The 42,915-nt window shown below is 36.9% G+C and carries 38 protein-coding genes and 1 rRNA gene (1 of these 39 only partly in view); 16 read left to right on the forward strand and 23 right to left on the reverse strand.

The window, feature by feature from the left end; all coding sequences use genetic code 11:
- The 12 genes from BM201_RS13705 to BM201_RS13760 form a co-directional block, all read right to left on the reverse strand.
- Nucleotides 1-1,847, reverse strand: partial view of a beta-glucosidase family protein gene (locus BM201_RS13705; protein ID WP_092543568.1) — the 5' portion only. Its footprint begins 499 nt before the window's first position; 1,847 of the gene's 2,346 nt are visible here — the first part of the coding sequence; its start codon is at nt 1,845-1,847; the stop codon falls past the left edge of the window.
- Nucleotides 1,848-1,849: 2 nt separating this feature from the next.
- Entirely contained in the window at nt 1,850-2,737 is an 888-nt protein-coding gene (locus BM201_RS13710) for an alpha/beta hydrolase (RefSeq protein ID WP_092543570.1), read from the reverse strand.
- Between the two features lie 10 nt (nt 2,738-2,747).
- The gene (locus BM201_RS13715; RefSeq protein ID WP_245758643.1) at nt 2,748-4,994 is read right to left on the reverse strand and encodes a TonB-dependent receptor; all 2,247 of its coding nucleotides are present in this window, start codon (nt 4,992-4,994) and stop codon (nt 2,748-2,750) included.
- A gap of 174 nt (nt 4,995-5,168) precedes the next feature.
- Entirely contained in the window at nt 5,169-6,602 is a 1,434-nt protein-coding gene (locus tag BM201_RS13720) for a sulfatase family protein (protein ID WP_092543574.1), read from the reverse strand.
- A 285-nt stretch (nt 6,603-6,887) separates the two neighbouring features.
- On the reverse strand, nt 6,888-7,304 hold the full coding sequence (locus BM201_RS13725; RefSeq protein WP_139219237.1) for a hypothetical protein: 417 nt from the start codon (nt 7,302-7,304) through the stop codon (nt 6,888-6,890).
- 209 nt (nt 7,305-7,513) lie between these two features.
- A complete protein-coding gene (locus BM201_RS13730) occupies nt 7,514-7,993 on the reverse strand; it encodes a hypothetical protein (protein WP_092543578.1) in 480 nt (159 codons plus the stop codon).
- Complete coding sequence (locus BM201_RS13735; protein WP_092543580.1) at nt 7,990-8,532, reverse strand: NADPH-dependent FMN reductase; 543 nt, start codon at nt 8,530-8,532, stop codon at nt 7,990-7,992. The genes BM201_RS13730 and BM201_RS13735 overlap by 4 nt, the downstream gene beginning before the upstream one ends.
- A gap of 45 nt (nt 8,533-8,577) precedes the next feature.
- Nucleotides 8,578-9,519: an adenylate/guanylate cyclase domain-containing protein gene (locus tag BM201_RS13740; RefSeq protein WP_092543582.1), complete on the reverse strand. Its 942-nt coding sequence runs from the start codon at nt 9,517-9,519 to the stop codon at nt 8,578-8,580.
- Nucleotides 9,520-9,540: 21 nt separating this feature from the next.
- The gene (locus tag BM201_RS13745; RefSeq protein ID WP_245758644.1) at nt 9,541-10,995 is read right to left on the reverse strand and encodes an efflux transporter outer membrane subunit; all 1,455 of its coding nucleotides are present in this window, start codon (nt 10,993-10,995) and stop codon (nt 9,541-9,543) included.
- 10 nt (nt 10,996-11,005) lie between these two features.
- The gene (locus BM201_RS13750) at nt 11,006-14,134 is read right to left on the reverse strand and encodes an efflux RND transporter permease subunit (RefSeq protein ID WP_092543586.1); all 3,129 of its coding nucleotides are present in this window, start codon (nt 14,132-14,134) and stop codon (nt 11,006-11,008) included.
- 83 nt (nt 14,135-14,217) lie between these two features.
- Entirely contained in the window at nt 14,218-15,309 is a 1,092-nt protein-coding gene (locus tag BM201_RS13755) for an efflux RND transporter periplasmic adaptor subunit (RefSeq protein ID WP_092543588.1), read from the reverse strand.
- A 149-nt stretch (nt 15,310-15,458) separates the two neighbouring features.
- A complete protein-coding gene (locus tag BM201_RS13760) occupies nt 15,459-16,070 on the reverse strand; it encodes a superoxide dismutase (RefSeq protein ID WP_092543590.1) in 612 nt (203 codons plus the stop codon).
- 87 nt (nt 16,071-16,157) lie between these two features.
- Here BM201_RS13760 and BM201_RS13765 point away from each other — a divergent pair, with 87 nt between their 5' ends.
- Entirely contained in the window at nt 16,158-16,802 is a 645-nt protein-coding gene (locus BM201_RS13765; RefSeq protein ID WP_092543592.1) for a helix-turn-helix transcriptional regulator, read from the forward strand.
- A 25-nt stretch (nt 16,803-16,827) separates the two neighbouring features.
- On the opposite strand, the gene BM201_RS13770 is transcribed toward BM201_RS13765, so the two are convergent.
- The 5 genes from BM201_RS13770 to BM201_RS13790 form a co-directional block, all read right to left on the reverse strand.
- Entirely contained in the window at nt 16,828-17,676 is an 849-nt protein-coding gene (locus BM201_RS13770; protein WP_092543594.1) for an exonuclease domain-containing protein, read from the reverse strand.
- The gene (gene ligA, locus BM201_RS13775) at nt 17,673-20,111 is read right to left on the reverse strand and encodes an NAD-dependent DNA ligase LigA (RefSeq protein ID WP_092543596.1); all 2,439 of its coding nucleotides are present in this window, start codon (nt 20,109-20,111) and stop codon (nt 17,673-17,675) included. Before ligA ends, BM201_RS13770 begins: the two co-directional genes overlap by 4 nt.
- 326 nt (nt 20,112-20,437) lie before the next feature.
- On the reverse strand, nt 20,438-21,046 hold the full coding sequence (locus BM201_RS13780; RefSeq protein WP_092543598.1) for an LOG family protein: 609 nt from the start codon (nt 21,044-21,046) through the stop codon (nt 20,438-20,440).
- Between the two features lie 14 nt (nt 21,047-21,060).
- Nucleotides 21,061-21,912, reverse strand: a complete 852-nt coding sequence (gene prmC / locus BM201_RS13785; protein ID WP_092543600.1) for a peptide chain release factor N(5)-glutamine methyltransferase — start codon at nt 21,910-21,912, stop codon at nt 21,061-21,063.
- A 217-nt stretch (nt 21,913-22,129) separates the two neighbouring features.
- Nucleotides 22,130-22,615, reverse strand: a complete 486-nt coding sequence (locus tag BM201_RS13790) for a GNAT family N-acetyltransferase (protein WP_092543602.1) — start codon at nt 22,613-22,615, stop codon at nt 22,130-22,132.
- Nucleotides 22,616-22,644: 29 nt separating this feature from the next.
- Between BM201_RS13790 and ribD the strand changes: the two genes are divergently transcribed.
- Genes ribD through BM201_RS13805 form a run of 3 tightly spaced genes read left to right on the forward strand, consistent with a single transcriptional unit; the run spans nt 22,645 to nt 24,939 of the window.
- Nucleotides 22,645-23,685, forward strand: coding sequence for a bifunctional diaminohydroxyphosphoribosylaminopyrimidine deaminase/5-amino-6-(5-phosphoribosylamino)uracil reductase RibD (ribD, locus tag BM201_RS13795; protein WP_175487045.1), 1,041 nt, complete (start codon nt 22,645-22,647; stop codon nt 23,683-23,685).
- On the forward strand, nt 23,678-24,289 hold the full coding sequence (locus BM201_RS13800; protein ID WP_084842910.1) for an HAD family hydrolase: 612 nt from the start codon (nt 23,678-23,680) through the stop codon (nt 24,287-24,289). The genes ribD and BM201_RS13800 overlap by 8 nt, the downstream gene beginning before the upstream one ends.
- Nucleotides 24,290-24,324: 35 nt before the next feature.
- A complete protein-coding gene (locus BM201_RS13805) occupies nt 24,325-24,939 on the forward strand; it encodes an IMPACT family protein (protein WP_092543606.1) in 615 nt (204 codons plus the stop codon).
- A 291-nt stretch (nt 24,940-25,230) separates the two neighbouring features.
- On the opposite strand, the gene BM201_RS13810 is transcribed toward BM201_RS13805, so the two are convergent.
- Complete coding sequence (locus tag BM201_RS13810) at nt 25,231-25,623, reverse strand: acyl-CoA thioesterase (RefSeq protein ID WP_092543608.1); 393 nt, start codon at nt 25,621-25,623, stop codon at nt 25,231-25,233.
- 208 nt (nt 25,624-25,831) lie between these two features.
- On the opposite strand from BM201_RS13810, the gene dnaA reads away from it, so the two are divergent.
- The 3 genes from dnaA to BM201_RS13830 are packed head-to-tail and all read left to right on the forward strand — an operon-like array spanning nt 25,832 to nt 28,508.
- Complete coding sequence (dnaA, locus tag BM201_RS13820; protein ID WP_092543612.1) at nt 25,832-27,259, forward strand: chromosomal replication initiator protein DnaA; 1,428 nt, start codon at nt 25,832-25,834, stop codon at nt 27,257-27,259.
- Nucleotides 27,260-27,312: 53 nt separating this feature from the next.
- Nucleotides 27,313-27,783 carry a low molecular weight protein-tyrosine-phosphatase gene (locus BM201_RS13825; protein WP_092543614.1) on the forward strand — a complete coding sequence of 157 codons (471 nt, stop codon included), beginning with the start codon at nt 27,313-27,315 and terminating at the stop codon, nt 27,781-27,783.
- Complete coding sequence (locus BM201_RS13830) at nt 27,783-28,508, forward strand: SAM-dependent methyltransferase (RefSeq protein ID WP_092543616.1); 726 nt, start codon at nt 27,783-27,785, stop codon at nt 28,506-28,508. The genes BM201_RS13825 and BM201_RS13830 overlap by 1 nt, the downstream gene beginning before the upstream one ends.
- A gap of 8 nt (nt 28,509-28,516) precedes the next feature.
- Here BM201_RS13830 and BM201_RS13835 read toward each other — a convergent pair whose 3' ends face one another.
- From BM201_RS13835 to dapF, 4 genes are all read right to left on the reverse strand, one after another.
- Complete coding sequence (locus BM201_RS13835; protein WP_092543618.1) at nt 28,517-29,194, reverse strand: peptidoglycan-binding protein LysM; 678 nt, start codon at nt 29,192-29,194, stop codon at nt 28,517-28,519.
- Between the two features lie 210 nt (nt 29,195-29,404).
- On the reverse strand, nt 29,405-30,448 hold the full coding sequence (gene mltG / locus BM201_RS13840; protein ID WP_092543620.1) for an endolytic transglycosylase MltG: 1,044 nt from the start codon (nt 30,446-30,448) through the stop codon (nt 29,405-29,407).
- Entirely contained in the window at nt 30,438-30,971 is a 534-nt protein-coding gene (locus BM201_RS13845; protein WP_092543622.1) for a GNAT family N-acetyltransferase, read from the reverse strand. The genes mltG and BM201_RS13845 overlap by 11 nt, the downstream gene beginning before the upstream one ends.
- Complete coding sequence (gene dapF / locus BM201_RS13850) at nt 30,965-31,756, reverse strand: diaminopimelate epimerase (RefSeq protein ID WP_092543624.1); 792 nt, start codon at nt 31,754-31,756, stop codon at nt 30,965-30,967. Before dapF ends, BM201_RS13845 begins: the two co-directional genes overlap by 7 nt.
- Nucleotides 31,757-31,894: 138 nt before the next feature.
- On the opposite strand from dapF, the gene BM201_RS13855 reads away from it, so the two are divergent.
- From BM201_RS13855 to BM201_RS13895, 9 genes are all read left to right on the forward strand, one after another.
- Nucleotides 31,895-33,292 carry a S1C family serine protease gene (locus tag BM201_RS13855; RefSeq protein ID WP_092543626.1) on the forward strand — a complete coding sequence of 466 codons (1,398 nt, stop codon included), beginning with the start codon at nt 31,895-31,897 and terminating at the stop codon, nt 33,290-33,292.
- Nucleotides 33,293-33,418: 126 nt separating this feature from the next.
- Nucleotides 33,419-34,867 (forward strand): glyceraldehyde-3-phosphate dehydrogenase, encoded by a 1,449-nt coding sequence (locus BM201_RS13860; RefSeq protein ID WP_092543628.1) that lies wholly within the window; start codon nt 33,419-33,421, stop codon nt 34,865-34,867.
- A 204-nt stretch (nt 34,868-35,071) separates the two neighbouring features.
- Complete coding sequence (locus tag BM201_RS13865) at nt 35,072-36,166, forward strand: DUF748 domain-containing protein (RefSeq protein ID WP_092543630.1); 1,095 nt, start codon at nt 35,072-35,074, stop codon at nt 36,164-36,166.
- A 133-nt stretch (nt 36,167-36,299) separates the two neighbouring features.
- On the forward strand, nt 36,300-36,890 hold the full coding sequence (locus BM201_RS13870) for a hypothetical protein (protein ID WP_092543632.1): 591 nt from the start codon (nt 36,300-36,302) through the stop codon (nt 36,888-36,890).
- Between the two features lie 45 nt (nt 36,891-36,935).
- Nucleotides 36,936-37,616 (forward strand): tRNA (guanosine(37)-N1)-methyltransferase TrmD, encoded by a 681-nt coding sequence (trmD, locus tag BM201_RS13875; protein ID WP_092543634.1) that lies wholly within the window; start codon nt 36,936-36,938, stop codon nt 37,614-37,616.
- A gap of 118 nt (nt 37,617-37,734) precedes the next feature.
- Complete coding sequence (gene rplS, locus BM201_RS13880) at nt 37,735-38,088, forward strand: 50S ribosomal protein L19 (protein WP_013073002.1); 354 nt, start codon at nt 37,735-37,737, stop codon at nt 38,086-38,088.
- A 197-nt stretch (nt 38,089-38,285) separates the two neighbouring features.
- Nucleotides 38,286-40,508: an NADP-dependent isocitrate dehydrogenase gene (locus tag BM201_RS13885; protein WP_092543636.1), complete on the forward strand. Its 2,223-nt coding sequence runs from the start codon at nt 38,286-38,288 to the stop codon at nt 40,506-40,508.
- 262 nt (nt 40,509-40,770) lie between these two features.
- Nucleotides 40,771-41,988: a multidrug effflux MFS transporter gene (locus tag BM201_RS13890; RefSeq protein WP_092543638.1), complete on the forward strand. Its 1,218-nt coding sequence runs from the start codon at nt 40,771-40,773 to the stop codon at nt 41,986-41,988.
- A 74-nt stretch (nt 41,989-42,062) separates the two neighbouring features.
- Nucleotides 42,063-42,284: a DUF6095 family protein gene (locus BM201_RS13895; protein ID WP_084842927.1), complete on the forward strand. Its 222-nt coding sequence runs from the start codon at nt 42,063-42,065 to the stop codon at nt 42,282-42,284.
- 299 nt (nt 42,285-42,583) lie between these two features.
- Here BM201_RS13895 and rrf read toward each other — a convergent pair.
- Nucleotides 42,584-42,692, reverse strand: a 5S ribosomal RNA gene (rrf, locus tag BM201_RS13900).
- Nucleotides 42,693-42,915: the final 223 nt, after the last annotated feature.

A 42,915-nucleotide genomic window follows, 5' to 3' on the forward strand; every position in this document is an offset into this window, starting at 1 on the left:
ATTCCTTCTTTATAATAAACATCGGTTGGTTTTTGTACTGGCTCTCCTAGCCAGTTTGCTGCTGAAGCATGGTGGTTATAATCGATTGGGAAAGTCATGGTTAATTTACCACTTGGGTTTACTTCTCCGCTGAAAACATCAGCTACCGAGTTCCCCCCTTCTTGTCCTGGCTGCCATGCTAATAAAATTGCATCAACTTTATCTTTCCATGATGCTGTTTCGATAACACCACCAATATTAAGAATCACGATCACTTTCTTACCTTCAGCATGAAAAGCTTTAGTTACAGTGTTTATCAATTTCACCTCATCCTGACCTAAATAAAAGTCATCATCTATCTTTCTATCGAACTGCTCACCAGAATTTCTTCCTAAAGTAATAACCGCAACATCTGCAGATTTTGCTTTAGCTTCTACTAACTTATCTTCTGGTAACATTTCAGGTAGACGCTTATTATCGGCTAGTAAACCAATTTCTTCACGTCGCTTATTTTCATTTTCTACTGCTTGTGCCACAAATGGCTCGTATAAGTTCTGCAATTCTTCATCTACCGTATAACCTGCATTATCTAATCCTTGTAGCAACGAAATACTATAAGCTTCGTTTACATCTCCACTCCCAGTACCTCCAGCAATAAAGCTGTAAGAATGATCACCAAAAACAGCGATACTTCCAGATTTATCGGTAAATGGTAATACGTTATCTTCATTTTTCAATAAGATCATTCCTTCAGCTGCAACCTTTCTGGTTACTTCTGCATGCGCTTCCAGATCTGGTTTATTGCTGAATTTGTAATTATCTGTCGTAGGTGATTTACGGATGTATTCTAAAATACGTCTTAGACTGGCATTTACCGCTTCTTCGTTTACAGTTCCTTCTTCGATAGCTTTAGCCAATGCTTCACGTTGTGCTTCAGTTCCAGGCATCAATAGATCATTCCCTGCATTGATCTGAGCGACAACATCACTAACAGATCCTTCCTCTAAAATAGATTCGAATCCTGGGTAGCCACCAAACCAATCGGTCATAACCAAACCTTCATATCCCCACTCATCTCTAAGAATAGTGGTTAATAGATCATTGCTTGCAGAAGCATAAGTTCCGTTTAGTTTATTATAGGCGGTCATCACCGTCCATGGTTTAGACTCTTTTATCGCAATTTCGAAACCACGTAAATAGATCTCTCTCATAGCACGTTCGCTAATATGAGCGTTTACCGCCAGGCGATTGGTTTCCTGATTGTTTGCCGCGAAATGCTTAATAGAAGTACCCACATCGTGAGACTGAATACCTTTAATATAAGCACTTGCAATTTTACCGGCAACTAAAGGATCTTCTGAATAGTATTCAAAGTTTCTACCGTTAAGCGGATTCCTATGAATATTTAAAGCAGGTGCTAATAGAACATCAACTCCGTATTCCTTCACTTCTTCTCCCATGGCTTCTCCAACAGATTCGATCAAATCTGTATTCCATGTTGAAGCTAAAGCCGTTCCTACAGGAAATGCTGTAGCGTAATACGTGTTAGGATCGTTTTGACGTTTTGGCTCTATACGTAATCCGGCAGGTCCATCAGCAAAAACAGTTTCTGGAATCCCTAATCTTGGAATTTGATCGTTTCCACCGGCTTCTCCCAAAACTCTAACATCTGGTTCCCCTTCTAAAGGTACTAAGCCAGCATAACCGGGCATCCCGGGACCTACCAATAATTTGGCTTTTTCTTCAGGCGTCATGGCATTTATCAGCTCGTCTATAGACGCTTTTTCATACTGTGGCGCATTTTGCGCAGTAAGTGCTTTAAAGCTTAATAAAGCCAAAAAAGCAACTATACTAATTTTACTTTTCATATTTAATCGTTTATATAGTTATATTGAATCAACCAATCTTCAAATCGCTTAAACCAGGTATCTACTGGTAAATTTTGCTTGGACATTCCAAATCCATGGCCGCCCGAAGCATACATATGCAATTCTACAGGGTAATCAGCTGCTAACCATTTATTATAGAGCGAAATACTTTTTGGAGCTAATTTTAATTGATCGTCACTTGCAGCCGCAATAAATAATGGTAGCTGTTTTTGTGGAATTTCAGCATTCAATAATTTATCTGTAGGACCTCCATACATCGAAGCTGCAAAATCTGGTAAGTTTTCTACGGAAGAATTGTTTAGTATACTTTCTAATATTACCGTTCCACCGGCAGAAAATCCTATAACACCAATTTTATCGGGATCTAAATTATACGCTGAAGCATTTTTTCTAACAAATTCTATTGCTTTTATACAATCCTGACCTGCTAGCTTTTGTACGGCAGTGGTTCGCTCGTAATGCGCATCTCTATCCTGTAAATTTGCAATAAGCTCTTTCGCTGGATCCTTAGTTCTAGAATGAATTAATCGATATTTTAAAACAAAAGCCGTAATACCTTTTGATGCCAAGTATTCTGCTAGTTTAGTTCCTTCTTTATGAATTGATAAAGTTTGAAAACCACCCCCAGGAGCTATAATTATTGAAGTTCCATTAGGATTTTGAGGTTCAAAGACCAATACTTCAGGGTTTACGACATTATAAACAACTTCAGTATTAAAAAGATCTGAATACATTTTAGCTTCGTCCCAGGTCCAGTTTTCTGAACCTGGGGCTTTGCCTTCATAAAGTGCTACAATATTATCTTGTGCTTTTACCAGACTTAGGTTTAGCAAAAGAAAGATTAAAAAAAGACACTTTAAATTATACATTTTCGTCTCTTTAGAAGTTGATATTTACTGAAGCCTGTACGGTAAATGGACGTATGTAAGACCCTGTTAATAAACGCCCATAATAAGGACTTGGATCTGTGATTAATTCAGCACCATTAATAGTTCCCTTGGCACCACGCTGATTTAGGAAATTCACTACGGTAGCACCAAAACTTACATTATCGTTAAGCTTGTAATTAACCCCTCCAAAAGTTTCCCATCTTGCTGCAAAATATAATGCATTGGTAAGGTTTGCATATTGCTTACTAAAATATCTAAAACTTGCCCAAAGTCTCCAGTCTTTGTAAGTATAACTAGGATCGATCTCCATTAATACTTTTGATATCTGCTGAACACTGTTATCATTATAGTCGTAATTTTCACCAAAAGCAGAGAAGTTGAATTCTTTATAAACAGGATCCTGAAGCGTTATTAAATAATGAAGATTGAAACCTTTAAACGGACTCAAAACAAAATCTGTGGTCCATCCTATTGTCTGAATATCATAGTAAACAGTATTCGTAACAGACTCTGTATCATTGTTAGGATTTACCAAATTGAAACGTTGGAGGTAGTTGTTCTTAGTTAAATACGTTGCCTGAGAAACTAACTGGATATAATCTGTATTCCAGAAAATCCCAAATCCAGCAAGCGGACTTCTACTCTTCGTTAAATTTGGATAAGGAGCTCCTGAATAATCTCCTAAAAGACCATTTTCTTCGGTATAAAGGAAGTTACTCATCACTCCAAAATTATTTAAGATATTGTATGTTGCGTTAAGTTTACCTGCAATATGAACCCAGTCGTGATCAAAACTTTGTCTATTTGCCGGGTCTAAAACTAAACCGGGGCCTCTAGGGGTTGTGTAATGATCCCCTTTCATTTTGTGATATCTTAGGTGTAAACCATAATCTAACTTGAAACGATCGCTAACCTTCCAGGAATCTGAACCGTAAACTGAAAGTTTATTTTCAAAACCATTATTGTACTCACCTCCTACATTATAGTTGTAGAATCCGTCTGCATCTGTATTGGCTCCAATAAGTCTTCTAGGCTGTGGTTCTACAGATTGAAAAAAGAACGAACGGTTAGAATGGTAATCCTCTGCCTTATAATATTGCTCTAAAACTCCTAAAGTAACATTATGATTACCAATTTGTTTTTCTACTGAAAAACGTCCCATAGCTGTAGTTGTAGGGATTCGTGGGGAATTCATTGCAAGTTGAGTACCTACCTGACCGGTATATTCTTCTCCGGTATTTGCAAAAGTAAAGTTGCTACCAGCACCTGGGGTAAAAATACTAATTGGCGCACTGTACATCAAAGAAGCTTCTGCAATATGAAGTCGGGTTGAATATTTAAAGTTCCAACCATTATCCATTTGATAATTACCAAAAATATCAAAGTTGTGTGCTTCTGAAGTAGCCGATTGACCATCCATATCTGCCCAATAATTGTCTCCGCTTACAAGGTCTAAAAACTTAAGTCGGCCATCTCGTGGCAAATAAGAATCTGTACCTATAGAAAAGTAATCAAGCTCTCTAGCTTCACCGTTAGGACCATATTCAAAAATCGCATAGTTTGTAAGTGAATATGAGTTAGAATACTTGTAGGCAAAGGTAATATCACCTTTATTTTCTTTAAAATGCTTAGTTAAACCAGCTCTATAAATTTGAGTTTGATCTACATACTCATTAAAACCTAGATCATAAGTACTTGGATCAAAGTTAACAAATGCTCCGGCAGAATAACTCCACCCGTTTTCTGATATAGGACCTGAAACATTGATATCTCCCTGAAACCAGCCAAAATGACTTCCAGAAATTTTTGCTTTTCCTTGAAACTCCTTAGTTCCTATTTGAGTGTAAGAGTTTACAGCATAACCAAGATCACCCATTGTATTGGCAAGACCATCCATTTTAAGCAATCCCGTGCGTTCTAAACCTACACTTTGTCTCCATGTGCCGGTAGACATCTCTGGCCAAAACCAGTAAACTACTGGTAAATCATTTTCTAAAATAGTGATCCCACCAATAGAAGGTGGCAAACCGATATTTACCTCTCTGGGACCAGTATTACTTTCAGCATTAAGCATTACATTTCTGTTGCTTTCTTCATCTGCAATATCTTCATCTTTTATTTCCTGCTGAACCTGAATAGAATCCTGTACAGTCATTTCTTCTTCCTGAGCGTGAAGCGAACTAAAGCCCAATGCAAAAGTTAAAACTGAAAATATCTTTATGTAATTTCTTCTCATGTTATAAATTTTAGCTTCACTATGAAGCATTTAGAATTATTCAAAAAAAATCAAACCTTATAGTTCTGTTCTAAAAAATAGCATTTAGCTATTCGGCTGAAATTTGAATTATCTTGTGAATATGCCAAAGCAATTAAATGTGCAATTGCTTTGGCATATTTTATTTCTTATCTCTTATTGTTCAAATGGATTATAATCCCAATCCTTAAGCATATCTGGTCCTTTCACCATATTTTTGTTATGCTCATCTACTACTTTTCTAATCTCTGCGATCACCTCTGGGTGCTTTTCAGAAATTTCATATTTTTCAGATGGATCTACATCTACATTATAAAGCAATGGAGTTTCATGAACTTCACGATCACTACCATAAGCAGATTGTGTTACGAAATGCGCTTTGTAAGATCCATATCTAACTGCATATAATTCGTCTCCTCTGTAGTAAAACATCGATTTTCTTGGACTTTCTTTACCTTCAAAAAGTGCATCACTTAAATCTTGCCCATCGATCACTCTATCTTCAGGAAGTTCTACCCCTGCCAGCTTACTAAAGGTTGTAAATAAATCCATTGTAGATCCAATTTCAGTAACTATACCTGGCTTTAAATTTCCTGGTGACCAGAAGATTCCTGGCTCACGCATACCACCTTCCCAGGTAGATCCTTTACCGTCACGCAATAATCCTGCACTTCCTCCTTCTTCATCCATTACTAACCATGGACCGTTATCTGAGGTAAATACCACGATTGTGTTTTCTGCGATTCCCTGTTCTTTAAGAGCTTCCATTACACGACCAACATTATGATCGATCTCCTCCACAACGTCTCCGTATAATCCTCGTTTACTAGTTCCTTCAAATTCTTCTGAAGCAAAAAGTGGTACGTGAGGAAGATTATAGGCCAAGTAAACAAAGAAAGGATTATCCTTATTTTCTTTGATATACTCTATCGCTTCGTTAGTGTACCTTTTAGTTATTGTATGCTGATCTGCAGGACGCTCAATAACTTCAGTATTTCTCATTAATGGAATATTGAAACTACTTATTTCCTTACGCTCTTCAGATTTCCAGAAATTCCAGTAATCCTGTGGCTCGTTCATTTCTAAAGTGATATCCATATCATTTGAGTAAGGAACACCATACCAGTAATCAAATCCATTATTAACGGGTAAATATTGTTCTTTATCTCCTAAGTGCCATTTTCCGAAAGCAGCAGTACCATACCCCCCTTTCTTAAGTTGTTCTGCAATGGTAATTTCACTTTGTGGCAAACCATTGGTAGACCAAGGCTGTAATACTCGGTGTTCTTTACTGGTCATCCCATTTCTTACCGGTAATCTACCCGTCATTATCGCGGCACGACTAGGAGTACATACGCTAGACCCAACATAAAAGTTGGTCCATTTTTGACCTTCCATCGCCATTTTATCAAGATTAGGCGTTTTAATCGTAGGATGCCCGTAAGAGCTTAAATCTCCATACCCCATATCATCTGCAAAAATGATCACGAAGTTTGGCTTTTCTAAATTTTGAGATCTCATCTCATTCCCTCCAATTATAAGAGCAGAAAACAGAAAAAGATTTCTAATCGTGGAATAAATTTGTTTCATTTTTATTTAGTAATTAGTTTTTAGTGCAAACCTTTTCGTTAACAACTAATATTGTTTCAATATGAGACAATATTAGACAAATTTTATAAAGTTTCAAAAAGAAGCATTGAAATTTAACAAATTTTACAGCTTATATTTCTCAAAAAAGCAATGAGATATTCAGAATATGCGTTTTCATTAAAAACACTAAGAAAAATGTTTTCGGTGATTTTTCAGTAAATTCCCATAAACTAAGCCGGCTTAGGGAAAGCTTCTAGCCTAGCTTGTCGAATAAAAAAGTGATTATTACATGTAATTCTTAGAAATTGCCGCAAATTCCTTGAAGAAATTTTCCTTTTTCTGCTTATTCTCAAAAGCAAGAATTTTTGAGATTGCATTATTCTCATCTGCTTTTTGCAAAACTCCATGCATAAGTGATACTAAAGCATCTCTATGTGATTTTTCTATTCTTAAAGAATTTACGTAGATCGCATTCGATCTTGATAAAATCTTCTTTCTTGAAAATGGATTAAAAAATGTTTTTACTGAAACTAACCTATCAGTTTCTAAAATGGTCTTGAAATTATCTGAAATCTCACTCCTATAATAAGCGGTAAGTAAATTGTCGACCTCAGCTTTAAAGAATGGACTAATCAATAATTGATTTGCACGATCAACAATGCGGTAAGTTTTTAAATGTTTACCTGAATAATTTAATTTCATAGGGATTTTAACTCGTTTATGGGACATTTTATATGAACCACAAAACTTAAAGTAGGTTAAGAAAAATAAATTTCGGGCTGTCAAATGTAAGTAGGAGCACTTTACTCAAAAAATCATTTAGGATAATTTAATACCTAATTCCATTTTTTAAAGAAAATTTACGATTGACTTAAGCTCATAACATCATGCTTTAACAAGTTTCCTTATTCCTAATTCGTTTCCACAAAAATCATCGACACCAAACTTAATCCCTGCTTTTTGGGAATAATATTCTCGAATTCAACAATAGCCAATTCTTCAGGATTTGATATTCTAATCGTTAATTTATCGCCCACTTTTCCGCTAAAAATTCCCACAGCCATTGCTGCCTGTTTTGATAACCAAAACTCATATTCTTCTGGATCTTTATACTTTTTCATCATCTTTTCAATATAAAAAAGCCTATCCCTTTCATCTAATCCCAAGGCCTCTTTAGAGTTTGTCAAAAAATCCTGTAAATCTTCAGTACTAAACTGATGCCAAAAATAAAAACCAACATAATGAGTTATATTTTGCTGAAATTTATGTTTCTGTGGAACATCTTCAGCAGGAAAAACTAAAATCGTATACGGCAACGTGCCCAGCGAAGGATATAAAATGATCTCACTAATTACCGACTCTAAATAATTAGAAATTTCTTCATTTTTCATAGTATGCTGATTTTTGGTTGAAGCAAAAGCTCACTTATGCGCTGAAATTTCTCTTCATAAATTATCGAAAATCGATCTTCTTCATATAAATATTCTCTTGCAATGGGGACGCTATACGGCAATGCCCACGCACGCAAAGTGGCTACAATATTTCTTAAACTATCGATCCCTGTTGAAGCGTTTGCACCATAACCCCAGCAAATGAGCGCAATAATTTTATGCGTTAAATATGGATTTTCGTCTTTTGAACTTAAAATTAACCAGTCCAGGCAATTTTTCATCGCACCAACCATTCCGCCGTGATATAAAGGACTAAACCAAATGTGCCGGTCGTATTCTTTAAAAACTTGCAACATTTTTGTCACCGAATCTGGAACTTCTGAAAAATCTTCCTCAAAAAAGGGAATATCATATTCAGATAAATTAAAAATTACAGGTGTTGCTCCCAGCTGTAGCAAATATTCCTTTAAATAATTCGCAATTTCCTGCGAGGTATCATTAGGTTTATTAAGTGTGCCGTTAAATATTAAAACTTTCATTTTATAGCATTCATTTTAACTGGTTAATTCTTCTGAATCAACTTTTCATTTCTCTTTTTTATACTGAAAATGTTCTCCTATTTTATACAATCTGAAGGCTTCTTTTACACCTTTCATCTTCTCGCTAGAAACTTCTGCTTCTGGAGGAGTATCCAATAGTTCATAAACCGCTTCAGAAATCACAAAACTGTTGTCTAGCTTTTTGGTTAATTCCTGAATTCTCGCAGCAACATTCACCGCATATCCCATCACGATTTGATGCGGTCTATTTTCCAACAACAAATCACCGGTGGCAACTTTTCCCAGGTGTGCACCAATTCCCACTTCGATCTGTTCATTAAAATAGCGCTGAAAATATTCAGTATTTAAGCGCTTTAATTCCTTCAGGATCGCAAAACCACAGTTTACGGTATCGAGAACACTGGCTTTGGTCGTTTTTTCAAATCCAAAAGCAACGTAAAGTCCGTCTCCATTGGTTTCGATGATCTTTCCTTCAAATTGCTGAATGATCTTTTCGAAATTAAAGAACAGCTTGCGTATGATATGAATCACATCAAAAGCCAGATGCTGTTCGGCAAAAGGCGTAAAATTCCGAACATCTAAAAACAACAAACACAAGCGTAATTCTCTACCAATATTCTCGTTTTTATTCAGCTTATTTCTAAGGTATAACGGGTAATCACTCTCATCGTTCATAATCCGTTTTATTTTTACTGAACCCGATTTAACATATGTCTGGCAAGCCAATCGAACATTTTTAGGAAGCTCGAAATAGGTTCGCAGTTTTGCTTCCGCAGCATTTATTTCTGAAAGGTTTTCTTCGCCTTTCACAATTAAGATCCTGCAGGTAGAACACCTGGCTTTGCCCCCACATTCGCAGCAAAATGGAACGTTCTTTTTTAATGATGCCTCTAAGATTGATTCTTTTGAATTGATCAAAAATGAGGCATCATTAACAAGGTTAATATGGTGATAAGATTTTACCATCCCACATCAAGTTTATATAGGTTAATTTTTAACCTGATTTTTATTTTCTTCGGAAGTAATCTCAGCATTCTCGCTATTCCAACCGCCGCCCAATGCTTTGTAAAGATCGATCAGCGCCAGTTTTTCGGCCAGAACATCATTGATATTATTGATCTCGGCACGCAGCAAACTTTGCTCGGCCGTAAGCACATCGGTATAATTGGTTTGCGAATTATACTGAAGTAACTTCTTGGTATAATCAACCGACTTGTTCAGCGCTTCTAACTGCAAAGCCCGCTTACTTATTTTAGAGTTTGCCGTTTTAAAAGCAAACACCGCATCTGAAACTTCTTTCCCGGCATTCAGCAAAGCGTTCTGAAAATTATTAAAGGCGATTTGTTGCTCGGCTTTAGCCGTTGCTAAATTCGCTTTATTAATCCCTTTATTGAATATCGGCTGCATTAAACCGGCAGCGATATTCCCAAAAAGTCCTATGTTTTTAGTAAAAAGATCGTCCCACTCAAAACTCGAAAACCCGGCACTTCCTGAAAGACCAAAGGAAGGATAAAACTGTGTTCTGGCAACATTGGTTAATTCGAACGCACGACGATACTCCAGTTCTGCCTGCATCACATCTGGGCGATTGGCCATTAGATCTGCAGGATTTCCTATCGAAAGTGAAGGCATATTCATTTCAGCAAGATCATCAAAACCGCTACGCTGAATTTCACCTGGCTTTCTAGCCAGTAAAATCGACAACGCATTTTCAATTTCTCTAATTTGCTGTTTCACATCAGGAATTAAAAGTTCGGCTTCATATTGATTGGCTTCGCTTTGTACAACGGCAGCACCGTTAACCATATTCGAGCTTTTAAGCTTCTTCATCGTTGCTACGTAAAACTTTCGGTTTTCCGCAGTTTCTTCTAAAGTTTTCAGTTGCTTATCCAGCGCTATTAATTGATAATAATTTATTGCAATGTTGGCTACGAGCTGTGATTCTATCGCTTGTTTAGAAGCCTGAGTTTGCAAAAGCGCAGCTAAACTGGCACGTTTAGCACTACTCAATTTTCCCCAAACATCAGCTTCCCAGGAAGTCGAAATCCCAAGGTCGTATTGCGTTACATCTTTAATAAAACCAAATCCCTGCGTGTAAGATAATCGAGATTTAGCTACAGATGCATTTCCTTCCAAACTGGGCAAGAATGCTTTTTTACTTTGTTTCAGCAACGCATTAGCACTGTTTACACGCTGTATCGCATTCTTAAGACTATAATTTTCAGTTAAACCTTCTTCGATATAGTTCAGCAGATAAGGGTCTGCAAAGAATTGATCCCACTGCATCAAAGGTGCTTCTGACACTTCAACTTCAGCAGTTTTTTCTTTTCTGAAAAGTGCTTCGGTATCTGTTTCCGGTTTTTCGTAATCTTTGGTTACTCCACAGGAAACCAAAAGAAAACTAAGACTGAAGGCGTATATATAAATGGTATTAGATCTCATAACATTAAATTTATTCTTCATTATTTGCAGGCTTACCACTTACTTTTTCCTGTAAAGACTGGAAGAGCATAAAGAGCGCCGGGATCACAAAAATTCCAAACAAAGTCCCTGTTAGCATTCCGCCAACTGCGGCGGTACCGATAGATCGGTTACTCACTGCTCCTGCTCCCGAGGCTAGCATTAACGGCACTAATCCGAAAATAAAAGCAAACGAAGTCATTAAAATAGGTCGTAAACGTGCGCGTGCTCCTTCTACTGCCGAGGTAAACAAGCTTTCACCATTTTTACGGTGCATAAGGGCAAATTCGACAATTAGGATCGAGTTTTTTGCAAGCAGACCAATAAGCATTATCAAACTGATCTGAAGGAAAATATTATTATCGATCCCGAATAATTTGGCGAATAAAAAGGCTCCTGAAAGTCCGAAAGGTAAAGGCAACAATACCGAAAATGGCAGAATATAGCTCTCGTATTGCGCAGCCAGTAAAAAGTACACAAATACCAGACAAAGTATAAAAATGTAAACCGTCTGGCTACCGCTGCTTACCTCTTCCCTACTTAAACCGGCAAATTCGTATCCAAATTGTTTTGGCAGATTCTCATCGGCAACTTCCTGAATCGCTTTTACCGCATCACCCGAACTGTAACCCGGCGCCGGAACACCCGTTACATTTGCTGAAGTATACAGGTTGAACCGTCTAATAAATTCAGAACCATAGACTTTTTTAAGCGTTACAAACTGCGTAATGGGTACCATTTCTCCCTGAACGGTTTTTACCATCACTGCGTGAAGATCTTCTGGCTTGGCACTAAATACAGGATCAGATTGGACCATAACGCGATATTGCTTATTAAATCGGTTAAAATCTGAAGCGTAAATTCCGCCATAATATCCTTGCATCACGGCCAAAACCTGATCTGGCGTGATCCCTGCCATTTCGCATTTAGCGATATCAACTTCCAGCTCAAACTGCGGGAAATTGTTATTAAACGAAGTGGTCGCGTATAAGATCTCGGGACGTTGATTTATCGCTCCCAGATAATTTTGCACCACACCGCTAAACTGATCCATATCGTTTGCTGTTCTATCCTGAAGATTGAACTCAAATCCATTGGTGTTTCCAAATCCCTGAAGCGTAGGCGCTGCAAAGAAAATGATATTCGCTCCTTTTATTCCTGAAGTCTTATAGAATAAATTGTTCACCACACTCTCGATATCCTGGCCTTCACCAGCACGTTCTTCCCAATCTTTTAAACGAATAAAGAATGCACCATAAGAACCGCCGGCACCACTAATTAGATCCTGCCCTGCCATTCTGGTTGAAGATTCAACTTCAGGAACCGTTCTAATAATACTATCAATTTGATCGGTTAAAGCTTCGGTTCTTTCTAAAGATGCTGAAGGTGGTAAGATCACATTTCCGAAGATGGCTCTACTATCTTCCGCAGGAACAAATCCTGTAGGTGTATTTTTGATCAAAAACCACGATAACACAGAAAACACAGCGATACTTCCTAAAGCCAGCCATTTTCTTTTCAGTAAAAACTGCACTCCTTTTACATATTTTGCGGTGATCGCATTAAAGGCAATATTAAATCCTGCATAAAAACGTTGAATTCCGGTTTTCTTTTTTTGATGATCTGCGTGCGGTTTTAAGAAAATTGCACACAAAGCCGGACTCAGCGTTAAGGCATTTACTGCGGAAATCACAATGGCGATCGCCAGTGTAAGACCAAATTGCTTATAAAAAACTCCAGCTGAACCACCAATAAAAGATACCGGCACAAACACAGCGGCCATCACAAGTGTGATCGATACGATCGCACTGCTAATTTCGCTCATTGCACTCAGCGTTGCTTTTCTAGCCGATTTTGCTCCTTCATCTAACTTGGCGTGAACTGCCTCAACGACCACAATTGCATCATCTACAACAATACCAATAGCGAGCACCAGTGCAAAAAGCGTAAGTAGGTTGATCGTAAATCCAAAAACTTTTAGGAAAAAGAAGGTTCCCACAATTGCCACCGGAACCGAGATCGCCGGAATTAACGTAGATCTAAAATCCTGTAAAAAGATAAACACCACGATAAATACCAGAATAAAGGCTTCGATAAGTGTGTGCTCTACTTTTTCTATGGAAGCATTTAAAAACTCGTTAGCATTCAAAAACGGTGAATATTCAATTCCTGAAGGAAAATCTTTAGAACTTTCTTCAATAATGCGCTGGCATTCGTTGATCAATTCATAGGCATTAGAACCTGCCGTTTGGCTCACTGCGATAGATGTACTTGGATAACCCTGAGTTGTGGTGCTACTCCCATAACTTAAAGCGCCAAGTTCTACTTTTGCGATATCGTCTAACCGTAAAATATGCCCATCTTTATCGGCTCGTATAATGATATTCCCAAACTCTGATGCGGTTTGTAATCGTCCTTTATATTTGATGGTATATTGAAAAGCTTGGTCTCCATTCACACCAAATTTACCCGGAGCCGCTTCAATGTTTTGCTGGCGTAATTTAGCAATCACATCATTAGGTACTAAACCATAAGAAGCCATCGCATCTGGCTTCAGCCAAATTCGCATCGAGTAATCACGAGCCCCATAGATAAATGCATCGCCAATTCCGTTTACACGTTTTAATTTTGGTAGGATATTAAGATTTACATAATTCTGCAAAAAGTTTTGATCGTAAGTATCTTTGGTACTGTGCAAACTAAAAATATACACTAAACTAGTTTGCTTTTTACTGGTAGAAACTCCCGCTCTAATCACCTCTTCTGGCAATAAACTATTGGCTTTATTTACCCGGTTCTGAACGTTCATCGCAGCCAAATCTGGATCTGTACCCAAATCGAAATAGATCGTGATCGTCGCGCTACCATCGTTACCCGCGGTAGAGGTCATATATTGCATATTTTCTACCCCATTAATTTGTTCTTCTAACGGGATCAAAACACTATTTCTAACCACGTCTGCATTCGCTCCCTGATAAGAAGCAGTCACTTCTACCGTAGGCGGTGCAATGTCTGGATATTGCGAGATAGGAAGGGTAAACAATCCCAGCAATCCCAGGATCACGATGATGATCGATATCACCGTAGAAAGCACTGGTTTACTTATAAATTTTTGTAACATATTTTTTAATTTAAGACAATAAGCATCCAGGATCGACTATGTAAAAACATAGCAATCAAACACTTAATCGTATTTCAAATAATTTACTGGGTAATGATATTCGGTTTAATTTGAAGGCTGTCGCGAAGTGTTCCTGCGCCTTCAAAAACGATGATATCTCCTTCTGAAAGTCCTTCGGTTACCACAAATTTGTTGTCTACAGTGGTTGGCATCGTTTTAATTTCTGAAGTAAAAACGCGATCGTCTTTTACTTTATAGACCATTCGTTTATCCTGAAGTTCGAAAGTTGATTTCTGCGGAACCATTATTGCTGAAGAGAATGCCTGCGGAATAAGGATTTTTCCACTACCACCACTACGTATTCTTTGATTGGCATTTGGAAAAACAGCCGTAAGTCTAGCCGATCCTGTTTGCTGATTTAATAATCCACCAATCGCTGTAATCTCACCTTCACTTTCTAAAATGCTACCGTCTGAAAGCTGAAGCTTCACTTTACGGAAAGATTTCAGTTTATCATCAACCGAGTTTCCTTCGTGATCTGCATAAAATTCTAAGTATTCTTTTTCGTCCATAGAAAAATAAACTTTTACATTATCGATATCAGAAACTACGGTTAACGGCGCTACCACTTGCGGACTCACCAAACTTCCGGTACGATACGGAATTGCTCCAACAACCCCATCAACCGGACTTTTAATAAACGTATATCCCTGATTGGCCTGGGCCTGAGCTAAAGAAGCTCTTTGTGCTGCAAGATCAAGTTTGGCAGCATCTAATTCGTATTGATTTATAATGCCTTCTTCTACAAGCGGAGTAGCTTTTTGCACTTTTAATTCGGCATTTTTAACGGCAGATTGTGCGGCTTTTACCACTTCGTTATACTGCGGAGCATCAATTTTAAAGAGAAGATCTCCCTTTTTTACTCGGCTTCCTTCTTCAACATAGATCTTCTGTAAATAGCCATCGATTCTGGGACGAATTTCAATATCTTCTTCCCCCTGAATAACCGCAGGATATTTTCGCTGAAGTGAAGTTGGCGCTTCTGTAATTTTTAAAACCGGATATTGCGGAGCAGCCTGCACCATGTTCTGGCTGCTTTCATTTTTACATGAAGACAATAAACCTCCAAAAAGGATTATCACCATAATCCTTATCCCCTTGTGATAATTTTGCATGTCTGTAAGGTATTTTGATTCGAAAAACACATAGGAGTGGCTGTCAAAAAACCGAGATGTTTTTTGATTAAAATGTTTTTCGGAAGTTAAAAAGAGCTAAACCCGGCAATAAAACTCACCGGATCTAGCAGTTGGAATGGTAAGAAAAATTATTTTTTAGCTGCCTGGTAACGCTTCTCTACTTCGTCCCAGTTTACAAGATTCCAGAACGCACCAATATACTCAGGTCGCTTATTTTGATAGTTTAAATAGTAAGCATGCTCCCAAACGTCTAATCCTAAAATTGGAGTTCCTTTATCATCAGCAACATCCATTAATGGATTGTCTTGATTAGGAGTAGAAGTTACTTTTACTTTGTTATCTTCACCTACGATTAGCCATGCCCATCCAGAACCAAAACGTGTAGCTGCAGCATTATCAAAAGCTTCTTTAAACGCTTCAAAAGAACCGTAAGCATCGGTAATGGCTTTTGCTACTTCTCCAGTTGGCTGGCCACCACCATTCGGACTCAAAATTGTCCAAAACAAATTGTGATTAAAATAACCCCCGCCATTGTTTCTAATTCCTTTAGATTGTTCAGATATATTAGCAAAAAGACTTTCTAAATCTTTATCAGCTAATCCTGCATCTTCTAAAGCTGCATTTAATTTAGCAGTATAACCATTGTGGTGTTTTGTATGGTGAATTTCCATAGTTGTTGCATCAATGTGAGGTTCTAAAGCATCATACGCGTATGGTAATTTTGGCAATTCGTAACTCATATCTTTGTAGTTTTAAAAATTAAACTTTTTATTACACTACAAATGTAGTACTTTTGATTAATAAACCAAATAATTACTTTGTTTATTATGGAAAATAATATTTCAGATAACGAAAGAGCGGTTTCGATACTTAAAAATAAAGGAGAACAGACGATTAAAGAATTGGCGCAGGAACTTAAAGTCACTACGGAAGGTGCTCGTTTTCAGCTTCTAAAATTATCTAATGAGGGGTTTGTAAAATCTGAAAGTAGATCTAAAGGTCGCGGTAGACCTCAACAGGTTTGGTCACTTACCGCAAAAGGTCATGCACGTTTTCCTGACACGCATTCTGGTCTTACCGTAAAGTTAATAGAAAAAATCAAACAAAACCTTGGTGAAGAGGCGCTTAACCAGATCATTTTTGCCGCTGGGGAAGATAACATTCTTCGATATAAAAAAAATATTGATAGCACAGATAGCCTGGAAAATAAGTTGGAGCAATTGGCTGAAATTCGTACCAAGGAAGGCTATATGGCAAGGTTTGAAAAAGAGGAAGATGGTAGTTTTATGCTTATCGAAAATCACTGCCCAATTTGTGAAGCTGCAAAAACCTGCCAGGGATTCTGCAAATCTGAACTAAACACTTTTAAGAAAGTTCTTGGTGAAAATATTCAAATTAAAAGAGTAAATCACATTTTGGCCGGTGCACGCCGTTGTGCTTATAAAATTGAAGAAGAAACTGTAAAGGTTTAAAAACTAAAGCTTAAAATATCGAATATCACAAAACCTGAAGGATCTTTAAAAACTCATTTTCTGAAAGCACCTTAGTTCCAGTAGATCTTGCTTTACCGAGTTTTGCCTGGCCCGGTTCTGTGCCGCAAACCAGATAATTCGTTAATCCTGAAACAGATCCAGTCACCCGACCACCATTCTGGGTTATGATCTTTTGCATTTCAGTTCTCGAGAAATTCTGAAAATTCCCAGAAATCACAAATCGTATACCTCCAAATAGCTGACTAAAACTTGCCAAAGCTTTACGCCGAATTTGCACGTTTTGGCCTTGCTTTTCTGCAATCCAATCTAAATAACTGGACGGAAATTCTACGCCATGCTCCTGCTGCAATTCTAGTTCTTGCTCTACCCTATTAAGTTTTAAAAACAATTCGCCACAAACAAAAGCATCTTCTAAAGCATTGTGATGGTGAAACTGCGGAACTTCAAAAAAGTTAGCTAAGGAACTAAGTTTATAACTTGGTAATCTTAACAGTTTTCTGGCGCGTTGCAGCGTGCAAAAACTATTAAACTGTGGCAATTCTATTCCGTAGCGCTGCAAAGAATAAAGTAGCACAGAATTATCGAATTTCGCATTATGCGCCACTAAAGTCTTTCCTTCAATAAAAGGAATCATCTCTTCCCATCGCTCAGCAAAATTCTTTTCGTGCTGAACATCTTCATACCTAATTCCATGAATTTGTACCGCAAACGGATTAAAATAGGCGACTTCAGGATTTATTAATTCGTAAAATTCGCGATATTTTTTACCATTTTTATATTCCACCATTCCAAGTGAACAAGGATTTTTTCCACTGGCGGTTTCAAAATCAAAAGCTACAAAATCTTCAATCATTCGATCATTTTAAAAAATTCTTTTTCACTTATCATTTTGATTCCTTCTTTTTCAGCTTTCACCTTTTTACTTGGCCCCATTTTTTCACCAACTATAAGATAAGAAGTGCTTTTAGATAAAGAACCTAAATTCTTTCCGCCGTTCTCTTCAATATGTTTTTTAAGCTCATTTCTAGAAATAGAAAAGGTTCCGGAAACCACAAAACTCAGTCCTTCTAACTTGTTCGAAGCAGTTTCTTTTTCTTCCATTTCGAACTGTAAATCTTTTTCACGTAAACGATTTACAATCTTCAGATTTTCTTCATCCGTAAAAAACTCGGTAATACTTGCCGCCACACGCTCGCCAACATCGCGAAGCTCGATAAGTTCTTCTACACTCGCTTCCATCAGTTTGTCGATATTCCCAAAATGTTCGGCTATTTTTCGCGCACTTACTTCTCCAACATCTCGAATTCCCAAAGCAAACAAGACTTTATCGAAAGTTCTTTTTTTAGATTCCTCTACGGAATTCAATATATTTTCTGTGGTCTTCTTCTGAATACTAATTCGGCTTCGATCTGAAATTTTAGTGATAAAATCGTCGAATTTCGGGTAATGCTGAAAGCTTTCATTCCGAAGTAATTCATCGATATAATCGGCATTTTTAAGCGCTTCTTTCGCCGGCTGGTTTTCCTGATGGTCTGGAAATTTAAGATCGATCAATAAATTCACCGAAACACAATCTTCCATAGAAGTATAGGCTGAAACATCTACGCGCTGCATGGCGGAATTCAATTCATTCAGAAAACGCTTAAATTTCTTTTCGTCAACAGCTTCAACTTCAGCAATATTCAAACTAAAAAGTTCCTCTAATTGTACAATTTCGGCTCCTATTTTTTCTGAATCTGCTCGCGTAATACTTCCCCAACCCTGGCTCAAAGCATAAATCGCCTGACCTAATTTTACCTGAAGCTCTCCTTCTTTTTTGATTCCGGCTTCCTCGTTATCCAACCAACGTTCCTGCCCAATAATATCATCGTAAGTGAGATAATAGAAATCGGAGTAATTATTAATTATTCCGTTATAATATAGAATTTCGATCGTTCCTTTCCCTAATCCGTCGATGTCCATGGCCTTTCTGGAAACAAAATGCTCCATTCGGCCAATAATTTGCGGTGGGCACCCAACGTAATTTGGGCAAAAATGCTGCGCTTCGCCTTCATTTCGCTCTAATTCAGTTCCGCACTCCGGACAATGCGTTGCGTAAATTGTAGGCTGCGATTCTTGATCACGCTGCTTAAAATCTACGCCAACAATTTTAGGAATAATTTCACCTCCTTTTTCAACAAACACCTTATCGCCTTCACGAATATCGAGCTTTTCAATTTGATCTGCATTATGCAAGGAAGCACGCTTTACAATAGTTCCCGCCAATTGCACGGGTTCTAAATTCGCCACCGGAGTGATCGCTCCCGTTCGGCCAACCTGGTAAGTGATCTTATTCAGCTTAGTTGTTTCCTGCTCGGCTTTAAATTTATAAGCCATCGCCCAACGTGGCGATTTTGCCGTATAACCTAATTCTTCCTGCTGGCTAAAATCGTTCACCTTTACCACCACGCCATCTGTCTCGTAAGGCAGATCGTGGCGATGAATATCCCAATAATTGATATATTCTAAAACCTCGTCGATATTATTTTTCAATTCACTTTCTGCCGGAACTTTAAAGCCCCAATCACGAGCTTTTTCTAAACTTTCATACTGAGACGAAATTGGAAGATTTTCGCCTGCAATATTGTAAAGCAAACAATCTAAAGGTCGCTTAGAAACCTCAGCACTATCTTGTAATTTCAAACTTCCTGAAGCCGTATTACGAGGATTTGCATAAGGTTCTTCTCCATTTTCAACACGCTCGGCGTTCAATTTCGCAAAACCTTCGAATGGTAATACGATCTCTCCACGAATATGAAATTTCTCGGGATAATCACCTCGCAATTTCAAAGGCACAGATCGAATGGTTTTCACATTATTAGTCACATCATCGCCCTGAAAACCATCACCACGAGTTACCGCCTGCACCAGTTCTCCTTTCTCGTAAGTAAGGCTCATCGAAGCGCCATCGTACTTTAATTCACAGGTATATTTTATATCGCCATCCACCAACTTGCGGATACGCGTTTCCCAATCTTGCAATTCTTCTTTAGAATACGAGTTAGAAAGCGAATACATACGATATTCGTGCACAATCGTCGCAAAATTCTTGGTTACCGCGCCACCTACACGCTGCGTTGGCGAGTTAGGATCGTTAAATTCGGGATGCTTTTCTTCTAATTCCTGAAGCTCTTTCAGCTTCATATCAAAATCATAATCACTAATTTCAGGATTATCCAAAACGTAATACTGATAATTATGATGCTGCAATTCTTCCCGAAGCGCGGTAATTTTCTTCTCGATTTCCATGTGCTTTTATAAATAGAGAATCATTAAAAAATGATCGTATTCTTTCTTCTGATAAGTTTAGTTTCCAAACCTAATAAAATATTGGTTTATTAAGAATTGGACAATTGGTAATTTTGGTTAAAGTGGTTTTTAATATTTTCAGCTTTTAGCCGTCAGCGATCAGCCTTTCACAGGATTCGATATTTCTATTTTCCTGACTCCTGATTATTATTTCACATGAAAAGATCTCTCCACTTCGCCTGCCTGCCGGCGAGGCAGGGTCGAGATGACAAAAAATGCAACTCTCGACAACTCCGAAAATTATATAGATATTAAAGATCTACTACCTACGTCTGATTTTTAGTAATCCACTTTGGTGTGGGGAGTGGTTTAAAAAACTTCATTTTTTCGTACAATTCTTCGATAGTTTCAGCAATGATCAGCAAATCGAAATTCTCTTTTTTCAGCAGGCCTTTATCTACCATTTTACGAAGCATACTGATCAAATCATCGTAAAAACCATCAATATTCAGCAATCCAATGGGTTTTTGATGCAAGCACAACTGCGCCCAGGTAACAATTTCAAAAAGCTCTTCAAAAGTTCCAAAACCTCCCGGAAGGGTGATAAAGCCATCACTTAAACGATGCATCGTAAGTTTACGCTCGTGCATATCCTGCGTCGTGATCAATTCATCCAAATTGGTATGCACCACTTCTTTGATTTTTAGGAATTCTGGGATTACGCCGGTCACTTCACCTCCGTTTTCCTGAACTCCGGCTGCCACATGGCCCATAAGTCCGCGTTTACTACCACCGTAGATCAAACGAATATCGTTTTTGGCCAAAAACGAGCCCAATTTTTTAGAGGTTTCTATAATTTCTGAATCGATCCCATCGCTGCTGGCACAAAAAACAGCAATACTTTTTAGAGAATTCTGTAGGTTATTTTCTTCCAAAATAGCAGATTTTTTTAGCGTTTTTGGGCTTTTAGCATTCTAAAATTTCCAAACATATCCTTTCGAAGCTTAGCATCAAAACCATGATCTTGGACCATAGCTTTTGTTTCTTCGCCCAGGTATTGGTTAATTTCAAAAAATAACAAACCATTTTTGGCAAGCCCTTCTTGTGCTAATTTCGTGATTTTCTTATAGAAAAGTAAAGGATTTTCGTCTTTTACATAAAGTGCAGTTTCCGGCTCATACTGTAACACATTTTGATGCATTTCGGCTTTTTCTAATTCGCGAACATACGGCGGATTTGAAACAATAATATCAAATTGCTGCGGAAGTTTTTCTGCGGAAAGAATATCCTGTTGTATAAATTCTACTGAAACTTCGTTTTGTTCCGCATTAAGATTGGCGATTTCTAAGGCTTCTTCTGAAATATCTATTGCTGAAATTTGAGCTTTTGGCAAGTGTTTTTTTATGCTGATCGGGATACAGCCACTACCCGTTCCGATATCCAAAATCTTTAAACTTGATTTTTGCTGAAGCGAAACCTCATCTAAGATCCATTGCACCAATTCTTCGGTTTCTGGTCGCGGAATTAAAACTCCGGGTGCAACTTTAAAATTCAGACTAAAAAATTCGGTTTCCCCTATGATATATTGAATAGGTTCAAAAGAAGCGAGTTTTTCTAAAGCCTGCCCAAATTCGTTAATTTCAGCTTCACTTAATTTTTTGTTAGGTTCTAAAGCCATCTGCAACCTACTCAATTCTAAAATATGCGCTGCCAACAAATTAAAAAAGGACAGAATTTCCTCCTTTGGGTAGTTATCACCAAGATCTTCTAAGAATTTACGTTTAAGTTGAGTGATGGTCATTGTTTTAGTTTACAGTTTTTTAGCTTTTAGCATTCAGCATAATAAGCAATTCTTTTTTCGCGAATCAGATTCAGAAAAAAAGTTTCTTCTCTATTTTCTTCATTCAAAATTCAACATTTAAAATTCAAAATAAAATAAAGTCTCTTCTCTCTATTCTATTTTCTATTTTCTCAAATCTAAACTCTAACAGCGAAGCTATCTAACATCTAATTTTCAACTACAGTTCTTTTATCATCCAAACCGTACAATTATAATGTCCAGTATTGCCAAGCGGTTTTTCTAATTCCTCAAAACCGGTTTTCTTATATAATTTACAGGCATCTTTCATGTAGGGTAAAGTCTCAATATAGCATTTTTTATAATCCTGACTTTTGGCAAATTTTAAACAGGTATCCATCATTTGGGCGCCAAGACCTTTTCCGCGAGCTTCAGGTAAAAAATACATCTTTTGTAATTCGCAAATTTCGGTTTCGAATCCGGGTAACGGGCCAATCCCGCAACAACCAATGATCTTACTATCTTCTTCGATCACAAAATATGCTTTACGTTCCGCATCGTATTCGGCAGTCATATCCTCCAAAGCTTTATCCTCGTATGCAGTTCCAACTTTTGGAACACCTAATTCTACTAAAACTTCCTGGATAACTTTTTTAACCTGCTGATTGTCTTGCAGCTGAATTTCCCTAATTTTAAGCATGCTCATTCTGACTAATTAATCCTATTTTTGTGGCTGTGAATATACACGAAAAATATATAAAACGCTGTTTGCAACTGGCCGAAAACGGGCTGGGAAGCACCTATCCAAATCCCATGGTAGGTAGCGTTATTGTTTACGAAGACAAGATCATTGGCGAAGGCTGGCATCAAAAAGCAGGTGAGCCACATGCCGAGGTAAATGCGGTAAATTCGGTTAAAGATCCAGAGCTTTTAAAGAAATCGACCATTTATGTAAGTTTAGAACCTTGCAGCCATTTTGGAAAAACGCCGCCTTGCAGTGACCTTATCATCGCCAAAGGCATTAAAAAAGTGGTGGTTGCCACGGTAGATCCTTTTGCTGAAGTTGCCGGACGAGGCATTAAAAAATTAATGGAAGCCGGTTGCGATGTGATGCTTGGTGTATTAGAAAAAGAAGCGCAGGATCTAAACAAGCGATTTTTCACTTTTCACAATAAAAAGCGTCCTTATATTATATTGAAATGGGCGCAAACTGAAGACGGTTTTATCGCTCCGTTTAAACGTGAAGATCGTGCTCCCGTTTGGATAAGTAATCGCAACTCGAAGCAATTAGTGCATAAATGGCGAGCTGAAGAACAATCTATTTTAGTAGGTACAAAAACCGCGATCGACGATAATCCAAAACTGAACACCAGATTACACGCAGGAAACAATCCCGTGCGGGTGGTAATCGACCGCTCTGGCAAAATCCCGGCAGATTCTGCTATTTTCGATGGAAGCATAAAAACGATTGTTATTGCTGAAAGTATTCCAAAAAAAGAGGCTAAAAACATCGAATATCGGCAAGCTGATTTTACTGAAAATTTACCTGAACAAATTGGAAAAATCTTATTTCAGGAAAATTTACAATCGGTTATTATTGAAGGTGGCTTGCAAACGCTTCAAAGTTTTATCGATGCTGAATTATGGGATGAAGCCCGGGTTTTTACCGGAAATGTTCAGCTTAAAGAAGGAATTTTAGCTCCAAAGTTTCAGGGAAAATTAATTTCCGAAGAAAAAATAGAAGACAATATTTTAAAGACCTATTTAAATGATTAAAACCATAATTTTCGATTTTGGCGATATTTTTATCAATCTTGACAAATCGGCTACGCCGGCTCAATTAGAGAAATTCGGCATTAAAAATTTACCAGAATCGATCGTTGCTATCAATCAGGAATATGAAAAAGGTCTAATTTCTTCTGAAGAATTCTTCAACAGCTATAAAAAGGAGTTCAGTACGGTCGAAAAAGACCAATTTCTTGATGCCTGGAACGCTATTTTGGTAGATTTTCCCGAATATCGATTAGAATTTATAAAGAAACTGGCTGCAGAGAAAGATTATCAGCTTTTACTATTGAGTAACACCAATGAAATTCATATTGATTGGGTAAAAGAAAATGTGTCGTTTTTTAACGAATTTCAGCAATGTTTTGATGCTTTTTATTTGTCTTACGAGATCAATTTCAGGAAACCAGACGCCAATATCTACGAATATGTGCTTAAGCAGCATGATTTAAAGCCCGAAGAGTGTCTTTTTATAGACGACACCAAGGAAAATACCGATGCTGCGGCAGCTTTAGGAATCAATGTTTGGAATTTGGAACCTACGCGAGAAGATGTGATCGATCTATTTACAACCAAGAAAGAATTATTCTCTTAAAAGCGGTTTTCGTTAAAATTCCTTAGTTTGCCAAAATGAAGGACACCTACAAAACCATAACCAAAGCATCTGAAGAAGTTTTATTTAAAGACCGAAATTCGAAGTTTTTTGGCTATGCTTTTCCTATTAAAAATGAAGAAGAAGCCAATCTTTACCTGGAAGAATTAAGATCGAAACATCATAAAGCAAGGCACTGGTGTTATGCCTGGCAAACAGGAAAGGAAGAACAGGATATTTATTATCGTGCTAACGACGATGGCGAACCATCAAATTCGGCCGGGATGCCAATTTATGGACAAATTCAGTCGTTTGAAGTCACCAATATTTTAATTGTGGTTGTTAGATATTTTGGTGGTGTAAAATTAGGTGTAGGCGGACTAATAAACGCTTATAAAACTGCAGCGCAAATGGCGCTGGAAAATTCGAATATCGTTAAGCGTACGATCGACGAAATTTTTGAAGTTCATTTTGATTATCCTGAAATGAATATCGTAATGCGCCTCATCAAAGAAAACAATCTAAATATTATCGAACAAAAGCTTGAGTTAGACTGCAAGATCTATTTATCGGTAAGGAAAAAAGAAGCCGAAGCGATTTTCGATAAATTCGACACTACTTATAAGGTGGAAATAAAAAGAGTTGAGAGTTAATAAATTCAGTAGCAATCAGCAATCAGCAATCAGCAATCAGCAATCAGCAATCAGCAATCAGCAATCAGCAATCAGCAATCAGCAATCTAAGCTATTCTTTTTGTCTGCAATCCAAATTCGGAATAAAAAAGTTTCTTCTCTATTTCCTTCATTGTAATCTCAAACTCTAAAAGATCTCTCCACAAGGTCGAGATGACTTCTAAAAATTTTCATTCAAAATCCAACATTTAAAATTCAAAATAAAAAGTCTAGAGTCGAAAATTGAAAGCAAATCGGTTTAAGTTCTAGCTTCTAAAGTTTTTCCAAAACATATTCAGGACATCGCATTGGGCGTCGTGTTTCGGCATCCATAAAAACCAAGGTTGTGTTGGCAGTTGTTAACAATTCTTCCTCCTGATTATAAATTTTATAATCGAATATGATTTTAACATCTGGAGTCTGCCGCAAACTGGTAATTATCTTCAATTCATCGTCAAAAAATGCTGATTTCTTAAACTTAAAATTCATTTCATAAACTGGTAGCATAATCCCATTTTTTTCCATACTTTTATACGAGATACCAATTTTTTCAAGCCACTCAATTCGGGCAATTTCAAGATACTGAGCATAATTGCCGTGATGCACAACACCCATTTGGTCTGTTTCTGCATATCGTACTTTAAGTATTGATACATGGTCTCTCATTGACGAATTTTAAGGCTTGGAAATAAAATAAATTTTGAGTTTCGATTCATTATAAGTATGAGTAAAATATTCCAAAAATTCAATACCAAAACGGTTTTTTTTTTACATATTTTGTTCACATCTTTGTTGCCCTTCTTTTGGAAAGGAGCACTCTTATCAGGAGTTAAATCGAACAATCTAATAACCAATAAATAACGTCACACGTAGCATGTCGAAAACTGCGCAATCAGTTTGGAATAGCTGTCTAGCTTTTATAAAAGATAACATTTCGCCACAGGCTTATAAAACCTGGTTCGAGCCAATACAAGCAGTAAAGCTTACCGATTGTGCATTAAGCATACAGGTACCGTCTAAGTTTTTCTACGAGTGGTTGGAAGAACACTATGTTAAACTTTTAAAAGTTAGCTTAACCCGCGAGCTTGGGGAGAAAGCAAAATTGGTGTACGTTATAAAGATGGAAAACACCTACGGTAACAAGTTACCTTTTACCGAAAAGATTCCCAGTACACAAAGAGCTAATATGACTTCACAGGAAGTAGATGTTCCCGTGAAGAATAAAAACCCTGAATTAAAGAATCCTTTTGTGATTCCGGGGATTAGAAATGTAAAGATCGAATCTCAATTAAATCCTAGTTATAACTTCGAGAATTTCCTTGAAGGAGACTCTAACCGATTAGCCAGATCTGCTGGTTTAGCGGTAGCAAACAAACCGGGAGGAACATCTTTTAATCCGCTTCTTATTTTTGGAGGCGTTGGTCTTGGGAAAACTCATTTGGCACACGCCATTGGAGTAGAAATAAAAGACAAATATCCAGAGAAAACGGTTCTTTATATTTCTGCGGAAAAATTTACTCAGCAGTATATCGAATCTGTTAAGAAGAATAATCGAAACGACTTTATTCACTTCTACCAGATCATTGATGTTTTAATTGTAGATGACATTCAGTTATTATCGGGTAAAGCAGGAACTCAGGATGTATTTTTCCACATCTTTAACCACTTGCATCAAAACGGAAAACAGGTAATTCTTACCAGTGATAAAGCTCCGGTAGATATGCAGGATATCGAGCAGCGTTTACTTTCTCGATTTAAGTGGGGACTTTCAGCAGAATTACAACATCCAGATTTTGAAACTCGTGTTTCAATAATTAAGAATAAACTTTATCGTGATGGTGTAGAAATGCCTGAAGATATCGTTGAGTTCTTAGCGAACAACATTAAAGCTAATATTCGTGAATTAGAAGGAGCAATTATTTCTTTGATCGCTCACTCTTCTTTCAACAAAAAGGATGTTACTTTAGAACTTGCAAAGAAGATCGTCGATAATTACGTTAAGAACACCAAACGTGAAGTAAGTATCGATTACATTCAAAAAGTAGTAAGTGATTACTTCCAGATGGATGTAGAAACTTTGCAATCTAAAACCAGAAAGCGACACATTGTACAGGCGAGACAATTGGCCATGTTCTTTGCGAAGAAATTTACAAAAGCTTCCTTAGCCAGTATCGGCTCACAAATAGGAAGTCGGGACCATGCCACTGTGCTACACGCTTGCAAAACGGTAGATAATCTTGCTTCTACAGATAAGCAATTCAAGAAATTTGTAGAAGACCTCAATAAAAAATTAACGATCTAAGTTTCAAAAAGCTCTTTTAAAAGAGCTTTTTTGCTTTAAAATAGCTACTGAATATGAAAAAGAAAAAGATCCTTATGGTTTGCCTTGGCAATATTTGCCGCTCGCCTCTTGCTGAAGGAGTTTTAAAGGCAAAAGTAGATGCAAATGAAGTTTACGTAGATTCGGCCGGAACTAGCAATTATCATATTGACGATCTACCCGATCGCAGATCTATTGCTACTGCTAGAAAACATGATCTTGATATTACCGATCAACGCGGACGCCAACTTACAAAGCAAGATTTGAAAGATTTTGACCATATTTTTGTGATGGATAATTCAAATTATCGTGATGCAGTTTCTTTAACTAATTCCGAAGAAGAAAAAGCAAAAATAAAACTGATTTTAAACGAGATCTTTCCCGGTGAAAATGTAGATGTTCCAGATCCTTATTATGGCGGAGATCAAGGCTTCGAAAATGTATATCAAATGCTGGATGAAGCTACAGATAAGATCATTGAAAAATTAAACAACGGAACCTACTAATGGCAGCAAACTTTTCATTTTCAGGAAAACTTTATTTAATCCCAACGACATTGGGAGAATCTAACCCTATAGATGTTTTACCATTAACGGTAAAAAAACACGTAGAACGCATAGATCATTATATTGCTGAAAACGAAAAAACTGCGCGTAGAGCCATAAAAAAACTTGTTCCGCAGAAAAAACAGCAGATTCTAAAATTCAAAACTCTAAACAAGTTTACTGAAGTTACTGAAATCCCGAATTTTTTAGACGCCTGTAAAGAGGGATTTGATATGGGACTTATAAGTGAAGCCGGTGTTCCCGGAGTTGCCGATCCCGGTGCCGAAATTGTAAAGCTGGCTCATCAAAATGGAATACAGGTAATTCCTTTAGTTGGTCCTTCCTCGATCTTACTTGCCATGATGGGTAGCGGAATGAACGGCCAGGCTTTTAGCTTTAATGGCTACTTACCTATCGATAAAAAAGAAAAGAAGCAGGAATTGAAGAATCTTGAACGTATTTCTGCTGAAAAAAATATGGCTCAGGTTTTTATTGAAACGCCATACCGCAATAACAAGCTTTTAGAAGACCTTATACAGACTTTACACCCTTCTACCCGCCTATGTATTGCTTGCGATATCACACTGCCTACAGAATTTATCCTAACGCTTCATATAAATGAGTGGAAACAAAAAAAGGTAGACCTTCATAAAAGACCTACCATTTTTGTTATTCAAAAAGACTAAACCTAAGATTAGGAATTAGCGATATCTATTTTCGAAAAATCTACACGCGGATTTTTAACAGGTTTAATAAACGATGTATCATATCCAGAAAAACGCTTCATATAATATTTAATACTGGTACCAAATGCATCGTTAAACATCTGCGCACCATAACTTCTTAAATATTTTTTCACACTACCAGGCCCTGCAAGATGTGCAGCAGCCAGTATTCCAGATTCGGTAACTTCAACTCCATTTATTGTTTTACCAACAAAGCGTTTGATATCACGAATCAAAATCCATTTGTTACGGGAAGCATTGGTATAAAACGTTGCTTCCTGAAGTTCTGGAGTATTAAGGAATTCCTGTGTGTTGTAAACACCTAATAAATTAAGTGTTCCTTTACCAAACTGGTATTTCCCCATATAACCATACTCGTTAATACTCTTGTAGTCTCCACGAGATTCTTTAAAGCCAATTGCTTCTTTAAACCCTATATAAGACTTACCTAATTTCGGAAGTGCTTTTACAGCAACTTCTGTAGATTCTAACGGCAGCGTATCTAGCGATACCGTATAATCTAATTCAAGATTTGGAGTAGTAAAACCTTCAATCTCTAAATCGGCTGCCTTCTTAGTGCTGAAACTAAAAAACACAGATCCAGCAAGAACTGGTAACCAGGAAAGTTTAACAATTTTCTTACTCATTACATTTTTTTTCTGAAGACTTTGTTAAATCAAATTTTATTTCTATATTTATAAACTTGATTTATCTTCAAATTTGCGGATGCAAATGTAAGACAATTTTTAATAATCTGAAATTCAGACTGTTAAACCTTTCACAAAGCTATTTCAACTTTAGTAAAAAGATAACACAAAGCATATCAACAAGTTACACTTTCCTTAATTTGAGATTTTTTATCTTTTTATACCCTGTTTATTAATCCAGCGTACATATTCCTGCTTGTTTCTATTATGCTGAGCAAGGGTTTTAGCAAATTTATGATACCCGAAATTTTCTACGTTGGCTACAAAATAGAAGTAATCGTGATCCTCATAATTTAATACTGCATTAATTGAAGAAATATCGGGCATACTAATTGGCCCGGGGGGAATTGTAGCATATTTATAAGTATTGTAAGGAGAATCTAATTCAAGATCTTTATAAAGCACTCTTTTTATGATCGTATCGAAATTCTGTGTTTTTTCTTTAATCGCATAAATCACTGTAGGATCGGCATCCAATTTCCAGCCATTCTTATAACGATTCATGTACACTCCGGCAACTCTTGGACGCTCGTCTACCTTTGCGGTTTCTTTTTGCACAATAGAAGCTATAGTAATTACCTGCGCCGGTGTTAAACCAATTTCTTCAGCTTTCTTTAATTTCTCATCCGTCCAAAAGCGATCGTATTCCTTTTTCATTCTGCTTATAAATTCTTCAGCAGAGGTATTCCAAAAAAATTCATACTTATTAGGAATATACATTCCTAAGGCTGTTGCTTCGTTAAAATCATTTTCAGCAAGAAAATCCTCACTTCTCATCGCTTCAAGTAAACTAAGACTATCTGCTTCGATTTGAGACGAAACACGGCCAGCAAGATCTTCGATACGCTCCTGATTATTAAAAGTTACATTAATCGGCGCATTCCTGCTTCTAAGTGTATTGATGATCTCGTTATTGTTCATTCCTTTTTTCAGGATAAACCTTCCAGCTTTTATATTATTTGGATATTGCTTCTTTTCTGCAACGATATTAAAGCTATTAAGATCTTTGATGAGCGGTCTTAAGCTATCGATCACCGCTGGGTAAGCCGAATTTGTAGGAATTAGCACAACTTTCTCTTCGGAAGAAAATGCGGTATTTTCCCCAAAAATACTTTGATAAATATAATAACTGAATCCTCCTACGGCCACCAATCCTAAAATTGCAATGGCTACTAAAATCTTTTTAATGTACATTCTTATTTATTAGTTGATATAAATATTCGTCTTTAAAACGACCATTTACAAACGTCCATTCCTTTTTTAAACCTGCCTGCGTGAATCCGCGATTTTCGAATAGTCGCAAGCTACGCTCGTTATCTGCGGTGATATTTGCATATACCTGATGCAGTCCTAAATGCTTGAAGCAGTATTTACAAACAAGCGCTAAACTTTCGGCTCCAAAACCTTTTTGTCGTTCTTCTGGATTTGCAATTAGAATCCCAATGGCAGCCCTTCGATCTCTTGGTTCGAAATCGAAAATATCAATCAAACCAATGGGCTGATCTTTGAGATTACAAATTACCAGACGCAATTGTTTTATTTCGTAAATATCTAAATGTGAATTTTCAAGATATTTTTTCAGGATATATTTTGAAAAAGGAGCTTGCGTAGCACTTACTTCCCAAAATTCTTCGTTATTCTCCAATTCGTGAAGAAATTCGAGATCTTCAGGCTCTAATGCGCGCAGATATAATTTCTCTCCTTTTAATGTTAGCATTCGATCTCTCCTTTAAAAACAAGTTTTGCAGGACCCTTTAACCAAACATCGCTATAATTATTGCCTTCAGCTTTAAAACTTACTGATAAATTCCCTCCCGGAACCTGCAATTTCACCTCACTTGCCTTCGTTCTATTACTATTATGCGCTGCAATCGCCACTGCAGTTACTCCTGTCCCACAAGCTAAAGTTTCATCTTCTACTCCGCGTTCATACGTTCGCACTATAAAAGTATCATCAGCTTCAGTTTTCTCGACAAAATTAACGTTAGTTCCTTTTTCCTTATAATCTGTAGAATATCGTATAGCCGCTCCTTCTTCTTTCACATCAAGGTCTTTTACATTTTCAGTAAAAACAATATGATGTGGTGAACCTGTATCTAGAAATGCAATATTACCAGATTGGTAAATATCAGATACATTTTGCATCTGTAAATTTACAATATCGTCTTTATCTACAGAAGCTTTATGAGGGCCATCGATGGCGGTAAAACTGGCTTCAGATTCTATGATTCCAAGCATTTTTGCAAAAGCTACTAGACATCTCCCACCGTTGCCGCACATGCTACTTTCATTCCCATCAGCATTAAAATAAACCATTTTAAAATCGTCTCCTTCAACATCCGGGTGTTCTAAAAGAATTAATCCGTCTGCTCCTATGCCAAATTTACGGTCACAAAGCCTGTTGATCAATTTGGTATCGTTTTTGGATACTCTTTTATCACGATTATCGATCATAACAAAATCGTTTCCTGTTCCCTGATATTTGAAAAACTGAAGTCTCATTTTTTAGCAGATTTTAACGGCTCAAATATACAATTTTAGAACTGACTTCTACGTTTTTAACTATTAGCTGACAAACAGGAAAATAGAATCTATTTAGTATAATTTAAAAGTTTAATTAATAAAATTTTTCAAAAGAAGATGAGAAAATTAGCAAGTTTACTTATTGTGTCCATCCTTGGTGGAGCATTAACATTAGGTAGCTACAAGCTATTTTTTGAAGAAGAAAATGTTTCCTTCTTGCAAGAAAAGAAAGATGCTACCCAAAGCCTTATTCAAGCAAATTATGATGCCAATCGTACTTATGGTACGAATGTAGATTTTACAGCTGCTGCCGAAAAAACAGTACATGCGGTTGTGCACGTTAAAAATGTTGCCGTCTATAGTGGCCCTAGAAGCTGGGCAGATGTTATGCGAGGTAAAACAGAATCTAGCAAAGCGCTGCGAGGAACTGGATCTGGTGTGATTATTACTCCAGATGGTTATATCGTGACCAATAATCACGTGATCGACGGTGCTAACGAATTAGAAGTAACCTTAAACAACAACAAAACTTATAAAGCGAAAGTTGTTGGGGCCGATGCAACTTCAGATATTGCATTAATCAAAGTAGAACCAGAAGAAGAGTTAGAATATATTCCTTTTGGAAACTCAAACAATGTAAAAGTTGGTGAGTGGGTTTTAGCTGTTGGGAATCCTTTCAATTTAAAATCTACCGTAACTGCCGGTATTGTAAGTGCAAAATCCAGAAACTTAAATCCTAATGCTACCGGACAATCTTTTATCCAGACCGATGCTGCGATAAACCCAGGAAATAGCGGTGGTGCTCTAGTAAATATTAATGGTGAGCTGGTAGGAATTAACACTGCGATCACCTCTATGACGGGTAGCTATGTTGGTTATGCCTTTGCCGTACCATCTAATAATGCCCGAAAAATTGTTGAAGATATTATGGAATATGGAGATATTCAACAAGGAATTCTTGGTATTAGAGGAAGTGATTTCACCAGAACACCAGAGCTTAGCGAAGAATACGGCACTACACAGGGTGTTTATGTAAGTGAAGTAACTTCTGGAAGTGGTGCAGAGAAAGCCGGGATTAAATCGAAAGATGTGATAAGAAAAGTAGATAATATTAAGATAAATAAATTCTCAGATCTTACCGGTTATATTAATACCAAGAGACCCAACGACACCGTAAATGTGACTATTTTAAGAGATGGTACAGAAAAAGAAATCGCGGTAAAATTAACCGAACTTCGTGTAACGCAACTCCCTATTGGGTTAGAGGTGACTAACGCTACTAAAGATGAACTGAAGTTTTATCAAACCGAAAATGGTGTTAAGATTAGTAAAACCTTAAGTGAGCAATATTCTGAAGAAGAATTTGTAGGTTCTATTATTACTGAAATTAACGGAGAAAAGATCTACGATATTCGTGATGCCGATGAAGCTTTTAAATCTTTAGAAAGAGGGCAAGGTTTAACAATGACATTTATTGATAAAACAGGGCAAAAACAGCGTGTAATCTTCAGATAGGTAATAAACGTTATAAATACACTTAAAACTCCTGTGTTTACGGGAGTTTTTTTATGTTCTAATTGTTTTACGAAAACGTTTGAAATCCATACTTTTGTATTAAATTTAACCACACATTTACACAAAATGAGCTTAAATAAAGTTTACGAAAGAGAACTGGCATTTCAGGCAGATCGAAGACGTGCAACAGTAGAATTTATAAATATCGTCAGTGATTTATGGTATGATAAATCTATCGAGCTTGTTCTTTTTAGAAATCAGCTAATCAATAAAAATGTTAGTGACATTTTAAATCTTCATGAATATGCTGGCGCTTTTGTGCAAAAACCGATCTCAATCTTTGATTCGGTTGAAATCGCAAAAGCGATAAAAGGTCTGGATCTTCCTCCGGCAAAATTAGATATTGGTAAGCTTACTTACGAATATCACCTGGAAGATGAAGAATATACCAATGCACTGGCTTTCGTTTCAGATAAATTAAAAGGTTCTAAAGAAGTAGAAGCAGTGACTCCCAAAGACGTGGTGTTATATGGTTTCGGAAGAATTGGCCGATTGGTTGCTCGAGAATTAATGACAAAAACCGGCAAAGGCAACCAACTTAGATTAAGAGCCATTGTAACCAGAGACAAAATTTCAGAAGAAGTTTTAGCTAAAAGAGCTTCACTTTTAATGAATGATTCAATCCATGGTGAATTTGCAGGAACGGTTTCTTATGACCTTGAAAAATCTGCTCTTTTAATCAACGGAACTACGGTTCATGTAATTAGTGCTGCAAAACCCGAAGATGTAGACTACACAAAATTTGGTATAAATGAAGCTCTAATTATCGATAATACTGGTGCTTTTCGAGACCAGGAAGCACTGAAACGACATTTAAGTTCTAAAGGAGCTTCAAAAGTATTGCTTACCGCACCGGGAAAAGGAATTCCTAATATCGTTCACGGGGCAAACCACACGTTATTTAAGCCAGATGAAAACGACATTTATTCGGCTGCCAGCTGTACCACAAATGCGATCACTCCGGTCTTAAAAGCTATCGACGAATCCTTAGGGATCGTCCACGGGCATTTAGAAACTATCCATGCGTATACCAACGATCAAAACCTGGTAGACAATATGCATAGCAAATATCGCCGTGGCAGGGCAGCGAGTTTAAATATGGTTATTACTGAAACCGGTGCCGGTAAAGCAGTTGCCAAATGCTTACCTCAATTAGAAGGAAAGTTAACTTCTAACGCTATACGAGTTCCTGTACCAAATGGATCTTTAGCTATTTTACATTTAGAGGTAGAAAATGAAACTTCCGTTGAAGGTGTAAACTCGGTCTTAAAAAAATATGCGCTGGAAGGCGATTTGGTAGAGCAAATTAAATTCTCGATCGATAACGAACTGGTTTCATCAGATATTATTGGTTCTTCTGCGCCATCAATTTATGACAGTAAGGCAACGATTGTTGCTAATCATGGAAAAAGCATCGTGCTATACGTATGGTACGATAATGAATATGGCTATAGCCATCAGGTAATCAGGCTAGCGAAGTATATTGCTAAAGTTAGGCGATATACTTACTACTAAACCTGTATTTTTTCCAATCCCCGATACCCGCCAATGGCGGGTATCTTTTTTATGATAAACTTAACCTGTTGATTTAAAGTCTTTGTGCAATTTTATAAAAAGTAAACTACCTTGGGGCAAGCCCTCAAGACATTCGTTGGAAACAAATTTTTAATTTCGAGGCAAGCCTTGGGGCATTATACCCTTTGGCGGTGCCAATAAAGCATGAATGCTAAAAGAAAAAGACGACATCTTAAGAAGAAACGATACATCATTCCTGTTTCTATAATCGTTGCAATTATCATTTTTAGACTATTTCTACCACTGATCGTTAAAAATTACGTCAACAAAACACTAAATAATATTCCCGGTTACAGCGGCCACGTAGAAGATATCGATCTTGCTTTATGGAGAGGTGCTTATACCATCGACGGTTTGATCCTGATCAATGAAGAAGCTCAAACCGATACTCCCCTACTCGATTTCCCAAAAACAGATATTTCAATAGAATGGAAATCACTTTTAAAAGGGAAAGTGGTTAGCGAGATCGAGATGCAAAGCCCTAAATTCAATTATATATTTGAAGATCAGCAAGATTCTACTTCCGCAGAAAATGCAGATGCCGAGGATTGGACAAAAGCGCTGACAGATCTAGTGCCCATAGATATTAACCGACTCCAGATTTATGATGGTGCTGCCAATTTTGTTCATCTTTCTACAGATCCAGAGCTTGATATGTTTATGCAAAAAATAAACCTGCAGGCAACGAATCTTAGTAATGTGGTAAACACCGAAAAAAAATTACCTTCAAATATTAAAGCCACGGCAGTTTCTATTGGTAATGGCAATGTGAATTTAAACGGAAATCTGAATTTACTCAAAGAGATTCCAGATATAGATCTTGACTTTTCTCTTGAAAAAGCAAACGCTACCGGAATCAATGATCTTACAAGGCAATACGCCGGTGTAGATTTTGAAAGCGGAACCTTTGAGCTTTATAGCGAAGTAGCCATTAACGATGCTTACATAAAAGGTTATATAAAACCCATGTTCATTAACACCAAACTCATCGCAAAAAATGATGATGGCGGTTTGCTTAAAAAACTTTGGGAGGGATTTGTTGGAGTATTCAAATTTATTCTGAAAAATCAGGGCACCGATACTTTAGCAACTAAAGTACCTATAGAAGGCGATCTTAATAATGTAAAAAGTGGCATCTTTCCCACCATCCTAAACATATTCGAAAATGCCTGGATCAATGCGTTTAAAAATAGCGTAAATGAAGAAATTAATTTTGAAGATGCTGAGCGAGAAGATTAATTAAACTCAATATTCGTTGTTTTGGCGATAGTTTCTTCTGAAATTTGCAAGCCAAAAAAATTGAAGCCTGTACAATAAAATATCATTTTACAGGTTACGTTGGTACTAACAAACTTGAAAACTTCATTTTAAAATGAACAAGCTACTAATTACACTATTAATTTTTACAGCATTTACACTTAAAAGTAATGCACAAGACAGTATTTCAACAACAAATCCTATTCAACAGGAATTTCAGGAGTTAATTGAATCTTCTAACAACTACCAGGAATATAAAGTGGTGAATTATGACGATCTAATCGATCTTCGAGATAACACCAACGATTATATTCAGGAGTTAAAAGACCAGATTACGGTTGGTAAAAATACTGCAGACCAACAGGAAGACGAAATTGCTAATTTAGAAGGTGAATTAAAAACCACGCAACAGGATCTTCAAAAAGTAACCGAAGAAAAGGATAATATTGTCTTTTTAGGCTTACCACTCACTAAAGGAACCTACATGGCTATGATGTGGGGAATTGTTGCTATTCTAATTCTAGCTTTACTTTTCTTTATTTATAAGTATAAAAATTCTAATTCAGTAACAAAAGAGGCAAAAAAACGCCTTGATGATACTGAAAGAGAATTTGACGCCTATAAGAAAAAAGCGTTGGAGAAAGAGCAACGTCTTGGCCGATTACTTCAGGACGAGAAAAATAAGGTAAATAGAATGAACAGCTAAATTCTGCAATTATTCGCATCTTTGCAGTCCTAAAAATAAACCGCCATGCGAATAGACATTATCACTGTTGTTCCAGATATTCTAAAGAGTCCGTTTGAAGCTTCGATTCTTAAACGCGCTATCGAAAAAGGTCATGTAGAAATCCATTTACATAATTTAAGAGATTATGTAACCGATAACTATAAGCAAATTGACGATTATCAATTTGGAGGCGGCGCAGGCATGGTAATGATGATCGAGCCGATTGATAAATGTATCACTAAGCTGAAGTCTGAACGAAATTACGACGAAGTAATTTATATGACGCCAGATGGTGCAACATTAAATCAAAAAATGGCAAACAGAGTTTCGATGATGGAAAACATTATCATTCTTTGTGGCCATTATAAAGGAGTAGATCAGCGTGTGAGGGATCATTTTATCACCAAAGAAATTTCAGTTGGAGATTATGTACTTTCTGGCGGAGAATTAGGGGCAGCAATTTTGTGTGATGCAGTAATAAGGCTTATCCCGGGAGTTCTGGGGAATGAAACTTCAGCATTAACAGATTCATTTCAGGATAATTTATTGGCTCCTCCTGTTTACACAAGACCTGCGGAATATAAAGGATGGAAAGTACCTGAAATCTTAACCACAGGAAATTTTCCAAAGATTGAAGAATGGCGTGAAAATGAAGCATTTAAACGTACAAAAAAGCTTAGACCAGATCTTTTAGATGAAGATTAAAATTCTTCAACAAAACTTATATTTATAAAAATAAAATTTATAATTTTGCATCCGTTCTAAAATAACCTCTGGCGAGAACCGTGAACGTTGTTTTAGCTTGTATCTTAAATATTTAACTATGGAATCGTTAATTAAATACGTTCAAGACGAATTCGTTACTAAGAAAGATCTTCCTGAATTTTCAGCTGGAGATACTATTACAGTTTATTACGAAATTAAAGAGGGGCAAAAAACCCGTACTCAGTTCTTCCGTGGAGTTGTAATCCAAAAAAGAGGAACAGGTAGCTCACAAACATTCACCATTAGAAAAATGAGTGGTACTGTTGGTGTAGAGCGTATCTTCCCAGTAAACCTTCCTGCGATCCAAAAGATCGAGATCAACAAAAGAGGTAGTGTTAGAAGAGCTAGAATTTTCTACTTTAGAGAACTTACTGGTAAAAAAGCTCGTATTAAAGAAGCAAAAAGAGCTTAATTTTTACTTTTTACAATACAATTTAAAAACTCCGTTTTCAACGGAGTTTTTTTTATACCCTATTTTTAATATTTCTTAACAGGCTTTACCTATATTTCACTAGCTAAAATGCCTAAAAAATAGTATATTGCGGAGGCTTCAAACCCTTTGTCTTTACAGGGTTTTTGCAAAAATTGACAAATCAAAAAAATTGAATAATGGCAGAAAACACCAAGATTTTTTACACAAAAACAGATGAAGCTCCGGCTTTAGCCACATACTCATTACTTCCAATTGTACAGACTTATACCAAAGCAGCAGATGTAATTTTAGAAACAAAAGATATTTCTCTTGCAGGACGTATTCTTTCTCAATTCCCTGAATTTCTAGAAGAAGATCAAAAAGTTGCAGATGCACTTACTGAACTTGGTGAACTAGCAAAAAAACCAGAGGCAAATATTATTAAACTTCCTAATATTAGTGCTTCTATCCCACAGTTAAAAACAGCTATTAAAGAACTTCAGGAAAAAGGATACAAACTTCCTGAATATCCAGACGAGCCAGCGACTGAGGAAGAAAAAGAAATAAGAGCAAAATACGATAAAGTAAAAGGTAGTGCGGTAAACCCTGTATTACGTGAAGGAAACTCAGATCGTAGAGCGCCAAAAGCGGTAAAGAATTTCGCAAAAAAGAATCCACACTCGATGGGAGAATGGAGCTCAGACTCTAAATCTCATGTTGCAACTATGGATAGCGGAGATTTTTGCCACAACGAAAAATCTGTTACTCTTAACGAAGACGATAGCGTAGACATCGTATTCACTTCAGCTTCTGGAGAAGAGACTGTACTTAAAAAAGGAATCAAATTACTGGCTGGCGAAATTATCGATGGTACAGTAATGCATGTTGCTCAATTAGAAAAATTCTTAAAAGAGCAGGTTCAGGATGCAAAAGATAAAGGAGTTCTTTTTTCTCTTCATATGAAAGCTACAATGATGAAGGTTTCAGATCCTATTATTTTCGGCCATGCTGTAAAAGTTTTCTTTGCTGATGTTTTCGAAAAATATGGTGACGATATTAAAAAAGCTGGAGGAAATCCTAATAGCGGACTAGGTGATATCCTAAGTGCGATAGAATCTTTACCAGAGGATAAAAGAAAAGAAATTAGTGATGCTATTCAGGCTGATATCGACAATGGTCCAGATATGGCTATGGTGAATTCAGACAAAGGAATAACCAATCTACATGTACCTAGTGATGTAATTATTGATGCTTCTATGCCAGCAATGATTAGAACTTCTGGGCAAATGTGGAATAAAGACAACAAAACTCAAGATACTAAAGCGGTAATTCCAGATAGTAGTTACGCCGGAATTTACCAGGCCACTATCGAATTCTGTAAAGAACACGGTGCTTTTGATCCTACCACAATGGGAACGGTTCCTAACGTAGGACTTATGGCTCAAAAAGCTGAAGAATACGGTTCTCACGATAAAACTTTCGAACTACCTGAAGCTGGTAACGTTAAGGTTGTTGATCTTAAAGGCGAAACTTTAATCGAGCACGAAGTTGAAGAAGGTGATATCTGGAGAATGTGCCAGGTAAAAGATGCTCCTATCCAGGATTGGATAAAATTAGCTGTAAATCGGGCAAAAGATAGCGGAATGCCAATCGTATTCTGGTTAGATAACGAAAGAGCTCACGATGCGCAATTGATCGAAAAAGTACAAAAGTATCTTCCACAACACGATACTGAAGGACTTCAGATCGAGATCATGTCTCCAGTAAAAGCAACCGAATTTACTCTAAAAAGAGTAAAAGAAGGAAAAGATACCATCTCTGTAACTGGTAACGTACTTAGAGATTATTTAACCGATTTATTCCCAATTCTAGAATTAGGAACCAGTGCGAAAATGCTTTCTATTGTTCCATTAATGAATGGTGGAGGATTATTCGAAACTGGAGCAGGTGGATCTGCACCAAAGCACGTACAACAATTCGTTGAAGAAGGACACTTAAGATGGGATTCTTTAGGAGAGTTTCTTGCATTAGCAGTTTCATTAGAACATCTAGGTAATAAATACAACAACGACAGAGCTCTTGTTCTAGCAGACACATTAGACAAGGCTACTGAAAAATTCCTTGAAAACGGAAAATCTCCTTCTAGAAAGGTAAATGAAATTGATAACCGCGGAAGTCATTTTTATCTTGCTTTATATTGGGCTGAAGCTTTAGCAAGTCAAGATAAAGACGCCGATTTAAAAGAACACTTCGGTAAAATAGCCTCAGAACTTGAAGCGAATGAAGCTAAAATTATGGAAGAATTGAATGGCGCACAGGGATCTGCTCAGGATATTGGCGGATACTATAAAATGGATGACGAAAAAACTAGTAGTGCGATGCTACCTAGTGAAACGCTGAACAAAATTTTAGGAAACTAAATCCTGAAAAAGTAAACTATCTCGGGGAAAACCCACGAAGCATTCACTAGAAAAAATTTTTTAATTTCTAGGCAAGCCTCGGAATATTACACCCGTTGGTGATGCCAATAAATTTTATTAAAGGCCGGAATTGTACAATTTCGGCCTTTCTTTTTTTAAGTATTAGAATTATTGCTTCAAATCAAAACAATAATTCTATTAATCTTAGGTTAAACCTTATTTTCGTAGTTTCAAAAAGTATTTTCTTACCGAAATTTGCAGAATGAATTATACGCCCGGCGAAAGAAACAAGAAAAAGGAATATATTATTTTATTGGTTTTAGGAACCTTAATAGCTCTTGGTCCATTTTCAATAGATTCCTACCTTCCAGGTTTTGAAAATATAGCTGAAGATTTCAATATTACCGTCGCAAAAGTTGGATTAACCCTCACCTCTTATTTTATTGGGATTTCACTGGGCCAAATGGCTTACGGACCAATAATGGATAAATTCGGTCGGAAAAAACCTTTACAGATTGGTTTAGTGATTTATATTCTTGCAGCCTTAGCTTGTTACTTTTCAACAAATCTCAGTTTTTTAATAATATCAAGATTTTTTCTAGCTCTAGGTGCATCAGCCGGCATGGTTGCATCTAAGGCTATAGTAAGAGATATTTTTCCAGTGGAAGAAGTTGCCGGTGCCATTTCAATTTTAATGCTAATCATGGGCGGAGCTCCAATTATCGCACCTACAATTGGTGGCTTTATTATACAATCTTATGGTTGGCCTATTGTATTCTTATTTATGGGTGGTTTTGCGGTATCAATGCTTATTAGTGTTTCTAGTTTTTTACCGGAAAGCATTACACCAGATGACAAAGTTGAGCTCACTCCCAAGAGTGTTTTAAAAAATTACTACGGAATTCTAATCCATTCTAAGTTTATGAATTTTGCTTTTGCCGGAAGTTTTGCCATTGGAGCAATGTTCTCATACATCTCATCTGCGCCTAAATTATTCATGAATATCTTTGATCTTAGTCAGAGTGAATTTGGAATTTTATTCGGAATAAACGCAGGAGGCTTGATTCTGGGAAGTCAAATAAATCGTTTCGTTCTTAAGAAATTCAACATACTGAAGATTACAATAATCAATAGTGTGCTATTAGTTATATTATCCTTTCTTTTTTTAATTGCCGGAAGTTTTGAACCAAACTTCTATGTGATCGTAATTCTTATATTTTTAATATTATTCCTGCTAGGATTTCAAAACCCGAATACAACAGCTCTGTCCCTTACTCCGTTTACAAAGCGAGCAGGAAGAGCGTCTGCTTTAATCGGGAGTATGAAAATGATCTTGGGAGCCTTAGCTTCATTTGTCGTAAGTTTATTCCATAGCGACAGCATAGTCCCTTTAGGAGTGATTTTATTAGTTTCTCTAGGAATTAGCAGCCTTTTACTTTTTCAATATTCTGCAAAAAATAAACAAATAAAGGAATACTAGTTTTATAAAATGAACTTGATAGGCTATGGATTGCTTAAATTTGGAAAAAGATTATAAGACATACATTTTTAACAATGAAACATACAGATCGCAGACTTTTAGGAAAAGGAATAAAGCATTTAGCCGGATCCTTACCGCTTGCGGTAGCAGGACCTGTAATTATAACCAGTTCTTTTCAGAACCAGGACAAGCCACTATTCATTCCAATCTTAACTTTAGGCATCATAGCAATGATAACAGCCATCTTTTTAATTTTCCGCGGAATAATGATCGTCATGAAAGCTATTTTTGATTAAAAATAAAAAACTGCAGTCCCTTAAGATAATCATCCCCGTCGACAAGTATTTAATGGGCAGTAGTAAGTTACCGACCAAGGGTAATGGGGATCTTCCGGCCGCCTAAGGTTTCGGGTAGTACATATAATATATAAAAAGCCGCTCTAATTAGATAGAGCGGCTTTTTTATGGGGTGTCATGAGTTAGTTAGTTCTTAGCTGTGCAACGACTTTCACGTACGTATTGGTTTACTCATCCTAAACTTATAAACTTCTATAAAACAAAAAACCCTTACCATTTCCGGTAAGGGTTTTTAAAAAGCAAGGCGGCGACATACTCTCCCACAAATAGTAGTACCATCTGCGCTAACGGGCTTAACTGCTCTGTTCGGAATGGGAAGAGGTGAGCCCCGTCGCTATAACCACCTTAAGTCGTTACCTATTGCATCAGTTATCAATATAACTGATCAACAGTCTAATATGTTGACATGATTAAGAAATAAAAAATACTATAAAACTTAACAAAACTTAGCATTTGGCCGTCTCTAAGGAGCTTGCACCCCTTAGAGAACGTTGCATCAAGCTATACGGATTATTAGTACTACTCGGCTATGACATTACTGCCTTTACACCTATAGCCTATCAACGTGGTC

The organism is Zunongwangia mangrovi, from assembly GCF_900112105.1.
In the GTDB taxonomy this organism is placed as follows: Bacteria; Bacteroidota; Bacteroidia; order Flavobacteriales; family Flavobacteriaceae; genus Zunongwangia; species Zunongwangia mangrovi.

Bases quoted from the DNA above. Each gene is read 5' to 3' on its own strand.
- BM201_RS13805 (WP_092543606.1), top strand. From the start codon at position 24,325: ATGAAGGACACCTACAAAACCATAACCAAAGCATCTGAAGAAGTTTTA.
- BM201_RS13710 (WP_092543570.1), bottom strand. From the start codon at position 2,737: ATGTATAATTTAAAGTGTCTTTTTTTAATCTTTCTTTTGCTAAACCTA.
- BM201_RS13810 (WP_092543608.1), bottom strand. From the start codon at position 25,623: ATGAGAGACCATGTATCAATACTTAAAGTACGATATGCAGAAACAGAC.
- BM201_RS13860 (WP_092543628.1), top strand. From the start codon at position 33,419: ATGAGCTTAAATAAAGTTTACGAAAGAGAACTGGCATTTCAGGCAGAT.
- mltG (WP_092543620.1), bottom strand. From the start codon at position 30,448: ATGTACATTAAAAAGATTTTAGTAGCCATTGCAATTTTAGGATTGGTG.
- BM201_RS13765 (WP_092543592.1), top strand. From the start codon at position 16,158: ATGGAAAATAATATTTCAGATAACGAAAGAGCGGTTTCGATACTTAAA.
- BM201_RS13895 (WP_084842927.1), top strand. From the start codon at position 42,063: ATGAAACATACAGATCGCAGACTTTTAGGAAAAGGAATAAAGCATTTA.
- BM201_RS13770 (WP_092543594.1), bottom strand. From the start codon at position 17,676: ATGATTGAAGATTTTGTAGCTTTTGATTTTGAAACCGCCAGTGGAAAA.
- BM201_RS13755 (WP_092543588.1), bottom strand. From the start codon at position 15,309: ATGCAAAATTATCACAAGGGGATAAGGATTATGGTGATAATCCTTTTT.
- BM201_RS13730 (WP_092543578.1), bottom strand. From the start codon at position 7,993: ATGAAAAATGAAGAAATTTCTAATTATTTAGAGTCGGTAATTAGTGAG.
- dapF (WP_092543624.1), bottom strand. From the start codon at position 31,756: ATGAGACTTCAGTTTTTCAAATATCAGGGAACAGGAAACGATTTTGTT.
- BM201_RS13830 (WP_092543616.1), top strand. From the start codon at position 27,783: ATGGCAGCAAACTTTTCATTTTCAGGAAAACTTTATTTAATCCCAACG.
- BM201_RS13855 (WP_092543626.1), top strand. From the start codon at position 31,895: ATGAGAAAATTAGCAAGTTTACTTATTGTGTCCATCCTTGGTGGAGCA.
- BM201_RS13760 (WP_092543590.1), bottom strand. From the start codon at position 16,070: ATGAGTTACGAATTGCCAAAATTACCATACGCGTATGATGCTTTAGAA.
- BM201_RS13725 (WP_139219237.1), bottom strand. From the start codon at position 7,304: ATGAAATTAAATTATTCAGGTAAACATTTAAAAACTTACCGCATTGTT.
- BM201_RS13865 (WP_092543630.1), top strand. From the start codon at position 35,072: ATGAATGCTAAAAGAAAAAGACGACATCTTAAGAAGAAACGATACATC.
- BM201_RS13735 (WP_092543580.1), bottom strand. From the start codon at position 8,532: ATGAAAGTTTTAATATTTAACGGCACACTTAATAAACCTAATGATACC.
- BM201_RS13835 (WP_092543618.1), bottom strand. From the start codon at position 29,194: ATGAGTAAGAAAATTGTTAAACTTTCCTGGTTACCAGTTCTTGCTGGA.
- BM201_RS13715 (WP_245758643.1), bottom strand. From the start codon at position 4,994: ATGAGAAGAAATTACATAAAGATATTTTCAGTTTTAACTTTTGCATTG.
- BM201_RS13720 (WP_092543574.1), bottom strand. From the start codon at position 6,602: ATGAAACAAATTTATTCCACGATTAGAAATCTTTTTCTGTTTTCTGCT.
- BM201_RS13825 (WP_092543614.1), top strand. From the start codon at position 27,313: ATGAAAAAGAAAAAGATCCTTATGGTTTGCCTTGGCAATATTTGCCGC.
- prmC (WP_092543600.1), bottom strand. From the start codon at position 21,912: ATGACCATCACTCAACTTAAACGTAAATTCTTAGAAGATCTTGGTGAT.
- dnaA (WP_092543612.1), top strand. From the start codon at position 25,832: ATGTCGAAAACTGCGCAATCAGTTTGGAATAGCTGTCTAGCTTTTATA.
- trmD (WP_092543634.1), top strand. From the start codon at position 36,936: ATGCGAATAGACATTATCACTGTTGTTCCAGATATTCTAAAGAGTCCG.
- BM201_RS13845 (WP_092543622.1), bottom strand. From the start codon at position 30,971: ATGCTAACATTAAAAGGAGAGAAATTATATCTGCGCGCATTAGAGCCT.
- BM201_RS13890 (WP_092543638.1), top strand. From the start codon at position 40,771: ATGAATTATACGCCCGGCGAAAGAAACAAGAAAAAGGAATATATTATT.
- BM201_RS13800 (WP_084842910.1), top strand. From the start codon at position 23,678: ATGATTAAAACCATAATTTTCGATTTTGGCGATATTTTTATCAATCTT.
- ligA (WP_092543596.1), bottom strand. From the start codon at position 20,111: ATGGAAATCGAGAAGAAAATTACCGCGCTTCGGGAAGAATTGCAGCAT.
- BM201_RS13790 (WP_092543602.1), bottom strand. From the start codon at position 22,615: ATGAGCATGCTTAAAATTAGGGAAATTCAGCTGCAAGACAATCAGCAG.
- BM201_RS13745 (WP_245758644.1), bottom strand. From the start codon at position 10,995: ATGAGATCTAATACCATTTATATATACGCCTTCAGTCTTAGTTTTCTT.
- BM201_RS13885 (WP_092543636.1), top strand. From the start codon at position 38,286: ATGGCAGAAAACACCAAGATTTTTTACACAAAAACAGATGAAGCTCCG.
- BM201_RS13740 (WP_092543582.1), bottom strand. From the start codon at position 9,519: ATGGTAAAATCTTATCACCATATTAACCTTGTTAATGATGCCTCATTT.
- rplS (WP_013073002.1), top strand. From the start codon at position 37,735: ATGGAATCGTTAATTAAATACGTTCAAGACGAATTCGTTACTAAGAAA.
- BM201_RS13750 (WP_092543586.1), bottom strand. From the start codon at position 14,134: ATGTTACAAAAATTTATAAGTAAACCAGTGCTTTCTACGGTGATATCG.
- BM201_RS13870 (WP_092543632.1), top strand. From the start codon at position 36,300: ATGAACAAGCTACTAATTACACTATTAATTTTTACAGCATTTACACTT.